Consider the following 57,671-nt stretch of genomic DNA (forward strand, 5'->3'; position numbering starts at 1 on the left):
TACTGCAACATTGGGTAAACGTCAGGGTGCTGACCAGCAGCTTGGCAAAAGTACCTATCCTGCACTTCTGGGTCTTGAGCAAGCCCAGAATAAAGCCCGGGATTTAATCGAGGACGCCCGCCAGTCGCTAAGTCTGCTGGCCGCACAGTCACTCGATACCTCGGCACTGGAAGCGCTAGCGGACTACATAATCCAGCGTGATAAATAAACCAACATATCCCATGAGCTTGCGATGAGTTTTGATATAGCCAAATACCCGACCCTGGCGCTGGTCGACTCCACCCAGGAGTTACGTCTGCTGCCAAAAGAGAGCCTGCCAAAGCTTTGCGACGAACTGCGCCGCTATTTGCTCGACAGCGTAAGCCGTTCCAGCGGGCACTTCGCCTCTGGTCTGGGCACGGTGGAACTCACCGTCGCGCTGCACTATGTCTACAACACCCCGTTTGACCAGTTAATCTGGGATGTGGGACATCAGGCTTATCCGCACAAAATTCTGACCGGTCGCCGCGATAAAATCGGCACCATTCGTCAGAAAGGCGGCCTGCATCCGTTCCCATGGCGCGGTGAAAGCGAGTATGACGTACTGAGCGTTGGGCACTCTTCAACCTCCATCAGCGCAGGTATCGGTATTGCCGTTGCCGCCGAGAAAGAAGGTAAAGAGCGCCGTACCGTGTGTGTGATTGGTGATGGTGCAATCACCGCAGGGATGGCGTTTGAAGCGATGAACCACGCGGGCGATATTAGGCCCGACATGCTGGTTATCCTCAACGACAACGAAATGTCGATTTCAGAGAACGTTGGCGCGCTGAACAATCATCTGGCACAGCTGCTCTCTGGCAAACTCTACTCCTCGCTGCGCGAAGGCGGGAAGAAAGTCTTCTCCGGCGTGCCGCCGATTAAAGAACTGCTTAAACGTACCGAAGAACACATTAAAGGTATGGTTGTGCCGGGGACTCTGTTTGAAGAACTGGGCTTTAACTATATCGGTCCGGTGGACGGTCACGACGTGCTGGGGCTTATTACTACGCTCAAAAACATGCGCGATCTGAAAGGCCCGCAGTTCCTGCACATCATGACCAAAAAGGGTCGTGGCTATGAGCCTGCGGAAAAAGATCCGATTACGTTCCACGCGGTTCCCAAATTCGATCCGTCCAGCGGATGCCTGCCGAAAAGCAGTGGCGGCCTGCCGAGCTATTCAAAAATTTTCGGTGACTGGCTGTGCGAGACCGCAGCGAAAGACAATAAGCTGATGGCAATCACCCCGGCAATGCGCGAAGGTTCCGGAATGGTGGAGTTTTCACGTAAGTTCCCGGACCGCTATTTCGATGTGGCGATTGCCGAGCAGCACGCTGTGACGTTTGCTGCCGGTCTGGCGATTGGCGGCTACAAGCCGGTGGTAGCCATTTACTCGACCTTCCTGCAACGCGCCTACGATCAGGTGCTGCACGATGTAGCCATCCAGAAACTGCCGGTCCTGTTTGCCGTTGACCGGGCAGGGATTGTTGGCGCAGATGGACAAACCCACCAGGGGGCGTTCGATCTCTCCTTCCTGCGCTGCATCCCGGAAATGGTCATCATGACCCCGAGTGATGAAAACGAATGCCGCCAGATGCTGTTCACCGGCTATCACTACAACGATGGTCCAACGGTCGTGCGCTACCCACGCGGTAACGCGGTAGGCGTTGAGCTGACCCCGCTGGAACAACTGCCAATTGGTAAAGGCATCGTGAAACGTCACGGGGAAAAAGTGGCGATTCTCAACTTCGGCACCCTGATGCCGGAAGCCGCTCAGGTCGCAGAGTCGCTGAACGCCACGCTGGTCGATATGCGCTTTGTAAAACCACTGGATGAAACGTTGATCCTTGAAATGGCTGCCCAACACGAGGTGCTGGTTACCATTGAAGAGAACGCCATTATGGGTGGTGCTGGCAGCGGCGTAAACGAAGTGCTGATGGCCCATCGTAAGCCCGTCCCGGTGCTGAACATTGGCCTACCAGACTTCTTCATCCCGCAGGGAACTCAGGATGAAGCTCGTGCCGATCTGGGTCTGAATGCCGCCGGAATTGAGACCAAAATCAAGGCCTGGCTGGCATAATCCCCTCCCCGCTCCTGCTATGCTTAATTCATCACGAGCTAAGCAGGAGTGGATTGATGAAATACAACATCTTAGGAAAAACCGACCTACGGGTCTCCCGCCTTTGCCTGGGTTGCATGACATTTGGCGAACCCAATCGCGGCAATCACGCCTGGACGCTACCTGAAGAAAGCAGCCGCCCGATAATCAAACACGCCCTTGAGGGCGGCATTAACTTTTTCGATACCGCCAACAGCTACTCCGCTGGCAGCAGCGAAGAGATTGTTGGCCGCGCGCTGCGTGATTTCGCCCGCCGCGAAGATGTCGTGGTCGCTACCAAGGTTTTTCACCAGGTTGATGATTTAGCAGAAGGATTATCCCGCGCACAAATTCTGCGCTCGATTGATGACAGCCTCAGACGCCTGGGTATGGACTATGTGGACATCCTGCAAATTCACCGCTGGGATTACAACACGCCAATCGAAGAAACTCTGGAGGCTCTAAACGACGTCGTGAAAGCCGGTAAAGCTCGCTATATTGGCGCCTCATCCATGCACGCTTCGCAGTTTGCCCAGGCTCTGGCCTTACAGAAGCAACACGGCTGGGCGCAGTTCGTCAGCATGCAGGATCACTACAACCTAATCTACCGCGAAGAAGAACGCGAAATGCTGCCGCTTTGCTATCAGGAAGGCGTGGCCGTTATCCCATGGAGCCCGCTAGCGCGCGGTCGCCTGACGCGTCCCTGGGGAGAAACAACCGCACGTCTGGTTTCCGATGAAGTCGGTAAAAATTTGTACAACGAGAGCGATGAAAACGACGCGCAAATCGCCGCACGACTGACCGGTGTCAGTGAGGAGTTGGGTGTAACGCGGGCACAGGTTGCGCTGGCCTGGCTGCTGAGCAAACCCGGCGTGGCAGCGCCAATTATTGGTTCTTCACGTGAGGAACAGCTGGATGAGTTGCTCAACGCGGTAGATTTAACGTTGAAGCCGGAGCAGATTGCCGAGCTGGAAACGCCGTACAAACAGCATCCGGTGGTGGGATTTAAATAAGCGAGGTTGTAGATTGTAGGCCGGATAAGCATAGCGCATCCGGCACTGATCGCCCGATGTCGCGGCGCTTATCGGGCCTACAATAGTCCCTGAAAAGGGTTAAATGATACCTACTGGCCAGTGATGACCGATAAAATACAAAATTCCGGCAGAGAGTATCCCGGCCACAATATCGTCGATCATGATCCCCGTCCCGCCATGCACGTTGCGATCAAACCAACGAATCGGCCACGGCTTCCACATATCCAGAATACGGAAAATCACAAATCCGGCGGCAACCCACTGCCAGTCGTTGGTCGGCAGCGCCATCAGGGTAATCCACATCCCGACAAACTCGTCCCAGACAATACTACCGTGATCGTGCACGCCCATATCTTTCGCCGTTTGATGGCACAGATAAACGCCGATACAGATAGATAACATCACCACCAGCGAATACAGCTGCCACGGCAGAAAAGTCATTAAATACCAAAAAGGGAGCGCCGCCAGCGATCCCATCGTGCCTGGAACAATTGGGCTCAGCCCGCTGCCAAAACCGGTGGCTAACAGGTGCCACGGATTGCGCATACTCAGGCGGCTTTTGGCGACATCTTTTTTAAGGCGCGGCAAAATGGTCATATCCTTTCCAGTCAAACGTGACGGGTTTTCCATCGCGCGTAAAGTGAATGCCTTCCACGTCCGCGCTCATCTGCCCAATGCAGGTAAACGCTGCGCCGAGATTTCCCAGCGCCACGTCCAGCGCACCACGATTAATTTCCGGTACGGTAAAGCATAACTCATAATCTTCACCTCCCGAGAGCGCCCAACGCAGGGCCTGTTCCGGCTCAACGTGCTGTGACAATGCCGTGGAGTATGGCAGCACATCAATGTTAACCCGTGCGCCACAGCCGCTAGCATTAACGATGTGTCCCAAATCGGAAATCAGGCCATCGGAGAGATCGATAGCCGCACTGGCCAGATCGCGCAGGGCTTGTCCCTGCAAAATACGCGGCGTGGGACGCAGATGGCGTTGCAGCAGATAGTCCGCGTCTGTTGCATCTGCAACCTGCAATCGGTTCTGCAAAATCGCCAGCCCGGCCGCACTGTCGCCCGGCGTGCCGGTAACATAAATCCAGTCACCCGGTTTCGCGCCGGAACGTTTTAAGGCCCGCCCAACGGGGACGTAGCCATGGATACCCAGCGTCATCGACAGCGGCCCACGCGTGGTGTCACCACCAATCAGCTGCATATCATAGTAATTGAGGAGTTCAAACAGGCCATCGCTGAAGGCTTCCAGCCAAGCTTCATCGACGTCAGGTAACGTGAGCGCCAGCGTCAGCCACGCAGGATCCGCCCCCATCGCCGCCAGATCGCTCAAATTCACCGCCAGCGCTTTCCAGGCGAGATCGGTCGGATCAATGTCGGGGAGGAAGTGGTTGCCTGCCACCAGCGTATCGGTACTGATCGCCAGCGTTTGTTTTTCAGGGATGTTCAGAAGTGCACAGTCGTCACCAATACCGGTTTCGACATCAAGACGAGAAGTTCTTACGCGGTCAAAATAACGGGCAATCAGGGAAAACTCGCCACATGCCATACGTTATGCCTCAGCAGAAAAAAAAGAAAAAGCCGGGGACAGCGGAAACAGGTTCCACCATCCAGCCGGCCTCGGGATTACTTTTTGTTGGGGCGAATCACAGGTGCTGCTTTATCCAGTACGCCGTTCACGAATTTGTGGCTATCTTCAGCGCCGAAGGTTTTTGCCAGTTCAATCGCTTCGTTGATGGCCACTTTGTACGGCACATCACTACGTTTAGACAATTCAAACAGCGCAATACGCAGTACGGCTTTTTCTACCTGACCCAGCTCTTCCAACAGACGAGACAGGTAAGGCTTCATTAATCCATCCAGGTACGCGCTGTTAGTCGCCACCCCGGACAGCAGTTCACGGAAATACAGAACGTCGACATCTTTAACGTCCTGTTCCGCCAGGAACTGGTATTCAACATCAGCGATGTCGTTCTGGGACAACTGCCAGGAGTAGAGCGCCTGGACGGCACACTCACGGGCGCGGCGACGAGCAGCAGGTTTCACGGATTTCCCCTTACAAAAATCAGGCCTTGATGGCTTTCAATACATTAATCATTTCAAGCGCAGTCAGTGCAGCTTCTGCGCCTTTGTTACCGGCTTTAGTGCCAGCACGTTCGATGGCTTGTTCAATACTTTCGGTGGTCAGAACACCGAAGGCTACCGGAATGCCACTGTCCTGAGCGACATGCGCCAGGCCATTGCTTGCACCGCCAGCCACATATTCGAAGTGCGCGGTACCGCCACGGATCACCGTACCGAGCGCAATCACCGCGTCGTATTTACCGGTTTTTGCCAGTGCGTCAGCGGCCAGTGGCAGCTCATATGCACCTGGAACCCAAACAACGGTAATGTTTTCATCTTTAACCTGGCCAATACGTTTCAGGGCGTCGATAGCACCTTCCAGCAGGCTGTCATTGATAAAGTTGTTGAAACGCGCAATGGTGATGGCGACGCGAGCGTCCGGGGTAGCAACGTTAGCTTCAATAATGTTCATATTCTTCCTTCGGGTTCGATTTATGGCCCCGTAAGGGGGGCGGATTTTATCATAATATTCTGTGCGCTGCTTCCTCTAAATCAGAAAGCCTCACGCAGTCGTTAAATGCAGGCAAACGTCCGGGCCCACCTGGCGTATCTCATTGAATTTGAAATGGGGTGCGTCAGCCAGTTTCTCAAGGCCTGGAAGCACACATAATCCTCTCGCATCGCTGCCTAACAGTTTAGGCGCAACATACACGATTAGCTCATCGACCAAACCGGCCTGTAATAATGCCCCGGCGAGCGTTGGGCCTGCTTCAACCCAAATGCTGTTAATTTGCTGTTTGCCCAGTTGCATCATTAGCACCACCAGATCCAGATGCCCGTTATGTTCCGGCACCTTCAGGCTGCGCACCGTCTCCGGCCAGCTACGAGGGTCGTCTTCAGTCCGGACAATCCAGGTTTCTCCAGGCTGTTGCACAATTCGGTGCGCCGGTGTGACCTGATTCTGGCTATCAAGAACAATGCGGATTGGCTGACGCAGCTCTTCCTGCGGGTAACTCGCCTGAGTTGACTCCCCAAGCTCCGACCAACGCACGGTAAGCTGAGGGTCGTCTGCCAGCACCGTAGCACTGCTGGTTAAAATGGCATGGCTTTGCGCGCGCAAGCGTTGCACATCGCGGCGCGCCTGTGGCGAGGTGATCCACTGGCTTTCACCGCTGGCCATCGCTGTACGGCCATCAAGCGACGCGCCAAGCTTAAGCTGAAGATACGGGAATCCCGTACGCATGCGCTTGAGGAAGCCTTTATTCAGTTGCTCAACTTCGCTCATCATCAGCCCGTGGCTGACGTCGATACCCGCCTGCTGCAAACGGTAGAGCCCACGTCCTGCGACCTGCGGATTGGGATCCTGCATCGCCGCAACCACACGCGACACCCCCGCCGCAATCAGCGCATCGCAACACGGCGGCGTGCGACCATGATGACTACAGGGTTCAAGCGTCACGTAGGCAGTTGCCCCCTGCGCTTTTTCTCCGGCCATCCGCAGAGCATGAACTTCGGCATGCGGTTCGCCCGCTCGGTGATGATATCCTTCACCGACGATCTCCCCATCTTTCACAATCACGCAGCCCACGTTGGGGTTGGGGTGAGTGGTAAAACGTCCGCGCGCAGCAAGCTTTAGCGCGCGCGCCATGTACAATTCATCCTGCATGGCTTAGTCCTGTAGGCGAGCAATCTCTTCGCCAAATTCTTTGATGTCTTCGAAACTCCGGTAGACAGAGGCAAAGCGGATGTAGGCGACTTTATCGAGCTTTTTCAACTGCTCCATCACCAGGTTGCCAATCATCTTGCTCGGCACCTCACGCTCACCCGTCGCACGCAGCTGTGATTTGATATGGTTTAACGCCATTTCGACGTCATCTGCGCTGACAGGCCGTTTCTCAAGCGCTCTGAGCATGCCGCTGCGCAGCTTTTCTTCATTAAAGGGTTCACGCACATCGTTGCTTTTCACAACGCGCGGCATGACAAGTTCAGCCACTTCAAAAGTGGTGAAACGTTCGTTACAAACCAGACACTGCCGACGGCGGCGTACCGAGGAGCCCTCGCCTACAAGACGAGAGTCAATTACCTTAGTGTCTACGGCGAAACAGAATGGGCAATGCATACGGCGTCCTGTACCTCAGTGGTTAACAGAATCTATTTTACCCTGAACTGCCGTGACAACAAAGGCGCTGCGCTTTTGAGACAAAGGATCGATGCCTTCGTGCTCAGTGCACACTACCATTATGCTATCGCGACAATGAAGGAAGTAATCACAATGACAAGACGTTACCTAAGAATTCTCCTGGTGGGAAGTCTCTTTAGTCTTAGTGCCTGCGCACAGCAAAGCGAAGTACGCCAGATGCATCAAAGCGTTAGCACGTTGAATAAAGAGATGACGCAGCTTAATCAGGAAACGGTAAAAATTACGCAACAAAATATGTTGAATGCAAAATCAACCAGCGGCGCCTATCTGCTGCCCGGCTCCAAAACCCCGGCACGACTGGACAGCCAGATTGGCACCTTACGCATGTCGCTGGTGAACATTGCGCCGAACGCTGATGGTACGCGCCTGACGCTACGAATTCAGGGTGAATCCAACACGCCTTTACCCGCCTTTAGCGCCACCGTCGAGTACGGGCAAATTCAGGGCACCACGGACAACTATCAGGAAGTGAACGTTCAAAACCAATTGGTCAACGCTCCGGCGAGTATTCTAGCTCCCAGCGACGTAGACATTCCGTTACAGATAAATGGCCTCACTCCAGATCAGTTAGGATTTGTGCGCATCCACGACGTCCAGCCTGTTAGCCAATAAACTTTTTTGCGGAACGTTTTGTGCGTTCCGCAACATCACTTCGCTTCTTTTTGTTACTCCCCTGACATAACCGATATTTCTGGTAAAACTTGGCAACATTCATGGGAGCCAGTACAATTCGCCGCCTAAAGTACGCAAACGTGAACGCAATCGATTACGTAAATGATAGAACTGTGAAACAAGACATATTTTTGTGAACAATGATTTTTATAATAGGCTCCGAAGAATTACGAAATATTTAGAAACGCAAATTGCGCATTTTTCACTCCCGAAAGGGATTTCAAACAGTGGCATACATATGAAAAAAACATTACTTGCAGCCGGTGCAGTGCTGGCGCTCTCCTCGTCTTTTACTGCCAACGCAGCAGAAAATGACAAACCGCAATATCTGTCCGACTGGTGGCACCAGAGCGTTAACGTGGTGGGTAGCTATCACACCCGTTTCTCCCCGAAACTGAACAACGACGTGTATCTTGAATACGAAGCGTTTGCCAAAAAAGACTGGTTTGACTTCTATGGCTACATCGATATTCCGAAAACCTTCGACTGGGGTAACGGCAACGATAAAGGTATCTGGTCTGACGGTTCCCCGCTGTTTATGGAAATCGAACCGCGTTTCTCCATCGACAAACTGACCGGTGCTGACCTGAGCTTTGGTCCGTTCAAAGAATGGTATTTCGCCAACAACTACATCTACGATATGGGTGATAACAAAGCCAGCCGCCAGAGCACCTGGTACATGGGTCTGGGTACCGATATCGATACCGGTCTGCCGATGGGTCTGTCCCTGAACGTGTATGCTAAATACCAGTGGCAGAACTATGGCGCATCCAACGAAAACGAGTGGGATGGCTACCGTTTCAAAGTTAAATACTTTGTGCCGATCACCCAGGTTTGGGGCGGCCAGTTGACCTACATCGGCTTCACCAACTTCGACTGGGGCTCAGATTTGGGTGATGATCCGAACCGCACCAGCAACTCTATCGCGTCCAGCCACGTCCTGGCGCTGAACTACGATCACTGGCACTACTCCGTCGTAGCGCGTTACTTCCATAACGGCGGTCAGTGGAAAGGTGGAGATACCCTGAACTGGGGCGAAGGCGACTTCAGCGCGAAATCTACCGGTTGGGGTGGTTACCTGGTCGTAGGTTACAACTTCTAATCCAGACAATGTCTCGCAGATAAGCCAGCTTAACCGCTGGCTTTTTTATGGCTGGTCTTCACAGCGTACTTTACGCAAAAAGTCACTTAGCGAGCGATCTGCTGATTCGCGAAAATGCCTTTCGAGTGGCGTAATCTTCAGACATCGATCAACGCGAAAGCAACGATAATCGTCACGCTTCTCGCACCAGCCAACCAGCAGCCAGTGCTCGCCCCAGAAAAATAATCCCAGCGGCTGAACGTCGCGCCAGGAGAGGTTCCCGGACTCATCGCGATAATGCAGCGCCAGCACCTGCTGGGCTGAAACCGCGCGATGTATGAGATCGAAGGCACTACGTGAATGCGGCTGATTACCAAAATCTGGCGCGAAAATCCGCGTTTGCTCGGCTCTGCGCCGACTCTCTGGCGGCAATATCGCCAACACTTTTTCCTGCGCGGATTCCAACGCCTGTGAGAGTGAATCCCCCCCCCATGTTTTCAGCAATCGAATCGCTACCATCAATGCTTCTGATTCGTGATGCGTTAACATCAACGGCGGTAGATCAAACCCGGCCATTAAGCGGTATCCGCTGCCCACTTCGCCTTCAATAGGCACACCGGATAAAGAGAGATCGCGGATATCGCGATAAATCGTCCGTTCAGAAACCTCAAGACGCTCTGCCAGCAGCGCCGCCGTTGTCACTCGCCTGCCACGCAGGATTTGCACAATCTGAAACAAGCGGTCGGCGCGTCTGCTCATTTTAATCCTCAGTGCTGAAAATATTACGCGGGTTGATGTAAACCAACACGATTGCCTTCGCTGTCAGTAAATAGCGCAATCGTACCAATGTCCTGCCCCAGTTCTAGTGGGCCAAACACACACTGACCGCCAGCAGTGGCGACGCGTTCAAGCGTTGCAGCCAAATCGTCCGTATGCAGATAAATAATAGCGCCCTGCGCTGAAGGCGTAATACCGTCAAATTTAGCCAGCGCCCCGCCGGGAGCGGGATCCTGATGCGGAAATACGGCGAGCTCAGCGCAGTCCATGTTCTCCCGGCGCAAAGAAACCTGCATTACTGGCTCATAAAAAGCGATGGCGCGGTCCATTTGTGCCACGGGGATTTCAAACCAATTAATTACATTGCTCATACTTCCTCCTGCCTGTGTGGGTAATCTCAGGAGGACTATATGACAGGGCTACTGACAGCATACTGTCAGTAGTGTGGCGACAGGAAAAGATAATTACCTGTCGCTAATTCACAGGCAAAAAAAATCCCGACCTTGCGATCGGGATTCCAGTATCTTCACTCCAGGATGGGTTAAGGCAGAATCGACGGTTGATCCGCCCCTTCTTTCTCGACCTTCTGCTGCAGCATGTGCTCACGCTTCATACCCAGCTTCAGCGCCAGCGCCGATGCCACGTAGATAGAAGACGCAGTACCGATGGAAACACCGATCAGCATCGTCAGCGAGAAGCCTTCCAGTACCGGACCACCGAACAGGAACAGCATCAGAATAACCATCAACGTTGTACCGGACGTAATCAACGTACGGTGCAGCGTTTGAGTCAGTGACACGTTAAAGATTTCGTAAGGCGTACCGCGACGAATTTTGCGGAAGTTTTCACGAATACGGTCAGATACAACGATACTGTCGTTCAGCGAGTAACCGATTACCGACATCAGTGATGCGACGATAGTCAGGTCAATCTCGATATGGAACAACGACAGGATCCCAAGTGTGATAATCACGTCGTGCGCCAGCGCGATAACTACCCCTGCCGCCAGTCGCCACTCAAAGCGGAAACCGACGTACACCAGGATGGAGATCAACGCCGCCATCAGCGCCATCGCACCGGTTTGCGCCAGGTCTGCACCCACGCTCGGACCCACGAATTCAATTCGCTTCACCGCGGCGTTTTGGTTGGTGGATTCGTTAATCACACTCAACACTTTGCTACCCAGCACCTGACCGCCGTCTGCACCTTCAGTTGGCGGCATACGTACCATAATGTCGTGGCTGCTGCCGAAGTTCTGCAGAAGCGGATCAACGAAGCCCGCTTTCTCCAGCGCATCGCGCATCACGTCCATATCGGCCGGTTTTTCCAGCGTGATTTCAATAACCGTACCACCGGTGAAATCGAGACCCCAGTTAAACCCGCGTACGCCCATCACCACGATGGCCGCAATCAGCAGGAAACCTGAAATGCCGAAAGCCCAGTAGTCCCAGCGCATAAAGTCCCAGACTTTACGGCCGTGGTTCAATTGTTCAACAGTATATTCCTGTGCCACTTCGCACTCCTCAGATTGACAGCTTTTTGACGCGCTTGCCGCCATACAACAGGTTTACGATGGCACGTGTACCGACAATCGCGGTAAACATCGACGTCGCCACACCAATACCGGTAGTAATCGCGAACCCTTTAATTGCCCCGGTGCCAACTGCGTACAGGATGATGACCTTGATCAGCGTCGTAATGTTCGCATCAAAGATGGAGCTAAATGCGCCCGCATAACCTTCATTGATGGCCTGCTGCACCGAACGCCCGTTACTCAACTCTTCTTTGATACGTTCGTTGATCAGTACGTTCGCATCGACCGCGACGGCAAGGGTTAAGACGATCCCCGCAATCCCCGGCATACTCAGCGTAGCACCCGGCAGCAACGACATAATACCGACAATCAGCACCAGGTTAGCAATCAGCGCACTGGTCGCAATCAGACCGAACTTCTTATAGAAGAAGATCATGAACAGGATAGACACCACCAGACCGGCCAGACATGCTTCCAGACCCTGTTTAATGTTCTGCATACCCAAGGTTGGGCCGATGGTACGTTCTTCAACAATCTGAATCGGCGCAATCAACGCACCGGCACGTAACAGCAGGGAAAGCTGGCGTGCTTCGTTCGGGTTGTTGATACCGGTGATACGGAAGCTGTTACCCAGGCGAGACTGGATATTGGCGATGTTAATCACCTCTTCCTGCTTCACCAGTACTGCGCGACCGTTGGCATCTTTCTTACCGCTGTCTTTGTACTCCACGAACAGGGTCGCCATCGGCTTACCGATGTTGTCCTTGGTGAAGTTGGACATGATGTTACCACCTGCGCTATCCAGCGAGATGTTAACCTGCGGCTGATTGTATTCGTCCTGGCTGGAAGTGGAGTCGGTGATATGGTCACCGGTCAGGATCACGCGCTTGTACAGCACAACCGGCTGACCTTCACGAGATTGTTTCACTTCCGAGTCACCCGGTACACGCCCGGATGCCGCAGCAGACTGGTCAACGTTGGTATTTACCAGACGGAATTCCAGCGTCGCGGTTGCGCCCAGAATTTCTTTCGCACGCGCGGTATCCTGAATACCCGGCAGTTCGACCACAATGCGGTCAGCACCCTGACGTTGTACCACCGGCTCAGCAACACCCAGTTGGTTAACACGATTACGCAGAATGTTGATGTTCTGCTGTACCGCGTATTCACGGGCTTCGCTCAGGCGCGCATCGGTCATTACCGCACGCAGAGCATTGCTGCCCTGGCTGGAAATAACCAGATCCTGGTGACGTTTGCTCAGGTAAGAGATAGCTTCATCACGGGCGCTGCTATCACGGAAAGTGATGCTCAGACCGTAGTTATCTTCTTTGCGAACGGTAGTATAAGGAATGCCTTTTTCACGCAGATCGCTGCGCAGGCTATCGATATTTTGTTCCTGCAACTTACTCAGCGCGGTGTCCATATCCACTTCCATCAGGAAGTGAACGCCGCCACGCAGGTCAAGACCGAGTTTCATCGGTTCTGCGTGAATGGCAGCCAGCCAGCGCGGGGTTGCCGGAGCAAGGTTAAGCGCCACGACGTACTGATCGCCCAGTACGCCCATTAATACTTCACGTGCGCGCAGTTGGGTATCAGTGGAGTCGAAGCGCGCGAGAATAGCACCCTCTTCCAGAGCCACAGACTTAGGTGTGATTTTATCTTCTTGTAACGTTTTCTGGACCTGGATCAGCGTTTGCTCACTGGCGGCGGCACCGCGCACGCCAGTGATTTGAACAGCCGGATCCTCACCATACAGGTTGGGAAGCGCATAGAGCAGACCGACGACAATAACGACGATCAGCATGACATACTTCCACAAAGGATAACGGTTTAACACGGCAGTTCCCTTTGGGAAAACAATAAATTACAGCGCCTTCATGGTGCCTTTCGGCAGAACGGCAGCTACGAAATCACGTTTGATAACCACTTCAGTGGTGTCGTTCAGCGCGATAGCGATGTAGCCAGATTCTGCTACTTTAGTCACGCGACCCACCAGACCACCGTTAGTCAGTACTTCATCGCCTTTCGCAATGGAGTTCATCAGGTTCTTGTGTTCTTTGGTACGCTTTTGCTGTGGGCGCAGGATCATGAAATAGAAAATCAGACCAAACACCACCAGCATCAGAATCAGAGACATCGGGCTGCCCTGCGCCGGAGCACCTGTTGCCGCTACCGCATCAGAAATAAAAAAGCTCATTCAAATTCCCTCATTATTAAAATTAATCAACGTTCACAGGTGGAACTGGTCTACCCTGACGTTGGTAAAAATCGGTCACGAAGCTCTCTAATTTACCCTCTTCAATAGCCTTGCGTAAACCCGCCATCAAACGCTGGTAGTAGCGAAGGTTATGAATCGTGTTGAGTCGCGCGCCCAATATTTCGTTGCAACGGTCGAGATGATGCAAGTAAGCGCGCGAATAATTGCGACAGGTGTAACAATCACACTCAGCATCGAGCGGACTGGTGTCGCTTTTATGTTTCGCGTTACGAATTTTTACCACGCCGTCAGTCACAAACAAATGACCATTACGGGCATTTCGCGTTGGCATCACGCAGTCAAACATATCGATACCGCGACGCACGCCTTCAACCAGATCTTCTGGTTTGCCGACGCCCATCAGGTAACGCGGTTTATCTGCCGGAATCTGCGGGCAAACATGTTCCAGAATGCGGTGCATATCTTCCTTCGGCTCACCGACAGCCAAACCGCCGACAGCGTAGCCATCAAAGCCGATATCTACCAGACCTTTGACGGAGATATCACGTAAATCTTCGTAAACACTGCCCTGAATGATGCCAAAAAGCGCATTTTTGTTGCCGAGACTATCAAAACGGTCACGGCTGCGCTTCGCCCAACGCAAAGACATCTCCATTGAGCGTTTAGCATAGTCCCAGTCGGCCGGATACGGTGTACATTCATCGAAGATCATCACGATATCGGAACCGAGATCGTATTGAATCTCCATCGACTTCTCTGGATCGAGGAAAATCGGATCGCCGTTGATCGGGTTGCGGAAATGCACACCCTGCTCGGTAATCTTGCGGATATCGCCCAGGCTGAAAACCTGGAAGCCGCCGGAATCGGTAAGGATTGGCCCTTTCCACTGCATGAAATCGTGCAGATCGCCGTGCAGTTTCATGATTTCCTGACCCGGGCGCAGCCACAGGTGGAAAGTGTTGCCGAGGATGATCTGCGCGCCGGTCGCTTCAACTTCTTCCGGCGTCATGCCTTTTACTGTGCCGTAAGTACCGACCGGCATAAAAGCAGGCGTTTCTACTACGCCACGATCAAAAACCAGGCGGCCGCGGCGAGCGCGACCGTCTGTGGTATCCAGTTCAAATTTCATCTTCACTCCTGCGTCAGAAAAACAGTCCGACGTTTTAAACACTCATGCCGGAGACTTACTCCCCGACACGCTCAGAAATAGCCTGCGGATTGTACGTGATAAACATGGCATCCCCGTAACTAAAAAAGCGATATTCCGCTTTTACCGCTTCATGATAGGCGTGCATGGTGTTTTTATAACCAGCAAATGCGGAAACCAGCATAATCAGCGTTGATTCCGGCAGGTGGAAGTTGGTGACCAGAGCATCAATCACCTGATATTTATAGCCTGGATAAATAAAGATTTGTGTATCGCCGAAGAACGGCTCGATGAGATCGTTTTTGGCCGCCTGCGCCGCACTTTCCAGCGAACGCACGGAGGTGGTACCTACCGCAATCACGCGATTACCGCGCGCTTTCGCCGCCAGCACCGCGTCCACTACATCCTGCGGCACTTCCGCATATTCGGAATGCATAATGTGGTCTTCGATGGTGTCTACGCGTACCGGCTGGAAAGTACCCGCGCCAACGTGCAGGGTGACGAACGCCATTTCAATGCCTTTATCGCGCAGTTTAGCCAGCAGCGGATCGTCAAAATGCAGACCCGCGGTCGGCGCAGCGACGGCACCCGGTTTTTCGCTGTACACGGTCTGGTACAGCTCGCGGTCGGCGTCTTCATCCGGACGGTCGATATACGGCGGCAACGGCATATGGCCGATGGCGTTGAGGATATCCAGCACGCTGCGTTCGTCGTTAAACTCAACTTCAAACAGCGCGTCATGGCGGGCGACCATCGTCGCTTTAATACTTTCGTCGTCGCCCAGCAGCAGCTCGGCACCCGGTTTCGGCGCTTTCGAGGCACGAATATGCGCCAGAATACGTTTGTCATCCAGCATACGCTCGACCAGCACTTCAATCTTGCCGCCGCTGGCTTTACGACCAAACAGACGCGCAGGAATGACGCGGGTGTTGTTAAAGACCAGCAAGTCTCCAGGGTTGAGCTTATCGAGCAAATCGGTGAAAGTACCGTGCGTCAGCGCGCCCGTCGGCCCGTCCAAAGACAGCAAGCGGCAGCTACTGCGCTCAGCTTGCGGATAGTGGGCAATCAGGGATTCGGGTAGTTCAAAGGTGAAATCGGTAACGCGCATGACACTGACTCAGACTAAAATAAGAGGCGGGTAGTCTAGTGCCGGGGCGTTCTCCCTGCAACCTTTACCCCTCTGGATAAACGTTTAACTATGAATTTTCTTGCACATTTGCATCTCGCTCACCTTGCCGATAGCTCGCTTTCCGGCAATCTGCTGGCCGATTTTGTCCGGGGTAATCCGGAAACACACTACTCGCCTGATGTGGTAGCAGGCATCTTCATGCATCGTCGTATCGACGTGATGACCGATAACTTACCGCAGGTGCGTGAAGCCAAAGAGTGGTTTCGTAGCGAAACGCGCCGCGTCGCGCCGATTACGCTGGACGTTATGTGGGATCATTTCCTGTCGCGCCATTGGTCGGAAATCTCCCCTGACTTCCCGCTGACAGACTTTGTGCGCTATGCCCGTACCCAGGTAACCACTATTTTGCCGGAATCGCCGCCGCGCTTTATCAATCTGAACAACTATATATGGTCAGAGAAATGGCTTGAGCGCTACCGGGACATGGATTTTATCCAGAACGTCCTGAACGGCATGGCCAGCCGCCGTCCACGGCTCGATGCCCTACGCGACTCATGGTATGACCTCGATACGCATTACGATGCGTTAGAAGAACGATTCTGGCAGTTTTATCCGCAAATGATGGAACAGGCGCGGTGTAAAACCCTTTGATCGCAGCCCGCATTCCCCGCCGGATAAGCAGTAGCCGCCGTCCGGCAAAAGATTGATAGACAAAACCTGTCTCATTGATTGCCAGCGCCTCTTTGTCTTATTCCCGAACACTCTCTATACTGGCCCGCGTTGCGTTCCAAAAACCCCTTAACTTTGCAGGAGAATTATATGGTACTGGTAACTCGTCAGGCTCCGGATTTCACAGCAGCTGCGGTACTGGGTAGCGGTGAGATCGTTGAAAACTTCAACTTCAAACAGCATACCAACGGTAAAACCACCGTTCTGTTCTTCTGGCCGATGGACTTCACCTTCGTTTGCCCGTCTGAACTGATCGCATTCGACAAACGTTACGAAGAATTCCAGAAGCGCGGCGTTGAAGTTGTTGGCGTTTCCTTCGACTCTGAATTTGTCCACAACGCATGGCGTAACACCCCTGTCGACAAAGGCGGCATCGGTGCAGTGAAATACGCAATGGTTGCTGACATCAAACGCGAAATCCAGAAAGCCTACGGCATCGAGCACCCGGAAGCGGGCGTTGCGCTGCGCGGTTCTTTCCTGATCGACGCTAACGGCGTTGTTCGCCACCAGGTGGTTAACGATCTGCCGCTGGGTCGTAACATCGACGAAATGCTGCGCATGGTTGACGCGCTGCAGTTCCACGAAGAGCACGGCGACGTTTGCCCGGCACAGTGGGAAAAAGGTAAAGAAGGTATGAACGCGTCTCCGGACGGCGTGGCAAAATACCTGACCGAGAACGTTTCCAGCCTGTAATTGGCATGAATCGACAAAAGGCCCGCAAATGCGGGCCTTTTTTATTGTTAGCAGATCCGATAAGCGATTAAAACGCGAAGCAGGAGCAGCCAAGCGCGCCCCAGAAAGCCCGGTCATCTGACACCGGAATCCCCGATTTCCGCGCAATATCATGCTGGTGGCCGTGTACGCCGCAGCTGCCGCAGCACTGGTGCATCTGCACCATTGCGCCAATTTTCGCCGCAGCAGGTGGTGCTGAGCGATAATGCCCTGGCACCTTCACCACTGGCGACCAGTCCGGCACAATCGGAATAGCAGGTGGTGCCAGCGGGGTGAAATACCCTGCGGCGTAAACCACTTTGCCATCAACAACGGTCATCACCGACTCAATACCTTTGATCTCTTCTTCCGGCACGCTGAAGTAATCTTTAGACAGCACCACCAGGTCGGCCAGTTGATCTTTCTCGATGCGCCCTTTCTTACCCTGCTCACTGGAAAACCAGGCGCTACCGGCCGTCCACAGTTCCAGGGCAACATCACGCGGCAGACGGTTGTTATCATCGTACATCGCCATCCCGCCAACGGTACGGCCCGAAACCAGCCAGTAGAGCGCGGTCCACGGGTTGTAGCTGGCCACGCGGGTGGCGTCAGTCCCCAGCCCGACCGGAACGTCAGCCGCCAGCATTTTCGCCACCGGCGGCGTATGTTTAACCGCGTCTTTGCCGTAGCGATCGACAAAATACTCTCCCTGGAACGCCATACGGTGCTGGACCGCAATCCCGCCGCCCAGTGCTTTTACACGCTCAATGTTCCGTTCAGTAATTGTTTCGGCGTGATCGAAGAACCAGTGCAGGCCATTGAACGGGATATCACGATTAACTTTCTCAAATACGTCCAACATTCGGCTGATAGATTCATCGTAGGTGGCGTGCAGGCGGAACGGCCAGCGATGCTCCACCAGGTGACGAACCACGCGCTCCAGCTCATCTTCCATCCCCTCCGGCAGATCCGGACGTGGCTGAAGGAAGTCTTCAAAATCCGCTGCAGAAAAGACCAGCATTTCCCCCGCCCCGTTGGCACGATAGAAGTCAGTTCCCTGCCCTGGCTTGAGCATATCGGTCCAGCGTTCAAAGTCTTCCAGTTCCTGCTTCGGACGCTGGGTAAACAGATTGTAGGCAATACGTACCGTCATCTGTTTGTTAGCGTGTAACTGCTCAATGATCTCGTAATCTTCCGGGTAGTTCTGGAAGCCGCCGCCCGCATCGATGGCGCTGGTCAGTCCCAGACGGTTCAGTTCACGCATAAACTGACGGGTCGAGTTAACCTGCATTTCCAGCGGCAGTTTTGGTCCCTTTGCCAGCGTCGAGTAAAGGATCATCGCGTTCGGTTTAGCGATCAGCATTCCGGTCGGGTTGCCGTTGCTATCACGCACAATCTCACCGCCCGCCGGATCCGGCGTCGCTTTGGTATAGCCAACCGCTTTCAGCGCGGCGCGGTTGAGCAAAGCCCGGTCGTAGAGATGCAGAACAAAAACCGGAGTATCAGGAGCGGCTTCATTCAGTTCTTCGAGGGTTGGCATGCGACGTTCGGCAAACTGGAATTCACTCCAGCCGCCCACTACGCGTACCCATTGTGGCGACGGCGTTCTGTCAGCCTGGTCTTTGAGCATGCGTAGCGCGTCCGCCAGTGACGGCACGCCCTCCCAACGCAATTCCAGGTTGTAATTCAGTCCACCACGAATAAGGTGCAGGTGCGAATCGTTCAGGCCCGGAATCACCGTATGTCCTTGCAGATCGACAACCTGCGTCCCTTCGGCGGCAAAGCTCATTACCCGTTCGTGGCTACCGGTCGCCAGGATCTTTCCGTTGGCGATCGCCACCGCCTCGACCTGCGGACTTTGCCTGTCGAGAGTATGAATTTTTCCGTGAGTCAGAATCAGTGTGGCAGTTTGAGACATAACAATCTCCTGAGATACCGGTCAGGCTTTTTTCAGCCATCCGGCAAACAGACGGGTTACGATGGGCATCCAGAACCAGACCACTAGCGCAACCACAAAGGCATCATTGATGAGATGCAGGAGTAACGAGCCCTTCATTGCAGGCAACACAATGCCGGTCAACCACGGCACCAGATTGGTACTGGGAAATATCACCAGCAGGGTTATCAGAAACTGTTTCCAGCGTTTGGGCTGGCGTACATGGGGCGCGGGCGGCGTAAACCAGAATGCTGCTTCGGTGCGAATTTCAGTTTTGTCACCTTCAGCCAGCAGTGGAGCAATCTCTTCGACCAACACGCGGCGCGTATCGGACTGGGTCCAGCTATACAGATGCTCAAGCGTGTCGAAGCGGATAATGATGTTCCACAGGTTGTTGCCATCTGCCGGGCGAATCACGTTCGCCCCGAGATGACCGGGAAATTCAGCCGCTACAGGCATGATTTTCCCCAGCCACTGCTCATACCGCTGCGCCTGCTCAGGTAGCAGAGTGTGAGTAATTACCAACGTCACATGTTTGTTCTGCGCCATGAAGGGTTCCTTGTTGACAGGAAACAGGCCGCTTAGGCCAGGAAAGCAATACACAAAATCATTCATGGTGCATCGAGGCGGCAAGGCTGTGGATCCACGGTCACTTACATAAGTAAGTGACCGGGGTACGCAAGCGAAGCCAACAAAGATGCAACATGAAGGATGACATGTATTTAAGCTTTACGTTCCGGCGCGCCATGCACCATGGTATAGGCATAATCCACGCCCATACCGTAGGCGCCGCTGTGCTCGCGTACCAGATCCATTACGGCGTCGTAGGTTTCTTTGCGGGACCAGTCGCGCTGGTACTCGAGAAGAACCTGTTGCCAGGTTACGGGTACGGCACCTGCCTGTACCATGCGGTCGATAGAACGCTCATGAGCATCTACGGACGTGCCGCCGGAGGTATCCGTTACCACATAAACTTCATAGCCTGCCTCCAGTGCCATCAGCGCCGGAAAAGTCAGGCATACTTCGGTCCACAGCGCGGAGATAATCAGTTTTTTACGCCCGGTCGCTTCCACCGCTTTCACAAACGCCGCATCTTCCCAGGAGTTCATTGAGGTGCGTTCAATGGGTTTGACATCAGGATGAACCGCTAACAATTCCGGCCAGATATATCCGCTAAAACTTTTAGTTTCTACAGAAGTATAAATCACCGGAACATTGAATATTTTCCCGGCTTTCGCTAATGCAACGGTATTATTTTTTAAAGTCTGGCGATCAATATTCGCCACACCGAATGACATTTGCGGCTGATGATCAATAAAAATAAGCGTAGAATTTTGAGGGTCAATCAGTTCCCGAATAGACATAGCACACCTTCTTAATCAATAAGTTAAAAGGCAACGGTCTGTATCTGCCGTCAGCAGCAGGATCCTGAATCAGAAAGCTTGTTGAGTATAGCGGGAAATTTCTAACGAGTTATTAAAGAAAACTTACTATCCTGTGAAACTATTAATTTTGTGTTGCGATATATCCTAAACAACATCAAAAAAATGCGCATGACTCATCTAATTTATTCACTGGCATTGTTTTTCTTCATTCGGTACAACAGAAGGGTTTAATTTTCAGGATATTTTCTGCTTATGCGCATTAATCTGGATGTTTTGCTTATTCTCGACGCACTCGACAAACAGGGTTCATTTGCCGCAGCGGCCGAGTCGCTGTTTAAAACCCCTGCCGCACTCAGCTATATGATTCAGAAGCTGGAAAGCGATTTGAATATCGAGCTGCTTGACCGTTCCGGGCACCGGGCAAAATTTACCGATACCGGACAGATGATGCTGGAAAAAGGGCGTTTGCTGCTGAATGCGGCAAAAGATCTCGAAAAGCAGGCGGTACAGCTGAGTTCAGGCTGGGAAAAAGAGCTGGCAATTGCGCTGGACGACTCCTTCCCTTTCGCCGCGCTGTTGCCCATTATCGATGAATTTCATGCGCTGAATAAGCAAACTCGCCTCAGTTTTACCCACCATACGCTGGCGGGCTCCTGGGAGGAGCTGACCCATAATGGAGCCGATATTATTCTGGGGGCAATTAATGAACCGCCAACGTCTGCAGCCTGGTCCTATAAAATGCTCGGCACGTTGGACAATGTGTTTGTCGTTGCGCCTGAGCATCCGCTGGCCGCAGCAGCAGACAGCCTGACCAACGAACAGTTATGCCTGCATCGGGCGATTGTTATCAGCGACAGCGCCCGCTTCTGCCATCCGTTACAAACCAATCTGATGGAGGAACAGGCGCAAATCCGCGTCGATGACTTCCACAGTAAGGTGATGCTACTACGAGCCGGTATGGGCTGCGGATTTCTCCCCCGCCATATTGCCAGCCCGTGGCTTACCACGGGCGAGCTGGTGGAAAAAACGGTTATCTCATTTCGCCAAAAAGACGTGGCTTATATGGCATGGCGCAATAACCGCGATGGGCTGGCACAGCGCTGGTGGCGGGAAACGCTGCTGGCAAGCCCGGAGATTGCGCGCTTATATCAATGACCTATCCATACTGAGGCGGAAATCGCCGGCAACGTCAGGATATCGTCGGCAAGCATGCCGTTGCCCTCTTTGTGCTGCCATTGACTCACGCTCAGTAATGGCGAGGCTGGCAGGACCACTTCACAAGCGTGGCCACGGTTAATCGCCACCAGGACGCGCTGTCGGTTTAGCACGCGAACAAACACCACCACGTTATCCTCGGCGTAAATCACCTGGCAACCACCGTGGCGCAGCGCCTGATTCTGGTGGCGTAATTTTGCCAACCGCTGATACAACGCCAGCAGAGTAGCGTCCTGTTTTTCAGGCTGCCACGAGAACGTTTTGCGACAAAACGGATCGTTGTTCCCATCCAGCCCCACTTCGTCACCGTAGTAAATACAGGGCACGCCAGGCCAGGTAAACAGCCATACCACCGCTAGCGGTAACCGTGCGACGTCTTTACCGAGCAGAGATTTAAAGCGGGCGGTATCGTGGCTGTCGAGCTGGTTAAACATCCGCAGCTGTTGCTGATGCGACAACCCCGCGCGGTAGTTATCCATCCATGCCATACAGGTCTGGGCATCAATGGATTGCGGGTCGTATGAGATATCGGTATTGGCGAGAAATCCCCAGAGGGGGAAAGTAAAGCCGCGATAGTTCATGGCGGCATCTTCTGCATCAGCCTGCAACCACTGGCGCGCATCGCCAAAATGCTCACCCACCACATACGCCTCTGGCTGGGTTTCTTTTGCCGCCTGCGTAATTCCGGCCACATGTTGTAGGTTGTTACGTGCACCTCCGGCCTCTCCCAGCATGTGCACCACATCAAGACGCCAGCCGTCCATACTCCACGGCGCTTTCAGCCAGTGGCGGACGATACTGTCTTCACCACGATAAATTTCATTCACCAGGCTTTCCGAGGAAAAGTCCAGCTTAGGTAAGCTGGAATATCCCAGCCAGTCGAGCGCAACGCCGTCGGCTGAGAAATGATACCAGTCGCGCCAGGGGGATTCTGGATTATGGCACGCCCCGTCTGTCCCCCGATTATGTCGGTCAAACCAGGCGTGCGAATCGCCGCTATGGTTAAAGACGCCGTCGAGAATCAGACGCATGCCCTGCCGTTGGGTGTTGTGCCGCAGACGCAGTAGCGCCCTGTCGCCGCCAAATTGCGGATCAACATGACGGTAATCTTCGGTATCGTATTTATGCACGCTCGGGGCGGTAAATACAGGATTCAGGTACAGCGCCGTGACCCCTAACGTTTTCAGGTACGGTAGCTTTTCGCTGATGCCGTCCAAATCGCCGCCATAAAACGTGGAGCCACCGGCCTGAGCCGTAAGCGGTTCGTCCCATTCGCGCCGCACGATGTCGTGTCCGGCGGCGTGGTGGTAATAGACGTTATCCTGGCCCGCTTCACGCGACTGGCTGCGGGCAAAACGGTCCGGGAAAATTTGATAGAAAATCTGATCGGCAACCCACTGCGGACCGTTATCCGGCACATCAACCGCAAACTGCTCCAGACGCGCAGGCGGAAAACGGCTGAATCCCTGTGGGGTGAACCACAGCTGACGATCGAGCCAAAGTAATTTAAAGCTATAGCGTCGACGAGGCTGCCCGCTGGAGAGATCGATCGCCGCTCGCCACGCGGTCACACCCGACTGCGGCTGGCTGCGCTGCTTGTGCATAGCCAGCGAAATCTCTTCGTTATCGTTTTCTGCGCGTAGCGTCACCCGCTGGGGTGGATTTTCCCCCGCCAGCCATAATGTAATCGTCAGTTGATCTTTATTTTGCTTAACAAATGGGGCAACCGGAAGGTGCCAGGCGTTCAACATCACGTATCCCCTTTGATGATAATGACGTCACCTTGCCATAGCGAAGTGCAGGATCACTCATCATCTTAACGTTTATTGGGGGAGGAGTTCGGGGGAGGAGAAACTTGCCGGGTAACGCAAAGCTACCCGGCAAAAATATTACTGTGCTTCAGCCAGTTGGCGCTCGCGACGGCGCTTGAATCCCCATCCTACCAGCAGCAGGACAATCCACGCAAAGCCGACGTACAGCGAAATGCGGGTATCCGGATGATAGCCGATGAGCGCGATGATAAAGACCAGGAAAATCAGGCCAACAACGGTCGTCGTTACCCCACCCGGAACTTTAAATTTCAGCGCTTTGACCTCATCCGGCGGCAGACGACGACGGAAAGCAATCTGCGACAGCAGGATCATAATCCACACCCATACCGTGGCGAAGGTCGCCAAAGAGGCGATCACCAGGAAGACGTTTTCCGGCATGATGTAGTTAAGATACACCGCAAACAGCAGCGCGATAGTCATCACCATTACCGTCACCCACGGCACGCCACGACGCGACGTCTTGGCGAACATTTTCGGGGCACTGCCCTGCTCCGCCATGCCGTGTAGCATACGCCCCACACCGAAGACGTCAGAGTTAATAGCCGACAGCGACGCAGTCAGAACCACAAAGTTGAGGATCCCGGCAGCAAAAGTAATGCCCATATGCTGGAACGTCATAACGAACGGGCTACCGTCGGTACCCACCTGGTTCCACGGGTAGATAGACATAATGACGAACAGCGTCCCCACATAAAATACCAGGATACGCATTGGTACGGAGTTGATGGCGCGCGGAATAGATTTTTCCGGGTCTTTGGCTTCGCCTGCGGTAATCCCGATAATCTCAATCCCGCCATAGGCAAACATCACCATTTGCAGCGACATCACCATTCCGAGCCAGCCGTTGCTGAAGAAGCCACCGTTGCTCCATAAGTTATGGATACCGGTTGGTTGCCCGCCGTTGCCAATCCCCCAAATGATGATACCGAAACCGGCGACAATCATGATGATAATGGTGGCGACTTTGAAGAACGAGAACCAGAACTCCAGCTCACCAAACACCTTCACGCTCATCAGGTTGATGGCGCAGATAATCAGCACCACGCTGAGTACCCAAATCCAGTGCGGTACCGCCGGGAACCAGACGCCCATGTATATGCCGAAGGCTGTCACGTCGGCAATGGCGACAATCAGGATTTCAAAACAGTAGGTCCAGCCGGTAATGTAGCCTGCCAGCGGTCCGAGGTTTTCCTGCGCGTAGCGCGAGAAGGAGCTGGCTGCCGGGTTATGAACAGACATTTCGCCCAGCGCACGCATAATAATGTACGCCGCGACACCGCCGATAATATAGGCCAGCAATACGCTTGGCCCCGCCATTTTGATAGCGTCGGCCGAGCCGTAAAACAGCCCGGTACCAATTGCTGAACCTAATGCCATAAAGCGGATGTGCCGGGTGCTCAGCCCACGCTTTAGCTTGTTATTACTTTCCATCGATTCCTAACCTGTTAACACAATAAAAAAACCACGGGGCCATGTTAATAGCCCCGTGGTTAAAACTTATTGTCAGTGATATTAGTGTGCGCTGGAGGTCACTTGTCGACCCGCGGCGCGATCCCAGATAACTGCCAGGACCACCATCACGACTGTTGGCATCAACCACGCCAGCCCCTGCTCCGCCAGCGGTAAACGCTGGGTCCAGGCCGGTAACACGTCGCCAATTGCAGAAGCTTTAATGCCATCAAGGATACCAAAAATCAGGCTGATAAACATCGCAGGAGCAATGACGCGGGAAGAATTATGCCACCATGAGCGGGTAAAGCTTAATACAACCAGTGCGATACATGGCGGATAGATAGCCGTCAGCACCGGAATAGAGATCTGAATCAGATGGCTCAGACCCAGGTTAGAAACCACCATCGAGAAGCCGCCGAGGATAAATACCAGCGTGCGATAAGACAGTGGAACGTACTGGGCAAAGAACTCTGCGCACGCACAGGTCAGGCCAACCGCGGTGACCAGACAGGCGATGAAAATCAGCGCCGCCAGCAGGAAGCTTCCTGCACCGCCAAAGGTGTGCTGAACATACGCATGCAGAATCGCCGCGCCGTTAGCAGACTGATCGACCAGAATCGCGCTGTCTGAACCCAGGCGGAACAGCGCGAGATACAGCAGCGTTAAGCCCACACCCGCCATTAAACCCGCCCAAACGGTATAACGGGTCAGCAGACGCGCTTCAGTAACACCACGCGAGCGAGCGGCGTTAACGATAACAATACCAAACACCATCGCGCCCAGCGTATCCATGGTCAGATACCCGTTCACGAAGCCATTAGAAAACGCCGCAGTTTGATAGGCTTCCATCGCATTACTGATCGGGCCTGCTGGCCAGACGATTGCAGCGACAGACAGGACCACCAGCGCCAGAATTTTCAGCGGTGCCAGGAAATTACCCACCGTATCCAGCAGTTTGCCCGGATAAAGCGAAACCAGAATGACAATCGCGAAATAGATAACGCTATAGATAAACAGCGGCAGCGCAGAGTCACCAGTCAGCGGTGCAATCCCGACTTCGAAAGAGACCGTCGCGGTACGCGGGGTAGCGAATAACGGCCCAACGGCCAGATAGCAAACGGTCGCCAGCAGCAGACCGGCAACTTTACCGATAGGCGTGCTCAGTCGGTCCACACCACCGCCGACTTTCGCCAGCGCGACAACGGTAAGTACCGGCAGGCCAACGGCCGTAATCAAAAAGCCAAAAGCCGCAGTCCAGACGTGTTCACCTGCCTGCAAACCAACCATTGGGGGGAAGATGATGTTACCTGCACCAACGAACAGTGCAAATGTCATAAATCCCAAAGCGATAATATCGCGCGATTTTAACTGATGGGTCATAAAGTCTTACTGCCTGTGGATGTGGTGTTGAAAATAGTAAATTTTTGCCTTTCCCTGGGGGACAATACAGCGGCATTTTTGCTCAATTCCAGCGGGAAACACTCCCGACCTGGCGCGGCGAAGAATAGTTTTTCGATTTACCGCGTAAATGCAGTCGGTATGACAGCACCTGGAGCGCAATTTAAACGCTTATAACGTTTTAAAGCAAGGTGGGATCCAAAAACCAGAACAATATAGCGATATGAAAAATAGGGTTAGCACAAAACACCATTTCATGGAAAAAGGTATGGGTAATCATTCGAACAAAAAACAATCAAACGTCGTAAAATTCAGGAGGCATCTATTGACCACATAAAAAAAACCAGCTTGCGCTGGCTTTTGGAAAGATTATCTTACGAATACGTCTTAGCCGTTAATTTTGGCAATGAAACGTTCCGGGATCATGAAACTAAATCGCGTCCCTTTGCCTGGTTCGCTTTCGATGTTCAAACGGCTGTCGTGGTGATGCAGCACATGTTTCACGATGGCCAGACCCAGACCGCTACCGCCCGTTTGTCGCGATCTCGCCTTATCCACACGATAAAAACGTTCGGTCAAACGTGGTATATGCTCGGAGGCAATGCCCGGACCGTTGTCTTCCACGCAAAACTCCGCCCCTGACGGCACATGCTGCCAGCGTACGGTAATGTGCGTTCCCGCTGGTGTGTGGTTCACCGCGTTGTACACGAGATTCGAGATAGCGCTACGCAACTGCTCCTCGTTGCCTCGCACATTCAGGCTGTTATCGACATCAAAGGTAAACGTATGTTTATGCTGGCTCAGGGTTTGCGCTTCGTGCTCGATCACGCGCAGCATCATGGGCACATCGACTTTCTCATTCAGTTGCAACGTCGGCGCAGCTTCAATTTTTGACAGCGTCAGCAGCTGTTTCACCAGGCCTTCCATACGGTACGTTTGTTCGCGCATGGTATGCAGCGCTTTTTCGCGCGTTGTCCCTTCCAGCGGGTGCTCCTGCATCATTTCCAGGTAGCCTTGCAGCACCGTCAGCGGTGTGCGCAACTCATGGCTGGCGTTGGCGAAAAAGTTACGCCGTGAACCTTCCAGTTGGTGCATCTGGGTAACGTCGCGCGCCACCATCAACAATTGCTTATCGGTATAGGGCATCACGCGAATTTCCAGATGCCGTCCGGTATTGAGCACCAGATTTATTGGCCGGCTAAAATCGCGCGTTTTCAGATATTGTGTGAATTCCGGGTAGCGCAGCAGGTTAAGAATATTTTGCCCGCTATCGTCCGGCCAACGCAGTCCCAGAACCTGCTGAGCCAGTCCGTTACACCAGAAGATACCGCCTTCTTCGGTGGTCAACACCACCGCGTCGGGTAGGGATTCCGCCCCGCTGCGAAAACGTTTAATCAGGTTACCCAGTTCTCGACGGCGCTTTTTGTTGCGAAGCTGCATTTGATGCAGCCCATATAATAACGGCTCCCAACTGCCTCGCCCCGGCGGCGGCGTCATGCTTCTGTCGACCCATAACCACCAGGACAAACGTAATAAATTCCAGAAATGCCAGATAAGCAGGCCCGTTACCGACGCCAGTAAAAACCAGGGCAGGTAACCGAAAAAAGCGCTAAGGATAAATGCCGGTATGCAGCACAGGATCAGCTCCAGTACCAACCTTTTCCATGACAATCGTTCTAGCAAACGTCTTACTCCATATACGGCCTAATCCATCAGGCCCTGATTCTTGTCAGTCAAAAGCGGGTCGAAAAACGATATCCCGTCCCGCGAACTGTCTGCACCATACGATCGTGTCCGCTGTGCTCCAGCGCTTTACGTAAGCGACGGATATGCACATCCACTGTCCGGTCTTCCACGTAGACATTGGTTCCCCAGACATGATTGAGGAGTTGTTCACGACTGTATACACGCTCGGGGTGAGTCATAAAGAAGTGCAACAGTTTGAATTCGGTCGGCCCCATATCCAGCGGTTCTTCGCCGGTCATCACGCGATGTGATGTGGGATCAAGACTCAGCCCCTGCATCTCAATAACCTCTTCCACCGCCATGGGGGAAATACGACGCAGCACAGCTTTAATACGCGCCACCAGCTCCTTGGGAGAAAACGGCTTGGTAATATAGTCATCCGCACCGGTTTCCAGACCCCGGACGCGATCTTCCTCTTCTCCCCTCGCCGTCAGCATCATCACGGGGATGTCCCGCGTCATGGCTTCGCGCTTGAGATGCTTAATAAACTGTAGACCCGAGCCGCCGGGAAGCATCCAGTCAAGCAGGACGAGATCCGGCCAGGGTTCATTGAGTTGGTTCACAGCACTGTCATAGTCTTCGGCTTCTACGGGTTGAAAACCGTTTTGCTCGAGCACGAAGCAGACCATTTCACGAATTGGAGCTTCATCTTCTACGACCAGAATACGTCTCGCCATGATTTGCCCTGTTTATAATTAAATCGTTTGCCATCAATACGGTGCCATTATGCGTCAGTTTTATGACAGATTTATGAAAAGATAGTCCAGGTTTAACGCAGCCAGACGAATTATGACAGCCCGGAGACAAGATATTACCGTCCTTGAAAGGTTATAATCCCCGCCACTGTTTTATCGTCATGGAACTCTTATGCGCATCCTTCACACGTCTGACTGGCATCTGGGCCAAAATTTCTACAGCAAGAGCCGCGCCGCTGAACATCAGGCCTTTCTCGACTGGCTGCTGGAAACGGCACAATCCCAGCAGGTGGATGCCATTATTGTGGCGGGCGATATTTTCGATACCGGCTCACCGCCAAGCTACGCCCGTGAGCTGTATAACCGTTTTGTCGTCAATTTGCAGCAAACTGGCTGTCATCTGGTCGTGCTGGCAGGCAACCACGATTCCGTCGCCACGCTCAATGAATCCCGCGATATTCTGGCGTTTCTCAACACCACGGTCGTTGCCAGCGCCGGCCATGCGCCGCAGGTGCTGCCGCAACGTGATGGCACGCCGGGAGCGATCCTGTGTCCGGTTCCTTTCTTACGACCACGTGACATCATTACCAGCCAGGCCGGGCTAACCGGACAAGAAAAACAGCAGCATCTGCTGGGGGCGATCACCGACTATTACCAGCAGCAGTATCAGGACGCCTGCACGCTGCGTGGCGATCGAAACCTGCCCATCATTGCGACCGGCCATTTGACCACCGTTGGCGCCAGTAAAAGTGACGCCGTACGTGACATTTATATCGGTACGCTGGACGCCTTTCCGGCGCAAAATTTCCCACCCGCGGACTATATCGCACTGGGGCATATTCACCGGGCGCAGGTTATCGGCGGGATGGACCATATTCGCTACTGCGGTTCGCCGATTGCCCTCAGTTTTGACGAGTGCGGCAAAAGCAAATGTGTACATCTGGTGAGCTTTGAAGCGGGGAAACTCAGCGCCGTTGAAAATCTCACCGTACCGGTCACCCAGCCGCTTGCGGTACTGAAAGGCGATTTAGCCGCCATTACCGCCCAGCTTGAGCAGTGGCGTAACGTGCCACAAGAGCCGCCGATATGGCTGGATATTGAAATCACCACCGACGACTATCTGCATGACATGCAACGTAAGATCCAGGCCTTAACCGAAGATTTACCGGTCGAGGTGTTACTGGTGCGCCGCAGTAGGGAACAGCGCGAACGAATTATGGCCAATGAACGACGCGAAACGTTAAGCGAGCTGAGTGTAACGGAGGTTTTTGACCGCCGCCTGGCGCTGGAAGAGCTCGAGGAGCCTCAGCGCAACCGGCTGAATCAGCTGTTTAGCGCAACCTTACACACGCTTGCCGGGGAGAGTGAAGCATGAAAATTCTCAGCCTGCGCCTGAAGAACCTCAACTCCCTGAAGGGAGAATGGAAAGTCGATTTCACGGCAGAACCTTTTGCCAGTAACGGGTTATTCGCCATCACCGGGCCAACGGGCGCGGGGAAAACCACCCTGCTGGACGCGATTTGCCTCGCCCTGTACCACGAAACGCCGCGCCTGAATACAGTGTCACAGTCGCAAAACGACCTGATGACCCGCGACACCGCGGAGTGTCTGGCCGAAGTTGAGTTTGAGGTGCGCGGCGAAGCCTACCGCGCATTCTGGAGCCAGAACCGGGCGCGCAATCAGCCCGAGGGCAACCTGCAGGTCCCGCGCGTAGAGCTGGCCCGCTGCGCTGACGGTAAAATCCTCGCCGATAAAGTCAAAGACAAGCTGGAGATGACAGCCGAGCTTACCGGGCTGGATTACGGGCGTTTTACCCGTTCGATGCTGCTGTCTCAAGGGCAGTTTGCCGCCTTTCTTAATGCCAAACCGAAAGAGCGCGCCGAGCTGCTGGAAGAGTTAACTGGTACTGAGATCTACGGCCAAATCTCCGCTATGGTGTTTGAAAAGCACAAGTCAGCGCGTACGGAGCTGGAAAAACTGCAGGCCCAGGCCAGCGGCGTGGCGCTGTTAGCACCAGAGCAGGTGCAGTCCCTGACGGAAAGTTTGCAGGTACTTACTGACGAAGAAAAACAATACCTTACCAGCCAACAAACCCAGCAACAGCACCTCAACTGGCTTATTCGGCAAAATGAGCTTCAGACGGACATAAACCGCCATCAGCAGGCATTACAGGCAGCACTTCAGGCGCAAGAAGACGCGCAGCCGCAGCTGGCAGCGCTGAGCCTGGCGCAGCCGGCCAGAGCATTGCGCCCTCACTGGGAGCGAATCCAGGAACAAACGGCTACTATCGAGCGTACGCGCCAGAAGATTCAGGAAGTGAATACTCGCTTACAAAGCAGCTTAGCGCTGCGCGGGCGTATCCGTCAGCAAGCGCACACGCAATCGACCGCTATACTCGCCGAACAACAGACGTTAACCGACTGGCTGAACGAACATGACCGCTTCCGCTTATGGAGTAGCGAACTGGCAGGATGGAAAGCGCTGCTGGCGCAACAGTCCGACGCCAGCGCCCAGCTACGCCAGTGGCAGCAGCTGCGGGAGAACGACACACGTAAGCTCGATGCCCTGCAACTTCCTGCGCTGACCCTTTCGCCGCAGGAAGTGACAGAAGCGCTGGCTCAACATGTGCAGCTTCGTCCATTACGCCAGCGCCTCAGTAATCTGCACGGGCAAATCGCCCCGAATCAAAAGCAGCTGGCACAGCTACGCGCTTCACTGATGCAGCGCCAGCAAGAGCTGACCCAGCGCAACGCGGTACTTGCCGAGAAACGTCAGCGCTATAAAGATAAAAATCAGCAACTTGCCGATGTGAGACTCATTTGCGAGCAGGAAGCCCGCATCAAAGATCTGGAAAGCCATCGGGCATTACTGGAATCCGGCAAACCTTGTCCGCTTTGTGGCTCTACTACACATCCGGCTATCGCGCGTTACCAGACGCTTGAGCTGAGCGTAAATCAGGCACGACGTGAGACGCTGGAAAAAGAGGTCAAAACGCTGGCCGATGAGGGTTCAACCCTGCGCGGGCAGCTTGAGGCGATAACGCAGCAACTTCAGCGCGATGAACACGAAGCACAGAGGCTTTCTCAGGAGGAGCAAGCACTTACTCAAGAGTGGCTGACCATCACCGCCAGTCTCAACGTATCGCTACAACCGCAGGATGACATTGCCCCGTGGCTGGCCGCTCAGGAAGAGTACGAACAACAGCTTCACCAGTTAAGCTTGCGTCATACCCTGCAGACGCAAATCGCCGCGCATACCGAACAGATTACTCAACTCCAACAGCATATTGACCAGCGCCAGGCGACGTTAACCTCAGAGCTGGACCGTCATGGTCTGGCCCTTCCGCCCGAGGACGAAGTCTCCCCATGGTTAAGCGAACGGGCGAACGAAGCGCAAATGTGGCAACAGCGCCAGAATGAACTGACCGAGATACAGGCCCGGATTGCCCAGCTTGCGCCGCTGCTGGAAACGCTGCCAGAATCAGAGGCTCTTTCTGAAATCATTGAGGATCTGTCGCTGGAAAACTGGCGGCAGGTGCACGACGATTGCCTCTCTTTACAGGGACAGTGGCAAACCTTGCAGCAGCAGGAAGCACAGGACGTTCAGCGCGCCGCAGACATTCAGGCGCAGTTTGATGCCGCATTGCAGGCCAGCATCTTTGACAATCGTGACGCCTTTATCGCCGCCTTGCTGGATGAAGAGACCTTCAACCGTCTTGAGCTGTTGAAACAATCGCTGGAAAACCAGCAACAACAGGCACAAACGCTGCTTAATCAGGCCCAGCAGGCGCTGGTGACTCATCAACAGCAGCAACCAACCGGGGTGGATCTCACGCTCACGGCACAACATCTTCGCGACACGCTGGCGCAGCTCACCCAACTGCTGCGGGATAACACCACTCGTCAGGGAGAAATTCGCCAGCAGCTCAGGCAGGATGCTGAAAACCGCCAGCAGCAGCAGGCGCTGATGCAGGAGATTGAAAAAGTCGCGCAGCAGGTCGAAGACTGGGGCTATCTGAATGCGCTGATCGGCTCGAAAGAGGGAGATAAGTTCCGCAAATTTGCCCAGGGGCTGACGCTGGATAACCTGGTCTGGCTTGCCAACAACCAGTTAACCCGTCTGCACGGTCGCTATTTGTTGCAGCGCAAGGCCAGCGAAGCGCTGGAGCTGGAAGTGGTCGATACCTGGCAAGCCGATGCGGTGCGTGACACGCGTACGCTCTCCGGCGGCGAGAGCTTCCTGGTGAGTCTGGCGCTGGCGCTGGCATTGTCCGATCTGGTCAGCCACAAAACGCGAATTGACTCCCTGTTCCTCGACGAAGGTTTCGGCACGCTGGACAGCGAAACGCTGGATACCGCTCTGGACGCACTGGATGCACTCAACGCTAGCGGTAAAACCATTGGCGTGATCAGCCACGTCGAAGCAATGAAAGAACGCATTCCGGTGCAAATCAAAGTGAAAAAAATCAACGGGCTGGGTTACAGCAAACTCGACAACTCTTTCAGAGTGGAATAACGCTGATTTTTCGACGTATTGATATTGCCGACAAGATCGGCAATATCATTTCCTGCAAAACATCCCTACGCTTAAAAAATAACCGCTAGCGGTAAATCATATCAAAGGTCGCCGTGGCGTTGATTTCGCCGGCCCGCAAGTTCTCATTTAAACGTATGACGTGTGCTTTAAACGGCAGGGCGACGCTCCCTTCTGCATCATTTTTTATCGTGGGCAGGATCTCGCCAAAATTCACTAACCGATCGTTATATAAAATTTGCACACCGACACCTTGCGCAGACGTCGGAGAATCAAGATCGTTCAATGTCAGAATAGTGCTATCGCCTGCTGTCGTTGTACCAGAAAACAATACATTGACATTGGTATCCGGATCGCACGTTAAATCAATTTTAAAATCAACCGCATCACCAGTATCACCCGGGTTATTCAGGCTGACAGTTTTAAAGTAACGCCCCAAATTAACAGAAATATTCTTACTATTAAGCACACAACTGGCGCTCTTAACCACCACATCTGCATCGGTGAAGTTAATATGAAGTTGGGCGGCAGATTCATATAATCGGGAGGCACTAAATCGCGATAATTGCAAGGGAGCATCTGTAATAGGTTGTCCGGTTGAGATTAATCGCACCTCAAACGCTGCTGAGATATTTGTGTATTCACACCCCTTACATGTTTTCGACCCCTCAGCCTTCGCTGGAGAATAAAAAATTCGGGCATCACTTGGTGAATAGCTCTTTCCATCTAGCATAGACAACCACCAAATTTTAATCCCAACACCAGGGTTATTCGTCTGATAAACATATTCTTCAACACCATTTACCAGCGTCAATGATGAGTCATCATATCCACGATAGATTGGGTGTACACCGTTACAAAATATATCGGATTGATTTGGAGCATTAAGATAACCGCTATCCCATAGGACAGTTCCTGCAGGGACATCGCGCTGAGCGTTAATAGTCGGAACGGTGACCGTATAGGTTGCTGCTGTCGTATTATTTTTATAATAACATGAAGCATAACTTACCACTGACCAGTTTAATACAAAAAATACAATCACATACCTGATGACGGCTATCATTATCACTTTCACCTTTATTTACACTCTGCCGCTAATATAGCAACGGTTTTGTTGGTAAGTTCATCGGCAGGAATAGCAATCTGCGCGGTACACTGCTGCGTCGCTTTCTCACCCCACTTCACCATAACGCGATCGCCTGCCGATACACCGGTTAAATAAACCTGTCCGTTATCACCCACGATACTGGCATAATTTTTTTCGTTTTCCCCTGCCAATGCCGCAAGCGCGCCGAAAGGAACGTTATTTCCATTATGTTGTAGCGTTAACAAAACACGTATACCGGTGCGTGCAGAAAATGTTGCCAGTGTGACCGCACCACGCGAAGGAATTACCTGTTTGACGGGTTCCATAATATCAACCTGCGGGTTACTTGCCGTATTCAATATAATATTATTCGTTCGATAGGGTGAGGCATATGGAATAACGGCGTAGCCATAGGAATCAGTATATACACCGGTACTGTTTTCTACTTTAATATCAGGTCCATCGTCGGCATCGACTAAGGTCACCGTTTCAGGTAGCGACTGTGCTAAGGTAATCCCGCCAGCATGGCCGATAATCCCACCTTGTAACTTATAATTCACTTGCCGGCTGTTGTTGTCATAATTGTACCCACCAGAAACAGAGCCAAATGAGCCTTGCCAGGTGGCATTCATACTTCCGTTCTCCCCCATTCCATTATTCCCCCAGGACTGCTGGAGATTATAATTGAGGTTATCATCCTGCAATGCAGTACCACTGATCCCAATCAGATGTTGCTGACTACGATGACGGTTATCTGTATAAGTATAATTCGCCCAGGCACTGGGTAACCATTTATCTAAGGGAATACTGACAGTAAATGAAACCTGCTCATCACGATGTGAGGTTGGCGTTTGCGTCAACGAATAGTTGAGCATAAATCGGATCCGTTCCCAGTTCTGGTTATAACCGACAGAAACCGTGCGCTCATATCCCGCCAGTCCCCAGTAATCTTGCTGATAACCGGAGATATAGAAAGAACCTAGCTCATTCAGGCTCTGGCTGATATTTACCTGAAAGCGGCTACGACGGTTATTGGTATTGCGATAAGCATAAAAACTGTCGTCATCAATATCGTTAGTTCGGTTATTTAACGTTTCCGTAAACGTATAAAAATTACGGGTAGAGTAACGATAACTCGCAAGAGTAAGATTGGTATTGGTCGTATCGATATTCTTCGCATACTGGGCACGATAAGACATCCCCTGCCAGACGTTATCAGCCACTTCGCTTCTGGCCGTTGTGGCATCAAACGAAAACGCGCCAAAATCATGAAGATCGATACCAAAACCTAATGCCGCGGAACGATAAAAATCACTGCCCAACACGCCGCTATACACGGTAAAACCATAAGGCAACCCATAGATAAGTTGCGCTTCGACCAGATTAGGATCCTCTGATGTATCATTATTTTGGTAATGCCCGGCGGCAACGCTATATTGCAATGCCCCCTGTCGCTGCATGATAGGTAAAGAAGACGACGTCTGAACGAAGCTACGCTCACTCCCATCAGCCTCCGTGATTGTTATATCAAAATCACTGCCGGAAGATACCTGCGGTACATCCGTAATTTCAAACGCCCCTGCGCTGACATAGGTTTGATAGAGAGTGTAGCCATTTTGCTTAATGGTCACCTTAGCATCGCTTTTCGCAATCCCCCGGATCACCGGCGCAAACCCTTGTTGGCTATAGGGCAGCATAGCGGTATCTGTTTGCAGACGAACACCACGAATCGGAAGGCTGTCAAAAATATCTCCCGCAGTAGAGCTATCGCCGAGCGTCAGTTGGCTACGCAGGCGCTTTATATCCCGCTGAATATACGTCGAAATGTTTTCCCAACCATCTCCGCTTTGGTAATTTCCATTGTTTCGTATGCGCCACGGCCCTACATTCAGTCCACTGTTTAAACTCAGGTAATTTTGTGTCGACGAGCCCTGAGAGCTGTAGTGTGTTTTAGAGCCGCTATAGTAATAACCCAACAGTGCAGCAGGTATCCCATCATCCCAATTATCAGGGTCGATATACCCCTGCACTTCCTGATTAACAGCAACTTGTGGAACACGAATATCCAGCCGTTGTTGCTGCGTGGAGAAAGTCCAGGAAGCCTCTTCAATGTAACGTCCGATATCATCAACCGTGGCGTCATCAGACATCGTTTTCATCAATGGCATTTTGCTGACATTGACGCCATAGGCGGCCAGTTCTGATTTTTTTAACACGGGAATGAGTGCGGTATGGGCTTCATTAAGCACATACGTCACATTCTTTTTTTCAACAAAATGATTATTAAAATAAACAGAACTGAGGTAGACGCCTGGTGCAAGTGCATTATCGTCTAAAAAAGTACGGATCGCCTCTGCGCTGTCTATTGGGGAATCAAAACGTAGCGCATCAATATTAAACTCATCATCAGCAACTTGTGATTCAGCGATACAAAACGGACTACACAACATCAATGCGGCGGCAATAGCTGATAATTTCAATGAGAGAATTTCATGATAATTATTGATAGGCCGCATATTGTGGATATCCTTATCCGCCGAATTTAAAGTGACTTTTCCTGTTCGGAAGTGGCATTACCGTAGTCGTCAATTGCGCTCCACCGAACAGACTTAGCGTTCCCACCCGGTAGGGAGTAGATCATTTTTGAATAGGGTGAAATCATCATAGACACAGCGGAAAGCGTATCTTTCGGCGGCTTTACCTCTTTGCCGTCAACGGTCATGTTATGCAAAGAAATATAATATGCCGTCGGGTTATCCACAGCCAAACGTCCACCTGAAACAGAAAATATCAGACTTTTGTATGCTTCTTGCGCGTCGCTTTTATTTAATCCTTTTGGTCGCCATATCAGCTTAATACGACTGCGGGTAGCCAATTGTAGCTTACTTTGTTGAACTAACACTTTAGGCGTCGCTTCGATAGACTTGATATTAGCCCAAAAAATTTGTTCACGATCTTTTTTCAGGATGTCATTTTTATCGACTGAGATAAAATGTAGGATATTCGTCTGTCCGCCAATAAGTTTAAATAACGGAGGAGTAATAATAAGAGGAGGCTTACTTTTATCATTCTTATCGAAGTTATCAACCCATGCCTGAACAAGCTGATTTCCATTACCCGTATTTTTTACCGTTGCCTGAACCTCATCCACATCTCCAGGATAAATAATACGCGTATTGCTAATTTGCACCCCTGCCGAAGCAGTGTTTTGAAAAAGAATGAATATTGCTGAAAACAGCAAACCAGAAATGTTGAGATTCATCATTCATCCCTTATGGCTAAATCTCGAAAAGAATTACAGGACATACCCTGATTATCCTATGGCATATCCTGTCTGAACTTACGTCACTCCCACTCTACATCCCTTATGGATAGTAAATGGTATAGGTTGTGGTTGCGGCAAACTCGCCGCCTTTGATACTCGCCGGATCAACGGTTGCCACAACTTTTGATGTGAAGTTAAACGTCAGGTCATTTTCTTCGCTTGCCCCGGTCGTTTGAGCAAAAGCAGAGTTCGCTTCGTCGTTAAAAACGACTTTATCATTGCTGGCATCAGCGCCATAAACCACAATGCCAACACCGGTATCAACGCCGCCAGTAAGCGCTTTCAACTGCGTATTTTCCGTTGCGGTATCACCTGCAAAGGTTAGGTTTACCACAGTATTTGCCGGGCACTTAGTCAATTTAATTGCAAACGGCTGAACCTGAGACGCTTCTTCGCCAATACCAGCAAAGGCGTTAGTCCCCAGCGGGGTAAAGGGTACCTGAACATCTTCGCTGTTTGTCTCAACCTGGCAAGGTGGGTTAATAATAGTACCGGTAAAAGTGACGGTGCCCTGGTCATCAGTTAAGTCTGCCGCATGCGCAACATTGATAGCCGCAACAAGCAACAAAGAGGCAGAAAGGAGTACTTTCTTTTTCATGTGAAATTTCCCTATAATAAATTTTATTATCTTTCGAATGCTGCCTCTGAAATTTCCGCCAAAGACTTTTGCATATAAAAATCCCAAACAGTCCTCAGAAGAGGTCCGAAAGATAGAATCTTATGCGTTCTAACCCAATGAATATTGTGGTCGGCATATATAATATAATATGATTTTTATTTCATCAACAGCACAAAGACAAAAAACAATATCATTACAAAACAGCAAGTTATAATAAGTTAATCGATAAAATAAAAACAATATTTAAATAATTTATAGCTATGCGCTTTATATATAAAAAATAAATCACTATCGATTCATATGCGTTGTGAATACAACAACCCATTCCCAACCAGAAATCACCCATCAATAAAACACTATTTTAGTGTATTTTATATATTGAAAAGACTACAATTCCGAGTCCGTATGTTATCGGCATCTAGCATGCAAATAATTGCTTTCAAGAATAATTGCAATCGTTCGTTCAGACTTCACAAATATGATAGCATTAGCCCTACTTAGCTGTTGTTGCTGTGTATGACAGGTGGTATGAAAAAAGTCATTTTCTCTTTAGCCCTGGGGACGTTTGGGCTGGGCATGGCCGAGTTTGGCATCATGGGTGTACTCACCGAATTGGCGCGGGACGTGGGAATTTCCATTCCTGCCGCTGGCCATATGATTTCGTTTTACGCCTTTGGTGTGGTGCTTGGCGCACCCATTATTGCACTCTTTTCCAGCCGCTTTTCGCTCAAGCATATTCTGCTGTTTCTGGTCACGCTGTGTGTGATTGGCAACGCCATTTTCACCCTCTCCTCCTCGTATTTTATGCTGGCGGTGGGTAGGCTGGTTTCAGGCTTCCCGCACGGCGCATTTTTTGGCGTTGGCGCAATTATCCTGTCGAAGCTCGCCCGCCCGGGAAAAGTCACCGCCGCTGTCGCGGGCATGATTTCGGGTATGACCGTTGCCAATCTGGTTGGCATTCCCGTCGGCACCTGGCTGAGTCAGGAATTTAGCTGGCGCTATACGTTTCTGCTGATTGCCGTCTTTAATATCGCCGTGATGGTCTCGGTCGCTTTTTGGGTGCCCAACATCAGCGATGAAGCAAAAGGAAACCTGCGCGAACAATTTCACTTTTTGAAAAGCCCCGCCCCGTGGCTCATTTTCTCCGCCACCATGTTTGGTAACGCCGGGGTTTTCGCCTGGTTCAGCTATGTCAAACCATACATGATGTTCATCTCCGGTTTTTCCGAAGCGCTGATGACCTTCATCATGATGCTGGTAGGATTAGGAATGGTGTTGGGAAATCTGCTGAGCGGTCGGCTGTCTGGTCGCTATACGCCGCTGCGCATTGCGGTGATAACCGACTTCGTGATTGTGCTGGCTCTGCTGTTGCTCTTTGCCTTTGGCGGGATCAAAGCCGCGTCGCTGACCTTCGCCTTTATTTGCTGCGCGGGCCTGTTTGCCCTGTCGGCACCGCTGCAAATTTTATTGCTGCAAAATGCTAAAGGAGGGGAGCTGCTGGGTGCGGCTGGCGGGCAAATTGCCTTTAACCTCGGCAGCGCGATTGGCGCCTACAGCGGTGGCATGATGCTGACGCTGGGCTTTGCCTACAACTACGTGACGCTGCCGGCGGCACTGCTGTCGTTTTCTGCGATGTCGTCACTGTTACTGTACGGTCGCCTGAAGCGCGCAGTACCCCAGATGACACACGCTGCCGGATAGCATCTGCGCTACCCGGCTACGCGAACCTTACTCCTGCGGCCACAGCCAGGCCGCACCGCGTACACCGCTGGAATCCCCGTGTAGCGCCTTGCGTAGAGGCGTTTCGCATTCGCCGCCAAAGACAAACTGCTTAATCAACGCCGGAACGTTTTGATACAGTCGGTCGACATTGCTCATTCCGCCCCCCAGCACAATGACGTCCGGATCGAGAATATTCACCACATGTGCCAGTGATTTCGCCAGACGACGCTCATAGCGGCTCAACGCTTGCTCCGCAAGAACGTCCTGCGCAGTAACAAGGCTGATAATTTCATTGCCTTTGAGCTGCTTACCGCTCAGTCGCTGGTAGTCGGTGGCAAAGCCGGTCCCGGAAATGAAGGTTTCAATGCAGCCTTGTTTACCGCAATAACAGGGGACTTCCTGTCGGAAACGCAGCTCATCTTCGTCCATCCATGGCAGCGGATTATGCCCCCACTCGCCCGCGGTACCGTTACCGCCCGTGTGCGCCCGACCATTCAGTGCCACGCCTGCGCCACATCCGGTGCCGATAATCACCGCAAACACGGTTTGCGCCCCGGCCGCCGCACCATCCACCGCTTCTGAAACCGCCAGACAGTTGGCATCATTTGCCAACCGCACTTCACGATTCAGACGCGAACTCAGGTCTTTGTCAAAAGGTTGTCCGTTAAGCCAGGTCGAGTTGGCATTCTTTACCACCCCGGTGTAGGGCGAGATTGAACCTGGAATGCCCATTCCCACGGTTCCCGTCTGCCCGGTGGCGTTTTCCGCCATCTCCACCAGCGTGGCGATGGTTTCTATCGTTTGCCGATAATCATCACGCGGCGTGGGCAGGCGATGGCGAAAAAGCTGCTCGCCCGCATCGCCAAGCGCAATAACTTCCGTTTTCGTACCGCCCAAATCGATACCTATACGCACTGTTTGCTCCTCTTCCCGATTAACAATGCAAGCATAGCGACAATTCGCTATCATGCCCGCTGGATTTAACGACAAGGCCGTGGAAATTATCATGCTGTGGTTCAAAAATTTAATGGTTTACCGTCTTAGCCGCGATGTTTCTTTGCGAGCCGAAGAGATGGAAAAACAGCTGGCATCAATGACGTTCACCCCTTGCGGTAGCCAGGATATGGCAAAAATGGGCTGGGTTCCGCCGATGGGATCGCACAGCGATGCATTAACGCATACCGCCAATGGCCAAATTATTATCTGCGCCCGCAAAGAAGAAAAAATTCTGCCGTCGCCGGTTATCAAACAGGCGCTGGAAGCCAAAATATTCAAACTGGAAGCTGAGCAAGGTCGCAAACTTAAGAAGACCGAAAAAGACTCGCTGAAAGATGAAGTTCTGCACTCATTGCTGCCGCGCGCCTTTAGCCGCTTCAGCCAGACAATGATGTGGATCGATACCGTCAACGATCTGATCATGGTTGATTGTGCGAGCGCGAAAAAAGCCGAAGATACGCTGGCGCTGCTGCGTAAGAGTCTCGGTTCACTGCCGGTCGTTCCGCTGACGATGGAAAACCCTATTGAGCTGACGCTGACTGAATGGGTTCGCTCCGGCACCACGGCGCAGGGCTTCCAACTGCTGGATGAAGCTGAACTGAAAGCGATCCTTGAAGACGGCGGTGTGATCCGCGCGAAAAAGCAGGATCTGGTCTGCGACGAAATCGCCGTGCATATCGAAGCGGGCAAACTGGTCACTAAGCTGGCCCTCGACTGGCAGCAGCGCATTCAGTTCGTTATGTGTGACGACGGCTCCATTAAGCGCCTGAAGTTCAGCGACGAGCTGCGCGATCAGAATGAAGATATCGACCGCGAAGATTATGCTCAGCGTTTTGATGCCGATTTCATCCTGATGACAGGCGAACTGGCGGCGCTGATTAAAAGTCTGGTGGAAGGATTAGGCGGCGAAGCGCAACGTTAAGCCGTGTTTAGCGAATGGCGACTCAATATCGCCATTCGTCATTTTTACGCTTACAGGTAACGGCAAAGATAGGATGTTGGCTCTGCTACCTGCAGATGAAACTCGCTGTTGCCCGGTACGTTAAACACGTCTCCTGCGGCATACACTTTCCACTCGGTTTCCCCTGGCAGCAGCACGTTCAGTGCGCCACTAACTACCGTCATCTCTTCAGGTGCCGCAGTACCAAAGGTATATTCACCTTCAGCCATCACGCCTACACTGGCGCGGCCAGTACTGCTGCTGGTAAAACCGATCGATTTTACTTTGCCGGAAAAGTATTCATTACTTTGAAGCATACAACTGGCCCTATCTCGTGATTAAGTTAGGAACCAATATAGGGGGCTGACGTTCCACCTGTCACGCAAAATTACGCCAGCAATTCCGAAGCCAGTCGGGCAATCAACACATTGGACAGCAGAACCGGGACATCCAGCGACTTTTGCAGTAAATCACGATGACGTTGATGAAACCCCAGGCAGTCCAGCATAAGAACATCAGCACCTTGCTCAAGGAGATATTTCCCGGCATCAATCAGCTGTTGTTCAGAACCTTCTACTGGATTCGCCACGGCGTACACTGGCGGAGTTTGTAACACCTGCCACTTTTGTGTCTGGGCTTTGAGCAATTCAGCAACAGGTACAATGACCCCAACCTGATGCCCTTCGACAATTGAAGCCACTAACGGGGGAATAATGCGTATGGGTTCCAACAAGATACTATTGCGGGCGGTCAGACGGGTAATTGAGGCGGTACTCATCAGCAGGATCACATCAAATCCCTGATTATCGAGAACCTCCACAATGCTTTGCAGCGAGCGTTCCACTTTCTGACGTGAGACATGAGCAAGTTGGTGGTCGCTAAGCAGCGTTAATAACAGCTCGTCACCGGGTGAAGCCCCGTACTCGGCCATCACATCTTCTCTCTGCATCTGCCCCAGCAGACTGTGGTGAGTAATGTGCTGTTCATCAATATATTCCGTCAGGAGCGGTAACATCTCACACATCGGCACAACGCCAATCGTGAGGATAGCCAACGACGTACTCATTTGTTGCTCCACCGTCTTCTTACTTTGCTGTGAAATCCCGGATAAGTGCCGGGCGCTGACCTGTGCTACAAATGCTCAAAAGCGTAGCAGTAGATCGGCGGTGTATTGTGTAAAGATTCCAGATCATTCCAGTACTGGATTGTTATTGTTTAATTTTCAATTTTTACTGTATACGGCGAAATTTAAAATAATGTGATGCACGCCCGGACTGGCACTTTTAAGACTCGTGCCAGAGCGGTCTTCATATCAGGTTTTATCGGGGTCTTCGTAGCGTTTTTTAGCATCCATCGCTTCCTGAGCTGAAGGATGCTCACTGATCAACGAATTCGGTTTAGGGTGGTCGGCACGAAGTTGATACCAGGTTACCGTCTGGCCTGGCGTCCCTTTTTCAACCGTAACAATGGTCGCTTGACGTGGGTAAGGTGGTTGTGTCGGCATAGTTCTTCCTTTTCACTGGATGAACATTAAGTATAGACACCGCCCTGCAACCGTGGCGCTGCCTGCGCCAGTATCCCAAGAATGTCTTCCACTACCTGCGAAGGTGGATTGGTGGCATCAACGATATAGTGCGCAGCCTCACGATACAAAACATCGCGCTGGGCGAGCACTTCCTGAACCTCTTCGGTCAACGGTTTGCCGGTTAGAGTCGGTCGCAATCCTTCTTCAGGCGTGGCCTCCAGACGATCAACCAGTACCGATACCGGTGCGCTTAGATAGATAACCACGCCGTGGCTGCGCATGTAATGACGATTAAATTCGGTAAGAATGATACCGCCGCCGGTTGCAACAACCGTGGCAGGAGCTGTAACAGCCTGCAGAGCGGTCGTTTCCTGGGCACGAAACCCTTCCCATCCTTCTCTTTCGACGATTTCCGCCACGGTCATTTGCACGTGCGATTGCAACCAGCGATCGGTATCAACGAACTGGAAATCAATAGCCTTTGCCAGCGCCATACCGGTTGTCGTCTTACCACACCCCCGGGGGCCAACAAGAAAAAGAGGTTGCGTCATCACAGAATTTCCCCAGAGAGCCGCCAACAAGCGGGATCTGATGCGGTTAAAAATATAATCATATCATCAAACTAGTACATCGCCAAAACTGTAAAGAAAAAATTACAGAAGGAATGGCGAGATGAGTTAACCCCTACTATAACAAGAATTCACAATGAATAAAGTGTAAATAATAAATTACACACCCTATTTTCTACGCTGAACTTCCAGCCACCACTTATCCAGTTCAGCCGCAAAATGCTGTCTGTCGCGGGGCGAAAGGCTGTCCGGCCCCCCGGTCTGGATACCGCTGGCTCGCAGTGTATCCATAAAATCACGCATCATCAGACGCTCGCGGATCGTGGCTTCGGTATAGCGTTCGCCGCGCGGGTTAAGCGCCGCCGCACCTTTTTCAATCACTTCAGCCGCCAGCGGAATATCTGCCGTTATCACTAAATCACCGGCGCTGCACTGACGCACAATCTCGTTATCAGCCACGTCAAAGCCCGCAGGCACACGTAATGTGCTGATGAAACGCGAAGGCGGGACGCGCAGGCTTTGGTTGGCCACCAAAACAAGCGGCATTTGCATGCGCTCAGAGGCGCGGTACAAAATGTCTTTAATCACATTCGGACACGCATCGGCATCCACCCATATTGTCATAACTTCTCCCCACTGGTGTGCTGTCGCACATTGTCGCGTGCTTTTACTTTCAGGCAAAGTGCTGTTTCTCCTTCTGAACATATTCATTCCGCGCTAAGCTTAGCTTTCCCAGATTTACCCTAAATAATTCGGGTTGCAGGCAGGCGGCAAGAGAATGAGTCCGGATGAGCTTACTCTGGTAAGTGATTCGGGTGAGCGAACGCAGCCAACGCACATGCAACTTGAAGTATGACGGGTATAAAACAATGAATATCATCCATAGGGAGTGACAAGATGGACAAGAAAATTGGTTTTATCGGCTGCGGTAATATGGGCAAAGCCATTCTTGGCGGCATGATCGCCAGCGGTCAGGTTCTCCCCGGACAAATCTGGGTCTACACCCCTTCCCCCGATAAGGTCGCCGCGCTGCACGACCAGTACGGCATTAATGCGGCGCAGTCTGCACAAGAAGTCGCGCAGATCGCTGATATTGTTTTTGGGGCCGTAAAACCAGGCATCATGATTAAGGTGCTGAGCGAAATTACCTCCAGCCTGAACAAAGATTCCCTTGTCGTCTCGATTGCCGCCGGTGTTACCCTCGATCAACTTGCCCGCGCGCTGGGTCATGACCGTAAAATCATTCGCGCGATGCCAAACACGCCATCGCTGGTGAACGCCGGAATGACCTCCGTCACGCCAAACGCCTTAGTCACGCCGGAAGATACGGCCGACGTGCTCAATATCTTCCGCTGCTTTGGCGAAGCTGAAGTCATTGCGGAGGCAATGATTCATCCGGTCGTTGGCGTCAGCGGTTCAGCACCGGCCTATGTATTTATGTTTATCGAAGCGATGGCAGATGCCGCCGTTCAGGGGGGGATGCCCCGCGCACAGGCTTATAAATTTGCAGCACAAGCGGTAATGGGTTCGGCGAAGATGGTTCTGGAAACGGGTAAACATCCTGGCGAATTGAAGGATATGGTGTGCTCGCCGGGTGGAACCACCATTGAGGCGGTACGCGTCCTGGAAGAACGCGGTTTCCGTTCATCGGTGATTGAAGCGATGATTAAGTGCATGGAGCAGTCGGAAAAACTCAGCCGCTCCTGAGTTAACACCGCCGGACGTCAGGCCGCCGCTTCAGTGCGGTTACGTCCGGAATTCTTTGCTTTGTAGAGAGCCATATCTGCTGATTTTAACCATTCTCGATAGTGTTCAGTTTCAGACGTCAGCGGCGCAACGCCCACGCTAATGCGCAGGTCAACCTGCGGCGCGCAGGATAAACGCAGTTGGGTAAGCCGTTCGTGAACACGAGACATCGCTGCAATCGCGCTGCTCGCTGACGTGCCACACATGATTACCGCAAACTCATCACCGCCAAAGCGACCAATCACATCGCTACCGCGTAAGGTCATCTGTAACTGGCGGGTCAGTGCAACAATGGCCTGATCCCCGACGTCATGGCCCCAGGTATCATTGATACTCTTAAAATGGTCGATATCGATGATAAGGAGCGTGGCATCACGCTGATGGCGGCGGCAATTATCAAATTCATTCCGCAGCAACAGTTCCCAATGACGTCGGTTATAAACCCCGGTCATCCCATCTCGCGTGCTCATAACCTGTAAGCGACGTTTATGTTCTGCCAGCCTGATGAGCGTCTGGTAACTCACCCAGGCAAACAGCAACGGGTAAACCACTAACACCGGCAGCGACAACAGCACACTCAGTTGCGTACTGCTAAAAGCCACGGGAATATCCGTTAACTGTAACGTCACCAGGCAGGAAACCACCATCAACACGACGCCTGCGATGAAGACACGCATACCCCCTGCGCCCATCAGGTTGATACAGATAATCATCAACAGCGCCGTGGATGGCAGCAAGTTTATCCCCATAATCCCCATCCACATCCCGGCGAGGATGGCATCGGCTTTTAAGTTGGTATATTCGCTATGCAGTGGATCGATAGCTTTACTTGCCAATTGCCATGCCAGATGCGGCCAGACAAACGCCCATCCCACCAGCAAAAGCCACCAGCCTCCGGTTATTGGCTGAGAAACTAATACCGACGCGATAGGGAAAAACATTCCCCCCAGTCCCACCGCTCGCGGCAGCCTGATTCGTCGGGCAAATCGCAGACCGGAACGTTGGTGGTCATTTTGATGAAGCAATATAAATGCTTCATTCGGGACGACCTTCTTTTGATAAAAATTTTCATCATTCATCGTATTTGGGAATATTCTGAAACAAATTTCCCAAATTATAGGAAGGGGTCTGGTGGCGGAAGTATGATATTTCGGGTGAGCGATTTTACCTGCTCACCCGGAAGTGCTAAGCAGATTTTTTCAGGCAAGCGCTCATAAACTTATTACGATCATCGCCTTTCAGAGACTGTTCCGTCGCCTTGACGTTGCATTCACGCATTTTCTGCTGCTGCGGCGTCAGGCTCTTTTCCTCAGGCGCAGATTTACTGTTTTTCAGGCAATCACTCATATAGGTCTTACGCGCATCCCCTTTTAAGGTCTGCGCCGTGGCCTGCTGATTGCAGGTGGTCATACGCTGTTGTTGCGGGGTTAACGTCTTCTCGGCAGCACCGACGGTAGTTAAAAAAATAAGGCCAAAGAGTAACGTCATTAATAATGTAATTTTCATAGCACCATCCTTTTCTGAACGACGACACGCAGGTAAGTTTGGCTGCTAACGATAAAAATACCACCCGACGGCAAAAGTATTGCCGTCGGGTGTCAGCTTATTTCAGTCCTAACGCGGCTTTCATGGTGTAAAACAGATCGGTTTGATCGGTCAGGCCAACCACATTCGCCGCATGAGGGCCATAGGCTGCAATACGCAGTTGGCTGCCGGTGTGCTCCTGGGACTCTTCTTCAGAGTTGCCATAGCTGATGACCATCACCGCGCCATCTTTAGTGTTCAGCGCCTGCGTTAAACCGGGTGCTTTAGTATCCGGTGCGACAATCTGGCTGGCATGCGCGTGGTCAGCGGTTACCACAACCAGGGTGTTGCCATCTTTCTTCGCAAAGGCAAGTGCACGCTGCACCGCTTCATCCAGATCGACCGTTTCACCAATTTGTCCACACGGGTTAGCGGCGTGATCTTGTTTATCGATCGACGCGCCTTCTACTTGCAGGAAGAAACCTTTCTCATTTTTGCTTAACAGCTCAATCGCTTTATCCGTCATCTGCGCCAGCGTTGGCACGCTGTCGTTACGTTTTGGATTTGGCGTACAGGTCACTACCGGCTTATCCAGGTTGCCGTGATAAGACGCTTTCGGCCCTTCCCAACGCACTGGCATATTACCGTCTGAGAACAGACCCAACAGCGGTTTATCCTGATTCGCTTCGCTAACAGCCGCCAGCGTCGCGGCATCACTCACCATCTGGTAACCACGGGCCTGGGCTTGTTCTCGCAGCGTTTTACCCTGCCACTCACCTGCCGTAGCGGTTTCAGTAAAAGTCTTTGCTCCGCCGCCTAACGTAACATCCGCACGAGCATTCAATAATTGTTCGGTAATTGACCCTTTACCGCCTTTTTCCAGCGCGTTCGTCGGGCATTTTTCAGCCGTCACGCTCGGACCATAGCATTTACGCGAAGTGACATGGGCAACCAGTGCGGCCGGCGTGGCATCCTGCAATTCAGCCGTGGAAACGTTGCCTGTCGCCAGACCTGCCGCTTTGGCCATTTCCAGAATCGTGGTGTGATCTTTTTCATGAATATCCACACCCAGCGCCCCGTTATAGGTCTTCACGCCGGTTGTCCATGCTGTCGCAGATGCTGCTGAATCTGTCACATAATCGGGCTTGCCCGTTTTCTTATCCAACGCATAATATGTGTATTGTCCGGTCAACGGTAAAGCATCAATACCTTTAAAAAAGCCGCCCGCGCCTTCAGCATAATTTCGCGCTGCCGTTATTTCGGAGTCGCCCATCCCATCGCCAATCAGTAAAATTATATTTTTGGCCGGTTTATCGTTCAGGGATTCGCGCAGAGCTGCCGTTTGATCGGCAGACAATCGGCGAGCGCCACCCGGCGTGGTGATATCTCCCTGAGCAGCACGATTATCCATAACCGCTACAGTAGATGTTTCTGCATTAATAACCGGGGTAAACAGCAAAGGTAACAGGGCAATAGCCAGAGCGCTTTGTTTCACTTTATATTCTCCATGTATAAATACGGTAAAATTAAAACAAAGCGACTATAAGTATTTGATGTGACACTTTTATGATAATTTGTGGTTACCCCACCACAGATGGATCACAACGCTTTTGGTACGCACTCACCAGCATTATGTATGTTCGTCAGAAACGCGGGCATGCGGTTTCCGCCAGCCAGCGCCCCCTCAATTTGACGAATAAATATTTGCCGATCGTTCCACGCCATATTGCGCAGCATTTCGATGATTACCCGCTCTAACGTTTCGACCTGTGCCGCCAGATCTTGCGATTCTTCTTCTTTTTGCGCGAGCTTAAGTAACAACTCAGTGACGAGGTTTTTCATTTGCCTATTCCCTTAACAAAATATGGGTCACGTTATCATTAAGGCTCACGACTGCCTAGAGGATGAAAGTTGTATTTTTATAAGAAATAAAACGATTTGCGAAAACAATCACAACACAAAATAAGGGAAAATGAGTCCTGAAGCAGGATGATTCAATATAAAAAGGTAAGAAAATTAATAATCACACAAATATATAATACACAATTATGGATTAACAACGCTGACAAGCAGCGTTGTTAATCAGGACCTCAACGAGCCTCGCGCCGACGTCGCAACGCGATAGCCAGTTGCCAGATATTGATAAGCACAATGCTTGCTGTAGCAATGAACACCCAACGGAACCCCGCCATTGCCGAAACCGTTGCCCCCATCAATGGCCCTGCGACGTTGCCAAGGTACATAAATGACTGGTTATAGCCAAAGATGCGTCCGGTTATCTGGTCGCTGGAGTATTTCACCAACAGCGTCTGCACCGCCGGCAACATCGCACCATCAGCAAAGCCGAGCAGAAAACGTAGAATTCCCAACTGCAACGGCGTGGTAACCCACGACATGGCAAAAAACAGCACCACCGCGAAGATTAACGTCGCCATTAAAATCCGCTCAGTACCAATACGGTCGCCTAATTTACCAAGTCGGGGCGCGGAAATCAGAGCAGAAATGCCCGGTACTGAGGCTATCAGCCCACTGAGAAAAGCAATATTCGAACTGTCCGGGACCATTGATTTAATAAACAGCGCCAGAATAGGCCCAATTGAGCCGTTACACAGTTGAATCACCATGGTGGTAAAAAACAGGCTGATCACCAACGCTGGATGCGAAAGCGAGGCAAACACGGCCTTCCCACTCAGACGTTCGCTTTTTTTAATCGTCGGGCGAACGCCCTCTTTGATCAAGAACAGTGTGACCAGAAAACTCACCACCAGCAAGGCGGCGGTAATACAGAATACCGCTCGTAAGCCAACATGATCGGCGATAAAGCCTCCCATCAGCGGTCCGCCAATGACGCCGCTAATTTGCGCCGTAGAGAGCGTACTCAGCGCCCAGCCGCTGCGCTCGCGTGGAACCTGGGACGCAACCAGCGCCATCGCATTAGGAATATAGCCGGAGGTTAACCCCATCACCCCGCGCAGCAGAAAAAGCTGCCAGACGTTAGTGGCAAATGCCTGTAGCAAAATCGCAATGGCCATCCCCAGTGAGGCCCGCAGCAGCATCAGCTTGCGTCCTTTACGGTCGGCCAGACTGCCCCACATCGGAGAAACAATGGCTGAAATCAGGAAGGTGACGCTGAACGTTAATCCGGACCACATTGATAGCGCTTCATGCGAGGTCACGCCCAGTTGGGAGATATAGAGTGGTAAAAAAGGCAAGATTTGGCTAATCGCCAGTCCGGTAAAAAAGCACCCGAACCAAACGGAAATAAGGTTAACTCTCCAGGATTCCATAAGGACTCATAACGATAATTAGCTGAAAACTGCGAGAAGCTTAACAAATTACTTAGCCGAATAAGGGTCTACAGGTGCGATAAATCACAGTTTAGGATTTTATCTTCCCGCTCATCATATTTGTGATATAGCTCACATCAAACCCATAATATAAACAGGGGATTGTGCTTCCCGCGCGATCTGCGTGTATGTCCCCTTCTAATCCCCTGTCATTCGCCAAAACAATCTGCCAGAAGCCGAGGAAACCTGCGTTTTGTCGTGGTAATGTATGTGCTTTGCATTCATGGAATGGGTTTTTAAGATGGCAAAGTTGCGGGTAGGAATCGTATTTGGTGGTAAATCAGCGGAACATGAAGTGTCATTGCAATCGGCAAAAAATATTGTCGATGCCATCGACAAGACTCGCTTTGACGTTGTGCTGTTAGGTATTGATAAACAAGGGCAATGGCACGTCAGCGATGCCAGTAACTATCTGCTCAATTCAGACGATCCGGCGCATATTGCGTTGCGACCTTCTGAGACCAGCCTGGCGCAGGTACCGGGTAAACAAGAGCACCAGTTGATCGATGCACAAAACGGTCAACCGCTGCCGACGGTCGATGTTATTTTCCCGATCGTACACGGTACTTTGGGTGAAGATGGCTCTCTGCAGGGCATGCTGCGCGTGGCGAACCTGCCGTTTGTCGGTTCTGATGTGCTGGGTTCTGCTGCCTGTATGGATAAAGACGTGACCAAACGTCTGCTGCGTGATGCCGGGTTAAATATCGCGCCATTTATTACGCTCACTCGCGCGAATCGCAACAGCATCAGCTTTAGTGAAGTGGAATCCCGCCTGGGTCTGCCGCTGTTTGTAAAACCGGCCAACCAGGGATCGTCCGTTGGCGTCAGTAAAGTAACCAGCGAAGCCCAATACGATCAGGCCGTCGCGCTGGCATTTGAATTCGATCATAAAGTCGTTGTGGAGCAAGGGATCAAAGGCCGCGAGATCGAATGTGCGGTACTGGGCAACGATCATCCGCAGGCCAGTACCTGTGGTGAGATCGTGCTGAACAGCGATTTTTACGCTTACGACACTAAATACATTGACGATAACGGTGCCAAAGTTGTCGTTCCGGCAGCAATTGCGCCAGAGATTAACGATAAGATCCGCGAAATCGCCATTCAGGTCTACCAGACTCTGGGCTGTGCCGGCATGGCGCGCGTGGACGTCTTCTTAACTGCTGAAAACGACGTTGTGATCAATGAGATCAACACGCTGCCTGGCTTTACCAACATCAGTATGTATCCGAAGCTGTGGCAGGCGAGCGGTTTAGGCTATACCAATTTGATCACTCGCCTGATCGAACTGGCGCTGGAACGCCATGCTGCGGATAGCGCGCTGAAAACCACTATGTAAACCCGTCAGGATGCCTGATAGAGCTATTGGGCATCCTTTGCTTCATCATCTTCAACGCGGCGGCGGATGATTAATCCGGCCAGCCAAAAGCTAATCACCCAGGTCACCAGCCCCACCGCATAGGTTTGCCATCCCTGCGCTTCAAAACCTAATAACCCCACCACGCCATTCAGAATAAAGATAAGCCCAATAGCGAAGGCATAGTAGTGCCAGTCTCGGCGGATTTTTACAGGCAGGTTCATAACAGCTCCGGTGGAAATACAACACAGTAAGGCATCCTCGCACATTTCCCCGAGGGCGTCTGTGGCCTGTGCGGAATTTCTTAAATGTAACTCAGTTTAACTTAAGGTTACATAATTGTGACCGCCAACAAAAAACCGAAATCCAGGAATAATCTCTACCTGAAATTACCATCATTCTGATATTGACATTGCCGATCACCTGTCAGACTCACTCTCAGTTCCAGGCATTACGTCAAAAAAGCAGGTTATTTCCGGAGGTCTTTATGGCTGATTTTACGCTCTCAAAATCCCTGTTTAAGGGCAAGCATCGGGATCCCTCCTCCCTGCCCGGCAACATTGCGTATGCCGTATTTGTGCTGTTTTGCTTCTGGGCGGGTGCACAGATTTTAAATCTGTTGGCTCACGCGCCCGGCATCTATGAAGAACTGATGCAGCTGCAAATGCAGGAGACAGGACGCCCGCGGGTTGAAATCGGTTTAGGCGTCGGTACCCTCTTTGGACTGATCCCCTTCCTGGCCGGAAGCCTGATTCTTGGCGTCATAGCGGCGGTCATGCGCTGGCGTCACCGTCATCATAAAGATGACTGATTCATACACTTCGCCCGACGATCGTCCACCCGTTTAGCAAACCATGCGGTAGTCAGATTACGCGTGATCTTCGGGCTTTCCAGTTGAATGCCCGGCAGCATTTCACGGGGTAACGTTTTCCCGGTCTTCGCTTCCGCCAGCTTATAAACCTTTTCGTACAATGCGGTTTTTTCAAAGGCCAGGCTGTCACCTTTTTGCAGTTGCTGGCGGATCTCACTCTCGCTCATCCCTAGCTTCCCGGCCAGTTTACGTACCGCCAGCTCCGTTTTGCCCGGCTCACTGCTGCCATAGAGAATCAAATCCCCGTCCATCGCCAGCTTCACTCCACTGGCTTTACTGACCGCATTCTGGAAAGCTGCATTGCGGCTGGCATACCATCCGGCATTAAAATCGGCGAAGCGGAAGATTGGCGCACTGTAATTCGCCGGGTAGTTGAGCAGATGATACGTACCGAACCACAACCCACCACGGCGGCTAAACACTTCCTGACGTACCGTCCCCGCCATTTTCCACGGATACCCGCTGGTGTGCTGCTCAGCAAACGCGATACTGACCTGCATTGGACCACCGGTATGGACCGGATTAAGCGATCCGAACAATGTCTGCCCCATCGGCACCATGTTGATGAAATCATCAAAGATGGCGCTAAGCTGTTTTTCCGTCTTCACCGTATCCAGACGCTCGCTGTAGCTTTTCCCCGTTGGCGAGTTAATCTTTAGCGCGGTATGCACGACAAACAGCGGGATATGCATGCGTTCTGCGCGACGGTCAATCTCTTTCCAGGCTATTTTGCTTAAACCAGGAACAGCCGGATCGGCCTGGAAGTTTGACTCCTGCTGCGCTACCGCCAGCACCGAACAGATGTTTTCAACCGTCGGTGCCAGCTTCTGGCTTTCAAAGGTCTTTGCCAAATCCTGAGCCCATGCGTCCCGGTCTTTCACGCTGGCGGGCATTTTCTGGCGCACCACGCTCGCCACATCGACGGCTTTTTCCCCTTTTTTTAGCGGCTGCGCGGGTTGACTACTGCATCCCACCAGCACTAATGCTGCCAGACCGGACAAGGGGTAAAGACGGGAAACCGTCGACATAACATCTCCTTTTGTTAACTAAGAGTATGGGTAACTTCCTGAATTTCCTGACCATCAAGCTCGCGCTCAAAGCTTCGCAGACGCTTATAAATAGACATTAGTTCCACTAACGTTGTCCAGGAGTTAATCAAATACTGGAACGAGCCGCGCACCTGGCCAAATACGTTGGTGATTTGCGTCATCAGGCCGAGCGTAATCGTACCGGCAACAATTGACGGAAACAGCAGGAACAAACCGAAAACGTTATCAACCTGCAGGTAAAGAATACGGGCGATATTGAAGTACATATAGTGAAAATAGAGGCGGAAGTAGTTTTGCCGTACCGCATGGAACAGTTCACGCACCGTCGGTGGCGTCGCACGGTTGCCATCATCTTCGCCATAGACCAATTCTTTACGATAGGCCGCTTCCACGCGCTGGTTTTTAAACTCCAGCCCGGGAAGTTTTATCCCGACCACGGCCAGTAAACCGGTTCCCATCAGCGACCAGACAATCGCGGCAATCACAAGGCCATAAGGCACATGTCCAACAATCGGCAGGTCAGGAACATGGGCAGAGAGCGTAACCAGTACAGGCAGGAAGGCAATCAGCGTCATAATCGCGTTGATAAAGCTGACGCCCATATCTTCCAGCGTAGAAGCAAAACGCATGGTGTCTTCCTGCACACGCTGCGCTGCGCCTTCGATGTGACGCAAATGCTGCCAGTGCGCCATATAGTGTTCGTTCATCGCGGTACGCCAGCGGAACACATAGTGGCTAACGAAGAAGTTGTTCATCACACCAATGACCACGGCTATCAGCGCAATGCCGAGAAAAACGCCCACTTCATGATAGAACTGCTCAATCTTCACCTTGTGTGGTGCGCTGAGCGCAGTTTGAATCAGGTCATAAAATGGCGCATACCAGGCGTTGACGGCGACGCCGACTTCAACCAGAAACCAGGTCACAAAAATAATCAGCGATGTGCCCAGAATAGACCAGTACTGCCAGCGATGTGGGCTGTAGAGAAACCAGAACAGCGCGAACACCCCGACACAAAGAATGTAGTACGCATAAAAAATCAGGTAATCCAACGACCAGAAACGCGCTGCGCTAATAGGTACGTCTCCCGACGCGCCGGTAATATGTGCAACCCAGGCTCCCCCACCTGCTTGCCAGAATACAACGGCGACGAGTGCCCAAATAAATGCCGAAATAAAGAACGGCCCCGGCTTTGGGAAAAAAGACTTAAACATAGTGCTCTCCTGCTAACTTCTTATCGTTATGACGACTGCTGTGCATTTGCCACCGTAGAGTGCGGAGGCCAGACGGCTTACGCCCAAAAACACAAGCTGAAACCGACAATTGTGACCAAAACCGAGGCACTTAGTTCGCACCTCGGTTATGAAGAATTGTTTCTGTGGTTTTCACACTCGACAACGTTCCAGTATGTGCAGATTATCACAGCGTGAGATCACAAAAGCGAACATCCGCAATCCAGGAAACTCCTGTGTTTACTCATCGTTACGTTTTTCCCACTATCATTGGTTGATAAGCGCTTTGCAATACGCCGATGAGTAGTATAAATACGCATACGCACGACATCCTTTTTCACTTTCTCTAACTCATGGACACCACCGTTGAAACGTAGTCTGCTTTTTTCTGCCGCGCTGTGTGCGGCGTCATTGACATCTGTCCAGGCGGCACAGCCTATAACCGATCCGGTCTTCGCCTCTGATATCGTTGATCGTTATGCCGACCATATATTTTACGGCAGTGGTGCTACGGGGATGGCGCTCGTGGTGATTGATGGTAATCAGCGTGTATTTCGCAGTTTTGGTGAAACACGCCCCGGCAATAATGTTCACCCGCAACTGGATTCCGTAATCCGCATTGCCTCAATTACCAAATTAATGACCAGCGAAATGCTGGTGAAATTACTCGATCAGGGCACGGTCAAACTCAACGATCCATTGAGTAAATATGCACCTCCTGGCGCACGCGTACCCACTTATCAAGGAACACCAATTACGCTGGTGAATCTGGCGACGCATACCAGCGCACTGCCGCGCGAACAGCCTGGCGGCGCGGCCAAGCGCCCGGTGTTTGTCTGGCCAACCCGCGAGCAGCGCTGGAGCTATCTCTCAACGGCTACGCTTAAAGCCGCACCAGGATCGCAGGCTTCTTATTCCAACCTGGCGTTTGACCTGCTGGCCGATGCGCTGGGTACCGCGTCCGGTAAGCCTTATCCGCAGCTGTTTGAAGAAAAAATCACCCGCCCGCTGGGGATGAAAGACACCACCTTTACGCCGTCCCCCGATCAGTGTCGACGCCTGATGGTCGCGGAAAAAGGTGCCAGCCCTTGTAACAATACGCTGGCAGCGATGGGCAGCGGCGGCGTCTATTCAACGCCAGGCGATATGATGCGCTGGATGCAGCAGTATCTTTCTTCTGACTTTTATCATCGTAGCCAGCAGGCCGACCGGATGCAGACGCTGATTTACCAGCGTACGCAGTTAACTAAAGTGGTGGGAATGGACGTTCCAGGCAGAGCCGATGCGCTTGGTTTGGGCTGGGTCTACATGGCGCCGAAGAATGGCAGACCGGGGATTATTCAAAAAACCGGTGGCGGCGGTGGCTTCATTACCTATATGGCGATGATCCCACAGCAAAACGTTGGGGCATTTGTCGTAGTGACGCGCTCTCCGCTGACCCGTTTTACCAATATGAGCGACGGTATCAACGAACTGGTTGCAGAATTGAGCGGGTACAAACCACAGGTCATTCCTGCATCCTGATTCAATACTCAAAAGGCAAACGGTTAATGCACACCAGTTTGCCTTTATTCATTTCAATGTAACCGCCTTTACGCAATGCTGCGAGAACCTCAGCGACAACCGAGCGTGAAATTCGTGTGCGTTGGTGAATATAGTTCATAACGCCGATGCGTGAACGAAGGGCTTCATCCCATTTCGTCATAGAGATCAATGTCGCGCGAATCTGATCGTAGGAGTTGTTGCCGATCAACTGCAGATCGCGTAATTCAAGCATGGAGTTTTGCCATGCCAACCAACAAAATGCTTCACGCCAAAGCTGGCACTCTTCAATTATATTAATTGTTTGCGAGGCGGGTAAATGGTATCCCGTACAATCGCTTTCCGTGATTAATCTGTATTGTATATCTGTTTTTATCACACCATCTGAAAGCCCCATAATAAACGGTGCCTGCGCAATACCGACCAGCACATTCTCCCCTCGCCTCAGAGAAATCACACCATTTAAAATGATAAAGGTATCGTCACTGTTTATATCACTGGAATAAATTATTTCTTTATCGTTATCACACTCAAAGTGTTTGCCATATTTTGACAAACATTTATCAAGCTTACCAAATTCCACAAGCGGTTTATTTGCAGACAACATTTGGGCATC

At 51.9% G+C, this 57,671-nt stretch carries 56 protein-coding genes (1 of these 56 only partly in view); 16 read left to right on the plus strand and 40 right to left on the minus strand.

Going from position 1 to position 57,671, the window contains the following annotated elements; all coding sequences use genetic code 11:
* The 3 genes in view from ispA to yajO are tightly spaced (at most 56 nt apart) and all read left to right on the plus strand, a layout consistent with a single transcriptional unit that may run on beyond the window.
* Positions 1-208: the end of a (2E,6E)-farnesyl diphosphate synthase gene (gene ispA, locus OGX96_RS13840; RefSeq protein ID WP_008783932.1), read on the plus strand. Its footprint begins 692 nt before the window's first position; the window shows 208 of its 900 coding nt (coding positions 693-900); its start codon lies beyond the left edge, outside the window; its stop codon occupies positions 206-208.
* A 24-nt stretch (positions 209-232) separates the two neighbouring features.
* Positions 233-2,095, plus strand: a complete 1,863-nt coding sequence (gene dxs / locus OGX96_RS13845; RefSeq protein ID WP_003830996.1) for a 1-deoxy-D-xylulose-5-phosphate synthase — start codon at positions 233-235, stop codon at positions 2,093-2,095.
* Positions 2,096-2,151: 56 nt separating this feature from the next.
* Positions 2,152-3,126, plus strand: coding sequence for a 1-deoxyxylulose-5-phosphate synthase YajO (gene yajO, locus OGX96_RS13850; protein WP_008783931.1), 975 nt, complete (start codon positions 2,152-2,154; stop codon positions 3,124-3,126).
* A gap of 99 nt (positions 3,127-3,225) precedes the next feature.
* Here the strand turns inward: yajO and pgpA are convergent, their stop codons facing one another.
* From pgpA to nrdR, 6 genes are all read right to left on the minus strand, one after another.
* Complete coding sequence (gene pgpA / locus OGX96_RS13855; protein ID WP_286583331.1) at positions 3,226-3,744, minus strand: phosphatidylglycerophosphatase A; 519 nt, start codon at positions 3,742-3,744, stop codon at positions 3,226-3,228.
* On the minus strand, positions 3,722-4,699 hold the full coding sequence (gene thiL, locus OGX96_RS13860) for a thiamine-phosphate kinase (protein ID WP_286583334.1): 978 nt from the start codon (positions 4,697-4,699) through the stop codon (positions 3,722-3,724). Before thiL ends, pgpA begins: the two co-directional genes overlap by 23 nt.
* A gap of 77 nt (positions 4,700-4,776) precedes the next feature.
* On the minus strand, positions 4,777-5,196 hold the full coding sequence (gene nusB, locus OGX96_RS13865; protein ID WP_000801129.1) for a transcription antitermination factor NusB: 420 nt from the start codon (positions 5,194-5,196) through the stop codon (positions 4,777-4,779).
* Between the two features lie 19 nt (positions 5,197-5,215).
* Complete coding sequence (gene ribH / locus OGX96_RS13870) at positions 5,216-5,686, minus strand: 6,7-dimethyl-8-ribityllumazine synthase (RefSeq protein WP_003021575.1); 471 nt, start codon at positions 5,684-5,686, stop codon at positions 5,216-5,218.
* 90 nt (positions 5,687-5,776) lie between these two features.
* Positions 5,777-6,880: a bifunctional diaminohydroxyphosphoribosylaminopyrimidine deaminase/5-amino-6-(5-phosphoribosylamino)uracil reductase RibD gene (gene ribD / locus OGX96_RS13875; RefSeq protein ID WP_008783929.1), complete on the minus strand. Its 1,104-nt coding sequence runs from the start codon at positions 6,878-6,880 to the stop codon at positions 5,777-5,779.
* 3 nt (positions 6,881-6,883) lie between these two features.
* A complete protein-coding gene (gene nrdR / locus OGX96_RS13880) occupies positions 6,884-7,333 on the minus strand; it encodes a transcriptional regulator NrdR (RefSeq protein WP_003021571.1) in 450 nt (149 codons plus the stop codon).
* Positions 7,334-7,486: 153 nt separating this feature from the next.
* Here nrdR and OGX96_RS13885 point away from each other — a divergent pair, with 153 nt between their 5' ends.
* Positions 7,487-8,026 carry a SadB/YajI family lipoprotein gene (locus OGX96_RS13885; protein ID WP_057067589.1) on the plus strand — a complete coding sequence of 180 codons (540 nt, stop codon included), beginning with the start codon at positions 7,487-7,489 and terminating at the stop codon, positions 8,024-8,026.
* Positions 8,027-8,324: 298 nt separating this feature from the next.
* A complete protein-coding gene (locus OGX96_RS13890) occupies positions 8,325-9,188 on the plus strand; it encodes a nucleoside-specific channel-forming protein Tsx (RefSeq protein ID WP_003021561.1) in 864 nt (287 codons plus the stop codon).
* Positions 9,189-9,233: 45 nt separating this feature from the next.
* Here the strand turns inward: OGX96_RS13890 and OGX96_RS13895 are convergent, their stop codons facing one another.
* From OGX96_RS13895 to queA, 7 genes are all read right to left on the minus strand, one after another.
* Positions 9,234-9,926, minus strand: a complete 693-nt coding sequence (locus tag OGX96_RS13895; RefSeq protein ID WP_057067578.1) for a helix-turn-helix transcriptional regulator — start codon at positions 9,924-9,926, stop codon at positions 9,234-9,236.
* Between the two features lie 23 nt (positions 9,927-9,949).
* Positions 9,950-10,315 carry a VOC family protein gene (locus tag OGX96_RS13900; protein ID WP_003021554.1) on the minus strand — a complete coding sequence of 122 codons (366 nt, stop codon included), beginning with the start codon at positions 10,313-10,315 and terminating at the stop codon, positions 9,950-9,952.
* A 170-nt stretch (positions 10,316-10,485) separates the two neighbouring features.
* Positions 10,486-11,457, minus strand: coding sequence for a protein translocase subunit SecF (gene secF, locus OGX96_RS13905; RefSeq protein WP_003021550.1), 972 nt, complete (start codon positions 11,455-11,457; stop codon positions 10,486-10,488).
* A 10-nt stretch (positions 11,458-11,467) separates the two neighbouring features.
* Positions 11,468-13,315 carry a protein translocase subunit SecD gene (secD, locus tag OGX96_RS13910; RefSeq protein WP_003021547.1) on the minus strand — a complete coding sequence of 616 codons (1,848 nt, stop codon included), beginning with the start codon at positions 13,313-13,315 and terminating at the stop codon, positions 11,468-11,470.
* Positions 13,316-13,342: 27 nt separating this feature from the next.
* On the minus strand, positions 13,343-13,675 hold the full coding sequence (yajC, locus tag OGX96_RS13915; protein ID WP_003021544.1) for a preprotein translocase subunit YajC: 333 nt from the start codon (positions 13,673-13,675) through the stop codon (positions 13,343-13,345).
* A 22-nt stretch (positions 13,676-13,697) separates the two neighbouring features.
* The gene (gene tgt / locus OGX96_RS13920) at positions 13,698-14,825 is read right to left on the minus strand and encodes a tRNA guanosine(34) transglycosylase Tgt (RefSeq protein WP_003021535.1); all 1,128 of its coding nucleotides are present in this window, start codon (positions 14,823-14,825) and stop codon (positions 13,698-13,700) included.
* Positions 14,826-14,880: 55 nt separating this feature from the next.
* Positions 14,881-15,951, minus strand: coding sequence for a tRNA preQ1(34) S-adenosylmethionine ribosyltransferase-isomerase QueA (gene queA / locus OGX96_RS13925; RefSeq protein WP_003021529.1), 1,071 nt, complete (start codon positions 15,949-15,951; stop codon positions 14,881-14,883).
* A gap of 90 nt (positions 15,952-16,041) precedes the next feature.
* Here queA and acpH point away from each other — a divergent pair, with 90 nt between their 5' ends.
* Positions 16,042-16,623, plus strand: coding sequence for an ACP phosphodiesterase (gene acpH, locus OGX96_RS13930; protein ID WP_003830978.1), 582 nt, complete (start codon positions 16,042-16,044; stop codon positions 16,621-16,623).
* A gap of 168 nt (positions 16,624-16,791) precedes the next feature.
* Entirely contained in the window at positions 16,792-17,394 is a 603-nt protein-coding gene (locus OGX96_RS13935; protein ID WP_003021524.1) for a peroxiredoxin, read from the plus strand.
* A gap of 67 nt (positions 17,395-17,461) precedes the next feature.
* On the opposite strand, the gene OGX96_RS13940 is transcribed toward OGX96_RS13935, so the two are convergent.
* From OGX96_RS13940 to OGX96_RS13950, 3 genes are all read right to left on the minus strand, one after another.
* Positions 17,462-19,330: an amidohydrolase gene (locus tag OGX96_RS13940; protein ID WP_219988121.1), complete on the minus strand. Its 1,869-nt coding sequence runs from the start codon at positions 19,328-19,330 to the stop codon at positions 17,462-17,464.
* Between the two features lie 21 nt (positions 19,331-19,351).
* Positions 19,352-19,897: an antibiotic biosynthesis monooxygenase gene (locus OGX96_RS13945; RefSeq protein WP_003830975.1), complete on the minus strand. Its 546-nt coding sequence runs from the start codon at positions 19,895-19,897 to the stop codon at positions 19,352-19,354.
* Between the two features lie 173 nt (positions 19,898-20,070).
* On the minus strand, positions 20,071-20,712 hold the full coding sequence (locus OGX96_RS13950; RefSeq protein WP_003021513.1) for a hydrolase: 642 nt from the start codon (positions 20,710-20,712) through the stop codon (positions 20,071-20,073).
* Positions 20,713-20,985: 273 nt separating this feature from the next.
* On the opposite strand from OGX96_RS13950, the gene OGX96_RS13955 reads away from it, so the two are divergent.
* Positions 20,986-21,888, plus strand: a complete 903-nt coding sequence (locus OGX96_RS13955) for a LysR family transcriptional regulator (RefSeq protein ID WP_275382832.1) — start codon at positions 20,986-20,988, stop codon at positions 21,886-21,888.
* On the opposite strand, the gene malZ is transcribed toward OGX96_RS13955, so the two are convergent.
* The 5 genes from malZ to phoB all read right to left on the minus strand — a co-directional run bounded on the left by malZ (position 21,882) and on the right by phoB (position 29,053).
* The gene (gene malZ / locus OGX96_RS13960) at positions 21,882-23,699 is read right to left on the minus strand and encodes a maltodextrin glucosidase (protein ID WP_057067581.1); all 1,818 of its coding nucleotides are present in this window, start codon (positions 23,697-23,699) and stop codon (positions 21,882-21,884) included. The genes OGX96_RS13955 and malZ overlap by 7 nt on opposite strands.
* Before the next feature lie 138 nt (positions 23,700-23,837).
* The gene (proY, locus tag OGX96_RS13965; RefSeq protein ID WP_008783922.1) at positions 23,838-25,211 is read right to left on the minus strand and encodes a proline-specific permease ProY; all 1,374 of its coding nucleotides are present in this window, start codon (positions 25,209-25,211) and stop codon (positions 23,838-23,840) included.
* Positions 25,212-25,292: 81 nt separating this feature from the next.
* Entirely contained in the window at positions 25,293-26,612 is a 1,320-nt protein-coding gene (brnQ, locus tag OGX96_RS13970; protein WP_003021501.1) for a branched-chain amino acid transporter carrier protein BrnQ, read from the minus strand.
* A gap of 405 nt (positions 26,613-27,017) precedes the next feature.
* Positions 27,018-28,313: a phosphate regulon sensor histidine kinase PhoR gene (gene phoR / locus OGX96_RS13975; RefSeq protein ID WP_057067582.1), complete on the minus strand. Its 1,296-nt coding sequence runs from the start codon at positions 28,311-28,313 to the stop codon at positions 27,018-27,020.
* Positions 28,314-28,363: 50 nt separating this feature from the next.
* Entirely contained in the window at positions 28,364-29,053 is a 690-nt protein-coding gene (gene phoB, locus OGX96_RS13980) for a phosphate response regulator transcription factor PhoB (protein WP_003830970.1), read from the minus strand.
* A 190-nt stretch (positions 29,054-29,243) separates the two neighbouring features.
* Here phoB and sbcD point away from each other — a divergent pair, with 190 nt between their 5' ends.
* Both sbcD and sbcC read left to right on the plus strand, forming a co-directional pair.
* Positions 29,244-30,446, plus strand: a complete 1,203-nt coding sequence (gene sbcD / locus OGX96_RS13985; protein WP_286583345.1) for an exonuclease subunit SbcD — start codon at positions 29,244-29,246, stop codon at positions 30,444-30,446.
* On the plus strand, positions 30,443-33,586 hold the full coding sequence (gene sbcC, locus OGX96_RS13990; protein WP_286583349.1) for an exonuclease subunit SbcC: 3,144 nt from the start codon (positions 30,443-30,445) through the stop codon (positions 33,584-33,586). The genes sbcD and sbcC overlap by 4 nt, the downstream gene beginning before the upstream one ends.
* 85 nt (positions 33,587-33,671) lie before the next feature.
* Here the strand turns inward: sbcC and OGX96_RS13995 are convergent, their stop codons facing one another.
* The 4 genes from OGX96_RS13995 to OGX96_RS14010 form a co-directional block, all read right to left on the minus strand.
* Positions 33,672-34,670 (minus strand): fimbrial protein, encoded by a 999-nt coding sequence (locus tag OGX96_RS13995; protein WP_286583351.1) that lies wholly within the window; start codon positions 34,668-34,670, stop codon positions 33,672-33,674.
* A 14-nt stretch (positions 34,671-34,684) separates the two neighbouring features.
* Positions 34,685-37,210 (minus strand): fimbria/pilus outer membrane usher protein, encoded by a 2,526-nt coding sequence (locus OGX96_RS14000; protein WP_286583353.1) that lies wholly within the window; start codon positions 37,208-37,210, stop codon positions 34,685-34,687.
* 26 nt (positions 37,211-37,236) lie between these two features.
* The gene (locus tag OGX96_RS14005; protein WP_286583356.1) at positions 37,237-37,959 is read right to left on the minus strand and encodes a fimbrial biogenesis chaperone; all 723 of its coding nucleotides are present in this window, start codon (positions 37,957-37,959) and stop codon (positions 37,237-37,239) included.
* Positions 37,960-38,059: 100 nt separating this feature from the next.
* Positions 38,060-38,617, minus strand: a complete 558-nt coding sequence (locus tag OGX96_RS14010) for a fimbrial protein (protein WP_204191543.1) — start codon at positions 38,615-38,617, stop codon at positions 38,060-38,062.
* 549 nt (positions 38,618-39,166) lie between these two features.
* Between OGX96_RS14010 and araJ the strand changes: the two genes are divergently transcribed.
* Complete coding sequence (gene araJ / locus OGX96_RS14015; RefSeq protein WP_032942515.1) at positions 39,167-40,339, plus strand: MFS transporter AraJ; 1,173 nt, start codon at positions 39,167-39,169, stop codon at positions 40,337-40,339.
* A 27-nt stretch (positions 40,340-40,366) separates the two neighbouring features.
* On the opposite strand, the gene mak is transcribed toward araJ, so the two are convergent.
* The gene (mak, locus tag OGX96_RS14020) at positions 40,367-41,275 is read right to left on the minus strand and encodes a fructokinase (protein WP_286583362.1); all 909 of its coding nucleotides are present in this window, start codon (positions 41,273-41,275) and stop codon (positions 40,367-40,369) included.
* Positions 41,276-41,366: 91 nt separating this feature from the next.
* Between mak and rdgC the strand changes: the two genes are divergently transcribed.
* Positions 41,367-42,278, plus strand: coding sequence for a recombination-associated protein RdgC (gene rdgC, locus OGX96_RS14025; RefSeq protein ID WP_003021479.1), 912 nt, complete (start codon positions 41,367-41,369; stop codon positions 42,276-42,278).
* A gap of 50 nt (positions 42,279-42,328) precedes the next feature.
* Here rdgC and ppnP read toward each other — a convergent pair whose 3' ends face one another.
* From ppnP to OGX96_RS14050, 5 genes are all read right to left on the minus strand, one after another.
* Positions 42,329-42,613: a pyrimidine/purine nucleoside phosphorylase gene (ppnP, locus tag OGX96_RS14030; RefSeq protein WP_003021477.1), complete on the minus strand. Its 285-nt coding sequence runs from the start codon at positions 42,611-42,613 to the stop codon at positions 42,329-42,331.
* A 71-nt stretch (positions 42,614-42,684) separates the two neighbouring features.
* Positions 42,685-43,362, minus strand: coding sequence for an AroM family protein (locus tag OGX96_RS14035; protein ID WP_003830963.1), 678 nt, complete (start codon positions 43,360-43,362; stop codon positions 42,685-42,687).
* Positions 43,363-43,608: 246 nt separating this feature from the next.
* Positions 43,609-43,800, minus strand: coding sequence for a protein YaiA (gene yaiA / locus OGX96_RS14040; RefSeq protein ID WP_003021472.1), 192 nt, complete (start codon positions 43,798-43,800; stop codon positions 43,609-43,611).
* 26 nt (positions 43,801-43,826) lie between these two features.
* The gene (gene aroL, locus OGX96_RS14045; protein ID WP_008783910.1) at positions 43,827-44,372 is read right to left on the minus strand and encodes a shikimate kinase AroL; all 546 of its coding nucleotides are present in this window, start codon (positions 44,370-44,372) and stop codon (positions 43,827-43,829) included.
* A 186-nt stretch (positions 44,373-44,558) separates the two neighbouring features.
* Entirely contained in the window at positions 44,559-45,014 is a 456-nt protein-coding gene (locus OGX96_RS14050; RefSeq protein WP_008783909.1) for a YaiI/YqxD family protein, read from the minus strand.
* A gap of 273 nt (positions 45,015-45,287) precedes the next feature.
* Between OGX96_RS14050 and proC the strand changes: the two genes are divergently transcribed.
* The gene (gene proC / locus OGX96_RS14055; RefSeq protein WP_003021462.1) at positions 45,288-46,097 is read left to right on the plus strand and encodes a pyrroline-5-carboxylate reductase; all 810 of its coding nucleotides are present in this window, start codon (positions 45,288-45,290) and stop codon (positions 46,095-46,097) included.
* A gap of 17 nt (positions 46,098-46,114) precedes the next feature.
* Here proC and adrA read toward each other — a convergent pair whose 3' ends face one another.
* The 5 genes from adrA to OGX96_RS14080 form a co-directional block, all read right to left on the minus strand.
* On the minus strand, positions 46,115-47,230 hold the full coding sequence (gene adrA / locus OGX96_RS14060; RefSeq protein ID WP_286583482.1) for a diguanylate cyclase AdrA: 1,116 nt from the start codon (positions 47,228-47,230) through the stop codon (positions 46,115-46,117).
* A 91-nt stretch (positions 47,231-47,321) separates the two neighbouring features.
* Entirely contained in the window at positions 47,322-47,642 is a 321-nt protein-coding gene (gene psiF / locus OGX96_RS14065) for a phosphate starvation-inducible protein PsiF (RefSeq protein WP_003830956.1), read from the minus strand.
* 97 nt (positions 47,643-47,739) lie between these two features.
* Complete coding sequence (gene phoA, locus OGX96_RS14070) at positions 47,740-49,155, minus strand: alkaline phosphatase (RefSeq protein ID WP_286583365.1); 1,416 nt, start codon at positions 49,153-49,155, stop codon at positions 47,740-47,742.
* Positions 49,156-49,259: 104 nt separating this feature from the next.
* Positions 49,260-49,502 carry a sigma-S stabilization anti-adapter protein IraP gene (locus OGX96_RS14075; RefSeq protein WP_079935136.1) on the minus strand — a complete coding sequence of 81 codons (243 nt, stop codon included), beginning with the start codon at positions 49,500-49,502 and terminating at the stop codon, positions 49,260-49,262.
* 248 nt (positions 49,503-49,750) lie between these two features.
* The gene (locus OGX96_RS14080; protein WP_048226321.1) at positions 49,751-50,947 is read right to left on the minus strand and encodes a multidrug efflux MFS transporter; all 1,197 of its coding nucleotides are present in this window, start codon (positions 50,945-50,947) and stop codon (positions 49,751-49,753) included.
* Between the two features lie 301 nt (positions 50,948-51,248).
* Between OGX96_RS14080 and ddlA the strand changes: the two genes are divergently transcribed.
* Positions 51,249-52,343 carry a D-alanine--D-alanine ligase gene (gene ddlA, locus OGX96_RS14085; protein WP_286583368.1) on the plus strand — a complete coding sequence of 365 codons (1,095 nt, stop codon included), beginning with the start codon at positions 51,249-51,251 and terminating at the stop codon, positions 52,341-52,343.
* A gap of 23 nt (positions 52,344-52,366) precedes the next feature.
* Here ddlA and OGX96_RS14090 read toward each other — a convergent pair whose 3' ends face one another.
* Positions 52,367-52,585, minus strand: a complete 219-nt coding sequence (locus OGX96_RS14090) for a DUF2754 domain-containing protein (RefSeq protein ID WP_003830949.1) — start codon at positions 52,583-52,585, stop codon at positions 52,367-52,369.
* Positions 52,586-52,848: 263 nt separating this feature from the next.
* Between OGX96_RS14090 and OGX96_RS14095 the strand changes: the two genes are divergently transcribed.
* Complete coding sequence (locus OGX96_RS14095) at positions 52,849-53,172, plus strand: DUF2755 family protein (RefSeq protein WP_032942507.1); 324 nt, start codon at positions 52,849-52,851, stop codon at positions 53,170-53,172.
* On the opposite strand, the gene OGX96_RS14100 is transcribed toward OGX96_RS14095, so the two are convergent.
* Together OGX96_RS14100 and sbmA are read right to left on the minus strand one after the other, a co-directional pair.
* Positions 53,157-54,260 (minus strand): DUF1615 domain-containing protein, encoded by a 1,104-nt coding sequence (locus OGX96_RS14100; RefSeq protein WP_008783898.1) that lies wholly within the window; start codon positions 54,258-54,260, stop codon positions 53,157-53,159. The two genes, OGX96_RS14095 and OGX96_RS14100, sit on opposite strands and share 16 nt — an antisense overlap.
* A gap of 14 nt (positions 54,261-54,274) precedes the next feature.
* Complete coding sequence (gene sbmA / locus OGX96_RS14105; protein WP_057067136.1) at positions 54,275-55,495, minus strand: peptide antibiotic transporter SbmA; 1,221 nt, start codon at positions 55,493-55,495, stop codon at positions 54,275-54,277.
* Between the two features lie 384 nt (positions 55,496-55,879).
* Between sbmA and ampH the strand changes: the two genes are divergently transcribed.
* Complete coding sequence (ampH, locus tag OGX96_RS14110) at positions 55,880-57,037, plus strand: D-alanyl-D-alanine-carboxypeptidase/endopeptidase AmpH (RefSeq protein ID WP_003830945.1); 1,158 nt, start codon at positions 55,880-55,882, stop codon at positions 57,035-57,037.
* A gap of 1 nt (position 57,038) precedes the next feature.
* On the opposite strand, the gene iprA is transcribed toward ampH, so the two are convergent.
* Complete coding sequence (iprA, locus tag OGX96_RS14115; protein WP_003830944.1) at positions 57,039-57,662, minus strand: hydrogen peroxide resistance inhibitor IprA; 624 nt, start codon at positions 57,660-57,662, stop codon at positions 57,039-57,041.
* Between the last annotated feature and the right edge of the window lie 9 nt (positions 57,663-57,671).

The sequence above is a fragment of the Citrobacter sp. Cpo100 genome, assembly GCF_030332595.1.
GTDB lineage: Bacteria > Pseudomonadota > Gammaproteobacteria > Enterobacterales > Enterobacteriaceae > Citrobacter > Citrobacter portucalensis.

Coding starts and splice junctions, on each gene's coding strand:
- dxs (WP_003830996.1), top strand. CDS start 233: ATGAGTTTTGATATAGCCAAATACCCGACCCTGGCGCTGGTCGACTCC.
- yajO (WP_008783931.1), top strand. CDS start 2,152: ATGAAATACAACATCTTAGGAAAAACCGACCTACGGGTCTCCCGCCTT.
- pgpA (WP_286583331.1), bottom strand. CDS start 3,744: ATGACCATTTTGCCGCGCCTTAAAAAAGATGTCGCCAAAAGCCGCCTG.
- thiL (WP_286583334.1), bottom strand. CDS start 4,699: ATGGCATGTGGCGAGTTTTCCCTGATTGCCCGTTATTTTGACCGCGTA.
- ribH (WP_003021575.1), bottom strand. CDS start 5,686: ATGAACATTATTGAAGCTAACGTTGCTACCCCGGACGCTCGCGTCGCC.
- ribD (WP_008783929.1), bottom strand. CDS start 6,880: ATGCAGGATGAATTGTACATGGCGCGCGCGCTAAAGCTTGCTGCGCGC.
- nrdR (WP_003021571.1), bottom strand. CDS start 7,333: ATGCATTGCCCATTCTGTTTCGCCGTAGACACTAAGGTAATTGACTCT.
- OGX96_RS13885 (WP_057067589.1), top strand. CDS start 7,487: ATGACAAGACGTTACCTAAGAATTCTCCTGGTGGGAAGTCTCTTTAGT.
- OGX96_RS13890 (WP_003021561.1), top strand. CDS start 8,325: ATGAAAAAAACATTACTTGCAGCCGGTGCAGTGCTGGCGCTCTCCTCG.
- OGX96_RS13895 (WP_057067578.1), bottom strand. CDS start 9,926: ATGAGCAGACGCGCCGACCGCTTGTTTCAGATTGTGCAAATCCTGCGT.
- OGX96_RS13900 (WP_003021554.1), bottom strand. CDS start 10,315: ATGAGCAATGTAATTAATTGGTTTGAAATCCCCGTGGCACAAATGGAC.
- yajC (WP_003021544.1), bottom strand. CDS start 13,675: ATGAGCTTTTTTATTTCTGATGCGGTAGCGGCAACAGGTGCTCCGGCG.
- tgt (WP_003021535.1), bottom strand. CDS start 14,825: ATGAAATTTGAACTGGATACCACAGACGGTCGCGCTCGCCGCGGCCGC.
- queA (WP_003021529.1), bottom strand. CDS start 15,951: ATGCGCGTTACCGATTTCACCTTTGAACTACCCGAATCCCTGATTGCC.
- acpH (WP_003830978.1), top strand. CDS start 16,042: ATGAATTTTCTTGCACATTTGCATCTCGCTCACCTTGCCGATAGCTCG.
- OGX96_RS13935 (WP_003021524.1), top strand. CDS start 16,792: ATGGTACTGGTAACTCGTCAGGCTCCGGATTTCACAGCAGCTGCGGTA.
- OGX96_RS13940 (WP_219988121.1), bottom strand. CDS start 19,330: ATGTCTCAAACTGCCACACTGATTCTGACTCACGGAAAAATTCATACT.
- OGX96_RS13945 (WP_003830975.1), bottom strand. CDS start 19,897: ATGGCGCAGAACAAACATGTGACGTTGGTAATTACTCACACTCTGCTA.
- OGX96_RS13950 (WP_003021513.1), bottom strand. CDS start 20,712: ATGTCTATTCGGGAACTGATTGACCCTCAAAATTCTACGCTTATTTTT.
- OGX96_RS13955 (WP_275382832.1), top strand. CDS start 20,986: ATGCGCATTAATCTGGATGTTTTGCTTATTCTCGACGCACTCGACAAA.
- malZ (WP_057067581.1), bottom strand. CDS start 23,699: ATGTTGAACGCCTGGCACCTTCCGGTTGCCCCATTTGTTAAGCAAAAT.
- proY (WP_008783922.1), bottom strand. CDS start 25,211: ATGGAAAGTAATAACAAGCTAAAGCGTGGGCTGAGCACCCGGCACATC.
- brnQ (WP_003021501.1), bottom strand. CDS start 26,612: ATGACCCATCAGTTAAAATCGCGCGATATTATCGCTTTGGGATTTATG.
- phoB (WP_003830970.1), bottom strand. CDS start 29,053: ATGGCGAGACGTATTCTGGTCGTAGAAGATGAAGCTCCAATTCGTGAA.
- sbcD (WP_286583345.1), top strand. CDS start 29,244: ATGCGCATCCTTCACACGTCTGACTGGCATCTGGGCCAAAATTTCTAC.
- sbcC (WP_286583349.1), top strand. CDS start 30,443: ATGAAAATTCTCAGCCTGCGCCTGAAGAACCTCAACTCCCTGAAGGGA.
- OGX96_RS13995 (WP_286583351.1), bottom strand. CDS start 34,670: ATGATAGCCGTCATCAGGTATGTGATTGTATTTTTTGTATTAAACTGG.
- OGX96_RS14000 (WP_286583353.1), bottom strand. CDS start 37,210: ATGCGGCCTATCAATAATTATCATGAAATTCTCTCATTGAAATTATCA.
- OGX96_RS14005 (WP_286583356.1), bottom strand. CDS start 37,959: ATGATGAATCTCAACATTTCTGGTTTGCTGTTTTCAGCAATATTCATT.
- OGX96_RS14010 (WP_204191543.1), bottom strand. CDS start 38,617: ATGAAAAAGAAAGTACTCCTTTCTGCCTCTTTGTTGCTTGTTGCGGCT.
- araJ (WP_032942515.1), top strand. CDS start 39,167: ATGAAAAAAGTCATTTTCTCTTTAGCCCTGGGGACGTTTGGGCTGGGC.
- rdgC (WP_003021479.1), top strand. CDS start 41,367: ATGCTGTGGTTCAAAAATTTAATGGTTTACCGTCTTAGCCGCGATGTT.
- ppnP (WP_003021477.1), bottom strand. CDS start 42,613: ATGCTTCAAAGTAATGAATACTTTTCCGGCAAAGTAAAATCGATCGGT.
- OGX96_RS14035 (WP_003830963.1), bottom strand. CDS start 43,362: ATGAGTACGTCGTTGGCTATCCTCACGATTGGCGTTGTGCCGATGTGT.
- yaiA (WP_003021472.1), bottom strand. CDS start 43,800: ATGCCGACACAACCACCTTACCCACGTCAAGCGACCATTGTTACGGTT.
- aroL (WP_008783910.1), bottom strand. CDS start 44,372: ATGACGCAACCTCTTTTTCTTGTTGGCCCCCGGGGGTGTGGTAAGACG.
- OGX96_RS14050 (WP_008783909.1), bottom strand. CDS start 45,014: ATGACAATATGGGTGGATGCCGATGCGTGTCCGAATGTGATTAAAGAC.
- proC (WP_003021462.1), top strand. CDS start 45,288: ATGGACAAGAAAATTGGTTTTATCGGCTGCGGTAATATGGGCAAAGCC.
- psiF (WP_003830956.1), bottom strand. CDS start 47,642: ATGAAAATTACATTATTAATGACGTTACTCTTTGGCCTTATTTTTTTA.
- OGX96_RS14075 (WP_079935136.1), bottom strand. CDS start 49,502: ATGAAAAACCTCGTCACTGAGTTGTTACTTAAGCTCGCGCAAAAAGAA.
- OGX96_RS14080 (WP_048226321.1), bottom strand. CDS start 50,947: ATGGAATCCTGGAGAGTTAACCTTATTTCCGTTTGGTTCGGGTGCTTT.
- ddlA (WP_286583368.1), top strand. CDS start 51,249: ATGGCAAAGTTGCGGGTAGGAATCGTATTTGGTGGTAAATCAGCGGAA.
- OGX96_RS14090 (WP_003830949.1), bottom strand. CDS start 52,585: ATGAACCTGCCTGTAAAAATCCGCCGAGACTGGCACTACTATGCCTTC.
- OGX96_RS14095 (WP_032942507.1), top strand. CDS start 52,849: ATGGCTGATTTTACGCTCTCAAAATCCCTGTTTAAGGGCAAGCATCGG.
- OGX96_RS14100 (WP_008783898.1), bottom strand. CDS start 54,260: ATGTCGACGGTTTCCCGTCTTTACCCCTTGTCCGGTCTGGCAGCATTA.
- sbmA (WP_057067136.1), bottom strand. CDS start 55,495: ATGTTTAAGTCTTTTTTCCCAAAGCCGGGGCCGTTCTTTATTTCGGCA.
- iprA (WP_003830944.1), bottom strand. CDS start 57,662: ATGTTGTCTGCAAATAAACCGCTTGTGGAATTTGGTAAGCTTGATAAA.